Raw genomic sequence first — 57,671 nt, 5'->3', positions numbered from 1 at the left:
GCAGGTCCTGGAGGAGCGTGCCGAGCAGCTGGCGGTCTCCATGAGGTACAAGAGCGAGTTCCTCGCCAACATGTCGCACGAGCTGCGCACCCCGCTCAACTCGCTGCTGATCCTGGCGAAGCTGCTGGCGGACAACGCCGAGGGCAATCTGTCGCCGAAGCAGGTGGAGTTCGCCGAGACCATCCACGGCGCCGGCTCCGACCTGCTCCAGCTGATCAACGACATCCTGGACCTGTCGAAGGTCGAGGCGGGCAAGATGGACGTCTCCCCGACCCGTATCGCGCTCGTCCAGCTCGTGGACTACGTGGAGGCCACCTTCCGGCCGCTGACCGCGGAGAAGGGCCTGGACCTGTCCGTACGGGTCTCGCCGGAGCTGCCGGCCACCCTGCACACCGACGAGCAGCGGCTGCTCCAGGTGCTGCGCAACCTACTGTCCAACGCGGTGAAGTTCACCGACTCCGGTTCGGTGGAGCTGGTGATCCGGCCGGCCGGCACGGGCGTGCCGCACTCCATCCGGGAGCAGCTGCTGGAGGCGGGGTCGCTGACCGACCCGGACGGCGAGCTGATCGCGTTCTCGGTGACCGACACCGGCATCGGGATCGCGGCCAGCAAGATGCGGGTGATCTTCGAGGCGTTCAAGCAGGCGGACGGCACCACCAGCCGCAAGTACGGCGGCACCGGCCTCGGCCTGTCGATCTCGCGGGAGATCGCTCAGCTGCTGGGCGGTGAGATCCACGCGCAGAGCGAGCCCGGCCGCGGCTCGACGTTCACGCTGTACCTGCCGGTGCACCCGAGCGAACTGCCGCCGCAGGGCTACCAGCAGTCCGTGCCCGCCCTGGAGGCCGGCGCCCTGGTCGCCTCCCGGGCGCACCTGTCCTCGGAGCTGTCCGCGGCGGAGATCGAGACGCCGGCCGAGGTGAAGTCGTACCAGGAGACGCAGAACGGCGCCGCCGCGCTCTTCCGGCGCCGTCGGCGGAGCCTGCCGGAGGAAGCGTCGCGGCCCGAGCAGTGGCCGGCCGCCGCCGAGCGGGAGCGTGCTCCGCAGCCCGGCCGCGCGGTGCGGTTCGGCGGTGAGAAGGTGCTGATCGTCGACGACGACATCCGCAACGTGTTCGCGCTCACCAGCGTGCTGGAGCAGCACGGGCTGTCGGTGCTGTACGCGGAGAACGGCCGCGAGGGCATCGAGGTGCTGGAGCAGCACGACGACGTGGCGGTCGTGCTGATGGACATCATGATGCCCGAGATGGACGGGTACGCGACGACCACGGCGATCCGGCGGATGCCCCAGTTCGCGGGGCTGCCGATCATCGCGCTCACCGCGAAGGCGATGAAGGGCGACCGGGAGAAGGCGATCGACTCGGGCGCCTCCGATTACGTCACCAAGCCGGTCGATCCCGACCACCTGCTGTCGGTGATGCGGCAGTGGATGAGGCCGGAGTGAGCGCGGAGTGAGCGCGGCGGGCGGTGCGGCGGGGCGCGCCGAGAACGCCGGGGGAACCTCCGCGGCGCTCGGGGCGTTGCTGCATGATGAAGGCCGGGCACATGCGGGAACCCTGGATTCCGGGAACCATCCGGGGCCCTGCCGCGTTTCCGGTACGTGCGCCGTGACATCGCGGTGACAGGGTGTGGCGACAGGCGGGGTGCGGCTACGATGACCGGCACAAGGACGGGCGGCGATAGGGAGTCGTCCCCTGGGGCGGCGCCCGGTGTACCGCCGGGGCGAGGAGGGCGGGCCATGGTGCAGAAGGCCAAGATCCTCCTGGTCGATGACCGGCCGGAGAATCTGCTGGCGCTGGAGGCGATCCTCTCGGCGCTCGATCAGACGCTGGTGCGGGCATCGTCCGGGGAGGAAGCGCTCAAGGCACTGCTCACGGACGATTTCGCGGTCATTCTGCTGGATGTCCAGATGCCGGGCATGGACGGCTTCGAGACCGCGGCGCACATCAAGCGGCGCGAGCGGACCAGAGACATCCCGATCATCTTCCTGACGGCCATCAACCACGGCCCGCACCACACCTTCCGGGGCTACGCGGCGGGCGCGGTGGACTACATCTCCAAGCCGTTCGACCCGTGGGTGCTGCGCGCGAAGGTCTCGGTCTTCGTCGAGCTGTACATGAAGAACTGCCAGCTGCGCGAGCAGGCGGCGCTGCTGCGGCTCCAGTTGGAGGGCGGCGGCAGGAGCGGGGTCGCCGGCAAGGAGTCGGTCGGGCTGCTCGCCGAGCTGTCCGCGCGGCTCGCGGCCGTCGAGGAGCAGGCGGAGGCGCTGTCCAAGCAGCTGGACGACGACTCCGCGGACGCCGCGGCGGTGGCCACGGCGGCCCATCTGGAGCGCAAACTCACCGGATTGCGCCGTGCGCTCGACGCCCTGGAGCCGGGCGCGGGCGGCGGCGGTGCCCCGGTGCCCGCGCAGAACTGACCCGGGCGGGGGCCGTGGTTGCGCATGAATGTGCGTCAGTTCCGGTCCCCGGCAGGCGCGACACGAACGGGTGAAGCCGTAGGCACACGTGTCCGCCGTCGTCTCCCCCGGTAACCTCACACCCATGGCCTCACGTCCCTCCGCAGCCAAGAAGCAGCCCGCGAAGAAGGCGGTCGCTCCCGCGAAGGCTCCGGCGAGGAAGGCCGCCGCGAAGAAGGTCCCGGCCAAGAAGGCGCCCGCGCGGAGGGCCCCGGCGAGGAAGGCCGTGCCGGTCAAGCCGGCGCCCGCGCCCGCGGGGGGCCTGTTCCGGCTCCTGCGCGCCCTCTGGCTGGGCCTCGCGCACGCCGTCGGCGCCGTCTTCCGCGGTATCGGGCAGGGCGCGAAGAACCTCGACCCGGCCCACCGCAAGGACGGCATCGCGCTGCTGCTGCTCGGCATCGCGCTGATCGTCGCCGCGGGCACCTGGGCGGACCTGCGAGGACCCGTCGGGGACCTGGTGGAGATCCTGGTCACCGGCGCCTTCGGCCGGCTCGACCTGCTCGTGCCGATACTGCTCGGGGTGATCGCCGTACGGTTCATCCGGCACCCGGAGAAGCCGGAGGCCAACGGGCGGATCGTCATCGGGCTGTCCGCGCTCGTCATCGGCGTGCTCGGCCAGGTCCACATCGCCTGCGGTTCGCCCGCGCGCAGCGCCGGCATGTCGGGGATAAGGGACGCCGGCGGCCTCATCGGCTGGGCGGCGGCCACCCCGCTGACCTACACCGTGACCGAGATGCTCGCCGTCCCCCTGTTGCTGCTGCTGACCGTCTTCGGGCTGCTCGTGGTGACCGCCACCCCGGTCAACGCGATCCCGCAGCGGTTGCGGAAGCTCGGCGTCCACCTGGGCGTGCTGCACGACCCGGAGACGGACGGGTACGACGTCGAGGACCCGTACGACGAACCGTGGCGCGAGGCGCCGCCGGAGCGCCCGCGCCGGCGCGCGGGCGCCCCCCAGGCGTACGACCCGGACGGTGCCGAGCGGGAGGCCCTCTCGCAGCGTCGCGGGCGCCCCAGGCGCTCCGCGGTGCCCCAGCCGGATCCGGTGCGGCAGCTGGACGCCGTGGACGTCGCGACGGCGGCCGCCGCCGCGCTCGACGGCGCCGTGCAGCACGGCATGCCGCCGTCCCCGGTCGTCGCCGACCTCACCCAGGGGGTGGGCGCGGGCGAGCGCGAGGACACCACCCCGGTGCCCGCCCCCGCCCCCGCGCCGGTCCCCGCGGCCCGCCCCAAGCGGGAGACGCTCAAGGCGGAGCCCGTACCCGACCTGACCAAGGCCGTCCCCGACCTGACGAAGAAGGCCCCCGAGGCGCCGCGCGACCTGCCCGCGCGCGCGGAGCAGCTCCAGCTGTCCGGTGACGTCACCTACGCCCTGCCCGCCCTGGACCTGCTCCAGCGGGGCGGCCCCGGCAAGTCGCGCAGCGCCGCCAACGACGCGGTCGTCGCCGCGCTCACCCAGGTCTTCACCGAGTTCAAGGTCGACGCGCGCGTCACCGGCTTCACCCGCGGACCGACGGTCACCCGCTACGAGGTGGAGCTGGGCCCCGCCGTGAAGGTCGAGCGGATCACCGCGCTGACCAAGAACATCGCCTACGCGGTGGCCAGTCCGGACGTGCGGATCATCAGCCCCATCCCGGGCAAGTCGGCCGTCGGCATCGAGATCCCGAACACCGACCGGGAGATGGTCAACCTCGGCGACGTACTGCGCCTCGCGGAGTCCGCCGAGGACGACGACCCGATGCTGGTCGCCTTCGGCAAGGACGTCGAGGGCGGGTACGTCATGCACTCGCTGGCGAAGATGCCGCACATGCTGGTCGCCGGCGCCACCGGCTCCGGCAAGTCGTCCTGCATCAACTGTCTGATCACCTCGGTCATGATGCGGGCGACCCCGGAGGACGTCCGGATGATCCTGGTCGACCCCAAGCGCGTCGAGCTGACCGCCTACGAGGGCATCCCGCACCTGATCACGCCGATCATCACCAACCCCAAGCGGGCCGCCGAGGCGCTCCAGTGGGTGGTGCGCGAGATGGACCTCAGGTACGACGACCTGGCCGCCTACGGGTACCGGCACATCGACGACTTCAACCGCGCGGTGCGCGAGGGCCGGGCCAAGCCGCCGGAGGGCAGCGAGCGGGAACTCCAGCCGTACCCGTACCTGCTGGTGATCGTGGACGAGCTGGCCGACCTGATGATGGTCGCCCCGCGGGACGTCGAGGACGCCATCGTGCGCATCACGCAGCTCGCGCGCGCGGCCGGCATCCACCTGGTGCTCGCCACCCAGCGCCCGTCGGTCGACGTGGTGACCGGTCTGATCAAGGCCAACGTGCCCTCCCGGCTCGCCTTCGCCACGTCCTCGCTCGCCGACTCCCGGGTCATCCTCGACCAGCCGGGCGCCGAGAAGCTGATCGGCAAGGGCGACGGCCTCTTCCTGCCGATGGGTGCCAACAAGCCGACCCGTATGCAGGGCGCGTTCGTGACCGAGGAGGAGGTCGCGGCCGTCGTCCGGCACTGCAAGGACCAGATGGCGCCGGTGTTCAGGGACGACGTCACGGTGGGCAGCAAGCAGAAGAAGGAGATCGACGAGGACATCGGCGACGACCTCGACCTGCTGTGCCAGGCCGCCGAGCTGGTCGTCTCCACGCAGTTCGGGTCGACGTCCATGCTCCAGCGCAAGCTGCGCGTCGGATTCGCCAAGGCGGGACGGCTCATGGACCTGATGGAGTCCCGCAACATCGTGGGCCCGAGCGAGGGCTCCAAGGCGCGTGACGTCCTCGTGAAGCCCGACGACCTGGACGGGGTGCTCGCGCTGATCCGCGGGGAGTCAGGGGAGTGACGCGAACGGCCGTTCGGCGCAGTCCGTAGCGCCGGGCGGCCGCGGTGCCGTGACCCACCCGCCGGCGCCGTGACCCACCCGTTAGCGGCCGGTGGGCAACCTTGTCCCCGTGCCGTACGTCCAGTTGAGCGAAAGGACAGGTAAGGGCTTCACCCTGGGGTACCAGCTTGTCCGACGATCGGCATGTCGTGCCATTCCGATGGCGTACAAAGTCATACCGTCCGGTTGCCCCACCCTTTCGTCACCCCCCTAGACTGAGCTTCCAGCACAGGTGGCTACACGCTCGAAAGGCGCCCCCGTGTCCATCGGCAACTCCCCTGAAGACGAGCGTCCATTCCGAGACGAGTCCCAGGAAGCCCGACCCTCCGTGGGCCGTGCCCTCCAGCAGGCACGGATCGCGGCCGGGCTCACCGTGGACGATGTCAGCCGCGCCACTCGTGTCCGTATCGCCATCGTGCACGCCATCGAGGCCGACGACTTCGCCCCCTGCGGCGGCGACGTGTACGCCCGTGGACACATCCGCACGCTGGCCAGGGCCGTCCACCTCGACCCCGAGCCGCTGATCGCCCGGTACGACGGAGACCACGGCGGCCGTCCCGCGCCCACCCCCGCCGCCCCCCTGTTCGAGGCGGAGCGCATCCGGCCCGAGCGGCGTGGTCCGAACTGGACGGCGGCGATGGTCGCCGCGATCGTCGTCGTGATCGGCTTCGTCGGGTTCACCGCGGTCAAGGGCGGCGGCGACTCCGGTGACTCGAAGTCGCAGGTCGCCGAGGTCGCCGAGCCCGCCATCGGCAAGACGGCCTCGCCCACGCCGACGAAGCCCAAGCCGGCCGAGCCGACCGGCGAGCCCTCCGACAGCGCCATCGCCGCCGCGCCCCAGGACAAGGTGACCGTCCAGGTCAGCGCGCCCAACGGACGCAGCTGGATCTCGGCCAAGGACCACAACGGCCGGATGCTCTTCGACGGGCTGCTGAAGAAGGGCGAGTCCAAGACCTTCCAGGACAGCGCCAAGATCAACCTGATCCTCGGCGACGCGGGCGCGATCGAGCTGTACGTCAACGGCAAGAAGATCGAGGACACCTTCAAGCCCGGCGCGGTGGAGCGCCTCACGTACACCAAGGGCGACCCCGTGGCGGGCTGACGGGCAGGCGCCCGGCCGATGTGACGGAGTCGGCCACCGTCGGCCAACCCCCGTCGACGTGGGCCGTCAGTGAGACAAAGTAGTCTTGAGCCCATGCCTGAACGCCGTACCGTCGCACTGGTCACTCTCGGCTGCGCCCGTAACGAGGTGGATTCCGAGGAGCTCGCAGGCCGTTTGGAGGCGGACGGCTGGCAGCTCGTCGAGGACGCCGCGGACGCCGACGTCGCCGTGGTCAACACCTGTGGCTTCGTGGAGGCCGCCAAGAAGGACTCCGTCGACGCCCTGCTGGAGGCCAACGACCTCAAGGGCCACGGGAGAACCCAGGCCGTCGTGGCGGTGGGCTGCATGGCCGAGCGGTACGGCAAGGAACTGGCCGAGGCGCTGCCCGAGGCCGACGGCGTGCTCGGCTTCGACGACTACACGGACATCTCCGACCGTCTCCAGACCATCCTGTCCGGTGGCATCCACGCCTCCCACACCCCGCGCGACCGGCGCAAGCTGCTGCCGATCAGCCCGGCCGAGCGCCAGGAGTCGGCCGCGTCGGTGGCCCTGCCCGGACACGCCCCGGCCGACCTCCCGGAGGGCATCGCGCCCGCCTCCGGCCCCCGCGCGCCGCTGCGCCGCCGGCTGGGCGGCTCCCCGGTCGCCTCGGTCAAGGTCGCCTCCGGCTGCGACCGGCGCTGCTCCTTCTGCGCCATCCCCTCCTTCCGCGGCTCCTTCATCTCCCGCCGCCCCAGCGACGTCCTCAACGAGACCCGCTGGCTCGCCGAGCAGGGCGTGAAGGAGATCATGCTGGTCTCCGAGAACAACACCTCCTACGGCAAGGACCTCGGCGACATCCGCCTGCTGGAGTCCCTGCTGCCGGAGCTGGCCGCGGTCGACGGCATCGAGCGGGTGCGGGTGAGCTACCTCCAGCCGGCCGAGATGCGTCCGGGCCTCATCGACGTACTGACCTCGACCCCCAAGGTCGCCCCGTACTTCGACCTGTCCTTCCAGCACTCCGCGCCCGACGTGCTGCGCGCCATGCGCCGCTTCGGCGACACCGACCGGTTCCTGGAGCTGCTCGACACCATCCGGAGCAAGGCGCCCCAGGCCGGGGTGCGCTCCAACTTCATCGTCGGCTTCCCCGGCGAGAGCGAGTCCGACCTGGCCGAGCTGGAGCGCTTCCTGAACGGCGCCCGGCTGGACGCCATCGGAGTCTTCGGCTACTCCGACGAGGAGGGCACGGAAGCGGCGGGTTACGAGAAGAAGCTGGACGAGGACGTCGTCGCCGAGCGTCTCGCGCACATCTCCCGGCTCGCCGAGGTGCTCGTCTCGCAGCGCGCCGAGGAGCGCCTGGGCGAGACCGTGCGGGTCCTGGTGGAGTCGGTGGACGAGGAGGAGGGCGTCCACGGCCGTGCCGCGCACCAGGCGCCGGAGACCGACGGCCAGGTGCTGCTCACGAGCGGCGCGGGCCTGAGTGTCGGACGTATGGTCGAGGCGAAGGTGGTCGGCACGGAAGGTGTCGACCTGGTCGCCGAGCCGCTGACCGGCTCGCTCGCGTGTAGTGAGGAGGCGGGCAGATGACCGGAGTCCCGGCATCCGCCGCGGGCGGCTCCTCCGGCGCGCCGGGCCCCCGGGGGTCCGCCGCCGCGGCCGACGGCGTGGCGTCCGAGGTCTCCGGTTCCGCCGCCGACGCAGCGGGCGAGGGCGTGAAGCCGGCCCGCGGCGGGAAGATCGCTGCGGCGGCCGTCAACCAGGCGAGCGTCTGGAACGTCGCCAATCTGCTGACCATGCTCCGGCTGCTCCTGGTGCCCGGCTTCGTGGCGCTGATGCTGGCGGACGGCGGCTACGACCCGGCCTGGCGCTCGCTGGCCTGGGCGTCCTTCGCCGTCGCCATGATCACCGACCTGTTCGACGGGCATCTGGCGCGCACCTACAACCTGGTCACGGACTTCGGGAAGATCGCCGACCCCATCGCCGACAAGGCGATCATGGGGGCGGCGCTCATCTGTCTGTCGGGCCTCGGCGATCTGCCGTGGTGGGTCACGGCCGTGATCCTCGGCCGGGAACTCGGCATCACCCTGCTGCGTTTCCTCGTCATCCGCTACGGCGTGATCCCCGCCAGCCGCGGCGGCAAGCTGAAGACGCTCACCCAGGGCGTGGCCGTCGGGATGTACGTCCTGGCACTGACGGGATGGCTGGCCACCCTGAGGTTCTGGGTGATGGCCGTGGCGGTCGTCCTCACGGTCGCGACGGGTCTCGACTACATCAGACAAGCCATTGTGCTGCGTCGGCAGGGAATGGCCGAGCGTGCGGCGGCGTTGGAGGGGAAGGAAGCGTGAGCTCCCGGGCCACCGAACTGGTGCGACTACTGACCGTGAGGGGCGAGACCCTCGCCGTCGCGGAGTCGTTGACCGGTGGCCTGGTAGCGGCGGAGATCACCGGGGTACCCGGGGCGTCCCGGGTGTTCCGGGGCTCGGTCACCGCCTACGCCACCGAGTTGAAACACGAGCTGCTGGGTGTCGACGCCACCCTGCTGGCCCAGCGCGGAGCAGTGGATCCGCAGGTCGCGGCCCAGATGGCGGCCGGAGTCCGGAAGGCTCTGGGAGCCGACTGGGGCATCGCGACCACCGGGGTCGCCGGCCCCGATCCGCAGGACGGCAAGCCCGTCGGGACGGTCTTCGTCGCCGTCGACGGGTCTTCCACCGCCCGGTCCGGTTCTGCCGGTGGCGGAAAAGTCGAGGCTCTGCGGTTGAACGGCAGCCGTGCGGAAATTCGTATGGAGAGTGTACGGAGCGTGCTCACAGTGCTTCTGGAGCGGCTCGCGGGCGAACAGACCGGGAATGAGCGGGCACAGGATACGGAACGGAACGGGGGGTTTTGATGTTTGCAGCCCTGAGTGAACACGACATCGCTCCCCGCACGGCCGCGGCGCAAGGCGGTACGGTGGGGCGAGAAGGATGCGGCTACGCGGTCCGAGGAGGGAGCCACCGATGATTCTGCTCCGTCGCCTGCTGGGTGACGTGCTGCGTCGGCAGCGCCAACGCCAGGGCCGTACTCTGCGCGAAGTCTCCTCGTCCGCCCGAGTCTCACTCGGCTATCTCTCCGAGGTGGAGCGGGGGCAGAAGGAGGCTTCCTCCGAGCTGCTCTCCGCCATCTGCGACGCGCTGGACGTACGGATGTCGGAACTCATGCGAGAGGTGAGCGACGAACTCGCGCTCGCCGAACTGGCCCAGTCCGCCACGGCCACCGGGCCCGTGCCCGCGTCGGTCCGGCCGATGCTGGGTTCCGTGTCGGTGACCGGCGTGCCACCGGAACGGGTGACCATCAAGGCGCCCGCGGAAGCGGTGGACGTGGTCGCCGCCTGAGGTTCGCGCGCGCGGTCTGACAACCCGAGACGATGGAAGCCCCGGACGGCTTCCCAGGGACACCTGGGCGGGCCCGGCCGGGGCTTCTTCTGTGCCGGCGTCGGTGCGTGTCCGGGTAACTCCCGTTTGCCGCATTCGGGTGGTGCGGTCATCGTGAGAGTGACATGACGGCGCCGAACACCGGAGGAAGCGGATGTACGTCGTGAAGAGCCCGTTGGCCGACGCGGACCTGAAGACCGTGTCCGAGGCGCTCCAGGGGGCGCTCGTCGACCTGGTCGACCTCTCCCTGGCCGCCAAGCAGATCCACTGGAACATCGTCGGCCCCCGCTTCCGCTCCCTCCACCTCCAACTGGACGAGGTCGTCGCCTCCGCCCGCACCCACTCGGACACGGTGGCCGAACGGGCGTCGGCGCTGGGCGTGCCGCCCGACGGCCGCGCCGCCACGGTGGCCTCGGGCAGCGGCCTCAAGACCACTCCGGCGGGGTGGATCAAGGACACGGACGCGGTCTCGGCGATGGTGGACGCGCTGGGCGCGGCCATCGGCCGGATGCGGGAGCGGGTGGACGCGACCGGAGGACCGGACCCCGTCTCCCAGGACATCTTCATCGGGATCACCGCCGATCTGGAGAAGCACCACTGGATGTTCCAGGCGGAGAACGCGTGACGGAGGTGGCCGGCGGCCGGAGGGACCCGGCGTTCCGTGCGCCGCGTGGTCCGGCGTTGCACCGGTGAGCCCGTGATGCGCCTCCCGCGCGGGACGTCTGACGGTCTAGCGTCCGGCTGGAGGTGATGGCGGGCATGGTGGGGCGGATAGTGCGCCGGGGGACGGCGCTGGGGCTGGGGGTGGTGTGGTGGTGGGCCGTGCTGCGGCTCGCCACCGGCACGGGCTCGGCCGCGGTGGAAGGTGCCGTCGCGCTCGGCGGCTGGGGGCTGAGCGTGCTGCCCGTGCACTGTGCGCCCGAGACGCGTGCGGCCGGGGCCGTGCGGACGGGGCGCTGGGGGGCTGCCTGGCGGGCCGGGAGCCTCACCAGGGCATCGCCACGCCCCCGTTCGGGCGGAGTATCTGGCCCGTCGTGAATCCCGAGGCATCCGACGCCAGGTACGGCACCGCGTGCGCGACGTCGTCCGGTTCACCGGCCCGGCCCAGCGGCGTCATCCGGGTCATCACGGCCTCGGTGTGCGCCTGTGCCGCGCGGTCGTGGCGGTCGGTCATGGGCGTGCGGATCCAGCCCGGCGCGATCGCGTTGACCCTGATACCGCGCGGTCCCACCTCGGTGGCCGGCGTCCTGGTCAGTTGCACCACGGCTGCCTTCGCCGCGCCGTAGCAGAGCAGTCCCGCTCCACCGGTGTCGACCGCGCCGGAGGCCATGGTGACGATACTGCCGCGGGTCCCGTGGGCCAGCATCAGCCGGGCCGCCTCCTGGCAGGCGTACAGCGCCGCCTTGAAGTTGACGTTCAGCACCCGGTCCAGATCCTCGTCCCGGGTCTCCAGCACCGGGCTGCTGTGCATGATCCCGGCGATCGCGGCCGGCACGTCCAGACGCCCGCAGGAGCGGACCGCCCGGGCGAGCCGGGGGCGGTCGGTGACGTCCAGGACGTGCGGACGGGCCGTGCCGCCGCGCTCCTTGATCAGTGCGGCCGTACCGTCCAGGCCGTCCGCGTCCAGGTCGGCGCAGTGCACCGTCGCGCCCGCCTCGGCGAGCAGTACGGCGGAGGCCCGTCCGATGCCGCCGGCGGCTCCGGTGACGAAGGCGGTACGCCCGCCGAGGTCGTACGCGGTGGGGGGCATGGGGGGACCGTACGAGCGTTTCTGACGGTCCGTCAATTGACGGGGCGGGGTTCAGGTCGGCGGCCGGACCGTGCCCGGGCCGCCGCGGACCGGGTGGGGTGCGGGCCGGCGGGTGCTCAGTCGGTGCGGCGGGGGTAGCGGTCGCGCCAGCGCTGGGGGGAGTCGGGCGCGGGCGCGGGACCCGTCTGGCAGGTGGGGCACCAGTAGGTGGGGCGCTCCTGGGAGCCGTCGCTCTGGTCGGCCACCCGGACCGGGGTGCGGCAGCGCAGGCATGGCCGGGGCGCGCGGCCGTAGACGAACAGGTCGTACCGGGGCAGGCCGGTGGTCTGCCGGACCGGGCGGTCGCGGTTCGCCTCCAGGAGCCGCTTGGCCAGGCCGGGCAGCTTCTCGGCGCGGTCCCCGGGGAGCGCGCCGACCGGCAGCCAGGGGGTCACACCGAGCAGGAAGCACAACTCGCTCTTGTAGACGTTGCCGATGCCGGCCAGATTGCGCTGGTCCAGCAGGGCCTCGCCGAGCTGGCGGGCGGGATCGGCGAGGACGTTGGCCAGGGCGCGCTCGGGATTCCAGTCCGGGCCGAGCAGGTCGGGGCCGAGGTGGCCGACGACCCGTTCCTCCTCGGCCGTGCGCAGCAGCTCCAGGACCTGGAGGCGGTAGCCGACGGCGGTACGGTCGGCGGCACCGAGGATCAACCGGATCTGGTGGGCCGGTCCTCCCCGCCAGCGCTCGCCCGGGCCGTACACCTTCCACGCGCCCTCCATGCGCAGGTGGGTGTGCAGGCTCAGGCCGCCCTCGAACCGGGTCAGCAGGTGTTTGCCGCGCGGGATCGTGTCGAGCACCCTGCGGCCGGTCAGGTCCACCGTCGCGTACTGGGGCACGCGGAAGTCGCTGCGGGTCAGCGCCTTGCCCGCGAGGGCCTCGTGCAACCGCCGCGCGGCCTGCCAGACCGTGTCACCTTCGGGCATGCGTCAAGCCTGCCACGGTGACGGGTGACGAGGGGAAGCCGGCGCCCCGGGCCGCGAGTGCGGGGTGCGGGGCCGGTGGCTGTGCCCGTGAGGTGTCCGGCAGCGCGGGTTGTGGCCCGGTGCCGGTCACGCTCTCAGGCGCAGACCGCGCGGAGTCGCCACGAAGCCCGCCGCCTCCAGCAGGGCACCGGCCGGGGAGGTCAGCGCCTGGGCGCCGTTGATCCGCTCGACCGTGACCGTGCCCAGCGAACCCGCGCGGGCCGCCGCGGCCAGCGCCTCGGCGGCCGTCCGCAGCCGGGGGTCGTCCGCCGCGGCGGTGTCCGGTGTGGTGGGCCAGGCCAACAGCGTCTTGCCGCCGCGCTCCATGTAGAGCGTCAGCTCGCCCTCCACTAGGACCACCAGTGAACCCGCCTTGCGGCCCGGCTTGTGCCCGGCACCGGTCGGCGGCTCGGGCCAGGGCAGCGCGGAACCGTAGGCGTTGGCGGGGTCGGCCGCGGCGAGGACCACGGCGCGGGGATCGGGCGCGGCGGAGCCCGCGCGGCCGTAGCCCTGTCCGGGGCTACGGCCGGCCGGACCGTACGAGGCGGACGAACCGTAGGAGGTGCCGCCGCCGCGGGGGCCGCCGTAGCCGGGGGAGGCGAACGGGTCGGCGAGGTCGCGCGGGGAGGTACCCGCGCCGGCGGCGGAGTGGTCGTCCGGCGGCCAGGTGAAGTCGCCGTCCGGGCCGGGGTGGGGAAGACCGGGGTCCGCCCCGTCGAAGGGGCCGGGGGGAGCATGGCCGTGCGCGGTGCCGGCGGTGACCGTCGTGTCGAACGGGTCCGGGAACCCCTGGCCGGCGAAGCCGTTCGCGGTCCCCGGGACACCGAAGCCGTTCGGACGGACCGGTCCGGGCAGGCCCTCGGCCCGCTCACGGGCGTTCGCCACCGCGCGGAGCCGGTCCACCGCGCCGTCCATCGCGAACTGCGCCGCGCCCAGTCCCTCGACCACGTACCCCCGCCGGGCCTGACCGCTCTCCTCGAACACGGACAGCACCCGGTACACCGCCGAGAAACCGCCTTCGACGCCCTCCGCGGCGACCGCGCCCCGGGTGACCACGCCGTGCCGGTCCAGCAGCGTCCGGGCCAGCGCGTGCGCCCGCACGGTGACGTCCGGCTCGGCCGCGGGCAGCAGCGACCAGCGGCCGGCGACGGTCGGCGGACCCGTGCGGGAGGCGGTGCGCGCGGCGGCCGTCAGGGAGCCGTAGCGCCCGCGCGGTACGGCGCGCTTGGCGCGGTGCGCGGTCGAGCCCGCCGTACGACCGGAGCCCAGCAGGGCCCGCATCGGCGCGAGCGTGTCGTTGGTGAGCCGGCCCGACCAGGCGAGGTCCCAGAGCGCGTCGGCCAGCTGGGGGTCGGTGGCCTCGGGGTGCGTGGTGGCGCGGACCTGGTCGGCGATCTGCCGGAAGAACAGGCCGTAGCCGCCGGAGAGGGCGTCCAGGACCGACTGGTGGAGCGCGGTCAGCTCCAGCGGGTGCGGTGCCGGGAGCAGCAGCGGGGCCGCGTCCGCCAGGAGGAGCGAGACCCAGCCGTCCTTGCCGGGCAGGGAGCCAGCCCCGGCCCACACCACCTCGCCCGCGGCGGTCAGCTCGTCCAGCATCGAGGGCGTGTAGTTCGCCACGCGGGAGGGCAGCACCAGCTTCTCCAGCGCGGAGGCCGGTACCGAGGCGCCCTGCAACTGCTCGACGGCGCGCACCAGGCCGTCGATGCCGCGCAGCCCATGGCCCTTGCCGATGTGCTGCCACTGCGGCAGGAACTGCGCGAGCGCGGCGGGCGGCACGGGCTCCAACTCGTGTCGCAGCGCTGCCAGGGAGCGGCGGCGCAGTCGGCGCAGCACGGCGGCGTCGCACCACTCCTGGCCGATCCCGGCCGGGTGGAACTCGCCCTGTACGATCCGGCCGGCCGCGGCCAGCCGCTGGAGCGCACCCTCGGTGACCGCCACGCCCAGCCCGAACCGGGCCGCCGCCGTCGCCGAGGTGAACGGGCCGTGCGTACGGGCATAGCGCGCGAGGAGGTCGCCCAGCGGATCCTTGACCGGCTCGGTGAACGCCTCCGGGACACCGACCGGCAGCGCCGTGCCGAGCGCGTCGCGCAGCCGGCCGGCGTCCTCCACGGCCGCCCAGTGGTCCACGCCCGCGATCCGGACCTTGATGGCCCGGCGCGCCCCGGCCAGTTCCCGCGCCCACTGCGCGTCCGCGCCCCGCGCGACCAGTTCGGCGTCGGTCAGCGGGCCGAGCAGGCGGAGCACGTCGGCGACGCCCTCGACGTCCTTGACCCGGCGGTCCTCGGTGAGCCACTGGAGTTCCCGCTCCAGCTCGGTCAGCACCTCCGCGTCGAGCAGTTCGCGCAGCTCCGCCTGGCCCAGCAGCTCGGCCAGCAGGCGCGAGTCCAGGGACAGCGCGGCCGCGCGGCGCTCGGCCAGCGGGGAGTCGCCCTCGTACAGGAACTGCGCGACGTAGCCGAAGAGCAGGGAGCGGGCGAACGGGGACGGCTCCGGGGTGGTGACCTCCACCAGCCGCACCCTGCGGGACTCGATGTCGCCCATCAGCTCGGTCAGCCCGGGAACGTCGAAGACGTCCTGGAGGCATTCGCGGACCGCCTCCAGCACGATCGGGAACGAGCCGAACTCGCTGGCCACCTGGAGCAGCTGGGCCGCCCGCTGGCGCTGCTGCCACAGCGGGGTGCGCTTGCCGGGGCTGCGGCGCGGCAGCAGCAGCGCGCGTGCGGCGCACTCGCGGAACCGGGAAGCGAACAGCGCCGAACCACCGACCTGGTCGGTGACGATCTGGTCGACCTCGCCCTTGTCGAACGCGACGTCCGCCGCGCCGACCGGCGCCCGCTCCCCGTCGTACTCGGTGCCCACCTTCGCGGGCTCCCGGTCGAGCAGGTCCAGACCCATCAGATCGGCGTCGGGCAGTCGCAGCACGATGCCGTCGTCGGCGTGCATGACCTGTGCGTCCATGCCGTACCGCTCCGACAGCCGGGCGCCCAGGGCGAGCGCCCAGGGTGCGTGCACCTGGGCGCCGAAGGGGGAGTGGACGACCACCCGCCAGTCGCCCAGCTCGTCCCGGAACCGCTCCACGACGATCGTGCGGTCGTCCGGGACATGGCCGCACGCCTCGCGCTGCTCGTCCAGGTACGACAGCACGTTGTCCGCCGCCCACGCGTCCAGCCCGGCCGTCAGCAGCCGCAGCCGCGCGTCGTCCTTGGGCAGCGAGCCGACCTCGCGCAGGAACGCGCCCACCGCGCGGCCCAGCTCCAGCGGACGGCCCAGCTGGTCGCCCTTCCAGAAGGGCAGCCGGCCCGGCACGCCCGGCGCGGGCGAGACCAGGACGCGGTCGCGGGTGATGTCCTCGATCCGCCAGGAACTCGTGCCCAGCGTGAAGACGTCGCCCACCCGGGACTCGTAGACCATCTCCTCGTCCAGCTCACCGACCCGGCCGCCGCCCTTCTTGGGGTCGGAGCCGGCGAGGAAGACCCCGAACAGTCCGCGGTCCGGGATCGTGCCGCCGGAGGTGACGGCGAGGCGCTGGGCGCCCGGGCGGCCGGTGATGTCGCCGGTCACGCGGTCCCACACCACACGCGGGCGCAGCTCCGCGAACGCGTCCGACGGATAGCGGCCCGCGAGCATGTCCAGCACCGCCGTGAACGCCGAGTCGGGCAGCGAGGCGAACGGGGCCGCGCGGCGGACCACGGCCAGCAGGTCGTCGAACTGCCAGGTGTCCAGCGCCGTCATGGCGACCAGCTGCTGCGCGAGCACGTCCAGCGGGTTCGCCGGCACCTTCAGCGACTCGATGGCGCCCGAGCGCATCCGCTCGGTCACCACGGCCGCCTGGACGAGGTCACCCCGGTACTTCGGGAAGACGACACCCGTGGAGACGGCGCCGACCTGGTGCCCCGCGCGGCCCACGCGCTGGAGTCCGGAGGCGACCGAGGGCGGGGACTCCACCTGCACGACGAGATCGACGGCACCCATGTCGATGCCCAGCTCGAGGCTGGAGGTGGCCACCACCGCGGGCAGCCGGCCGGCCTTCAGGTCCTCCTCCACCAGGGCGCGCTGCTCCTTGGAGACCGAGCCGTGGTGCGCCCGGGCGATCACCGCGGGCGCGCCCTGCGCCGCGCCCGAACCGCCCATCAGCTGCGCCGGGGAATGGTGCTCCTCCAGGGTCTCGTCGGTGGCGCGCTCGTACGCGATCTCGTTGAGCCGGTTGCACAGCCGCTCGGCCAGCCGGCGGGAGTTGGCGAAGACGATCGTCGACCGGTGGGACTGGACCAGGTCGGCGATCCGCTCCTCCACCTGCGGCCAGATCGACGGCCGCTCCGCTCCCTCGGCGGCGTCGGCCGCCGGGGAGCCGCCCAGCTCGCCCATGTCCTCGACCGGGACGACCACGGAGAGGTCGAACTCCTTGCCGGACTCCGGCTGGACGATCTCCACCTTGCGGCGCGGGGACAGATAGCGGGCCACCTCGTCCACCGGGCGCACGGTCGCCGACAGCCCGATCCGGCGGGCCGGCTTCGGCAGCAGCTCGTCCAGCCGCTCCAGGGAGAGCGCGAGGTGGGCGCCGCGCTTGGTGCCCGCCACCGCGTGCACCTCGTCCAGGATCACCGTCTCCACGCCCGTGAGCGCGTCGCGCATGGCCGACGTCAGCATCAGGAACAGCGACTCGGGGGTGGTGATCAGGATGTCCGGCGGGCGCGTGGACAGGGCGCGGCGCTCGGCGGCCGGGGTGTCGCCGGAGCGGATGCCGACCCGGACCTCCGGCTCGGGCAGCCCCAGGCGCACGGACTCCTGGCGGATGCCGGTCAGCGGGCTGCGCAGATTGCGCTCGACGTCGACCGCCAGCGCCTTCAGCGGGGACACGTACAGCACCCGGCAGCGCTTCCTCGGGTCGGCCGGGGGCGGGGCGGAGGCCAGCTGGTCCAGCGCGGCGAGGAACGCGGCCAGCGTCTTGCCGGAGCCGGTCGGGGCGACCACCAGCACGTCCGAGCCCTCGCCGATGGCCTGCCACGCGCCCGCCTGGGCGGCGGTGGGCGCGGAGAAGGCCCCCGTGAACCAGCCGCGGGTCGCGGGGGAGAAGCCGTCCAGGGCTCGGTGTGCGGAACTGACCATGCGTCCATCCTGCACCCGCCCACTGACAATTGCCCTGACCTGGGCAAACAGGACGGACACCGGCCTCCCGACCGGACCGGCTGGTGGAGTGGCGGGGGAGGCGGGCCGACGGAGCGGGGTTGATCGCGGGGGCCGGGCCGGGCTGGTGGCGGGCTGGTGGCGGGCGAGGCGGGCGAGGCGGGCCGGCGGAGCAAGGGGCCGGTGGCAGGGGAGCGGGGCCGGTGGCGGGCGGTGACCGTGGGCGTAAGGGCCATCGGCGGGTGAGGCGGACGGAGCCCGCCGGCCGTCCCTGACGGGGCGGCCCGGGGCGCGGCGCGGCGGCGGCTCAGCCCACGAAGCGGCCGTGGGCCCGCAGGGTGCGCAGCGCCTCGATCGTCACCAGGGAGCGCGCCTCCAGCGCGGGCGCCGGTGCCCACCGGCGCCAGGTGACCGGCCAGCCGCCGTCCTCCCGCTGCTCGGCCGCCAGGTGGTCCAGCGAGCGCGTCATCTCCTCGTCGGTGAACCACGCGCGCGCGAGGGAGTCCGGGCTCCGGGCGAAGTCGTGCGGGAAGTGGTGCTCGCCGGGGGCGTAGCCGGGCGCGACCGGGAACGCGCCGAGCCGGTCCGGGTCCAGTGCCGCGAGCCGCTGCTCCCGCACCAGGCGGCCCAGCCGGTCGGCGGCGGCCTCCGCGCGCGGGCGGTCGGGAGCGGAGTCCAGGAACGCCACGGCGGCCGCCACCTCGTAGGGGTGGGACTTCTCCAGCGATTCCACCGCCTGCCAGCAGTAGTCGGTGGCCCGGAACAGCCAGGCGTGCCACACCTCGTTGCGGTGCAGCAGTCCGACCACCGGGCCGGTGGACAGCAGCTCGCTGGGCGGATCGTCGACGACCGGGACGAACGGCGCCGTCGGGTAACCGCGCTGGCCGGGGTGGACCACCGGAAGGGCGCCGTCCGGGGTGGAGACGGAGGTCAGATAGCGGCACACGCGCTCCACCCGCTGCCCGCCGCAGCGCCCGACGGCGTCCAGCACCCGCAGCGCGTGCGCGGTGTGCAGGGGCTGGCTGACCGGTCCGCGCAGGTCGGGCTCCAGCGCGTGTCCGTATCCGCCGTCCTCGTTGCGGTAGGCGTCCAGTGCCGTTTCCACCGCCTCCGGGCCGCCGTGCAGGAAGTGGTAAGCGAACAGGCGCTGCTCCAGCACGCGCGCGGTGAGCCACACGAACTGTTCGGCGCGGAAGAGCGGAGAGCGCGCCGGGGGCGTGGAGGGGAGCGGGGATACTCCTGAAACTGCCATGGGTCAGACCGTAGGGCGCGAAGCGGTCCCGGCAGGCACTCCCGGGCGGGCCCACCCCCCGTGGGCGGGATACTGTGGGCATGCGGTTGACGGTCTTCTGGCAGCGGATGGCGGAACACTTCGGATCGGGGTACGCCGAAACCTTCGCGCGCGATCACGTGATGTCCGAGCTGGGCGGACGCACGGTGAACGAGGCGCTGGACGCGGGCTGGGACGCCAAGGAGGTGTGGCGCGTGGTCTGCGCCGTGATGGACGTCCCGGGCGAGCGGCACTGACGCGCCGCGCACCTGGTGTGCCGGACGAGCGGTCGCACGCCCTCCCGTTCCGGAAAGTCCTTTTTTGTCTTCCGGAAAAGGTGCCGGTACGGCACCGATCCGTCACGAAGGACGCGGGTGGGCACGGGTTGCCGGTGGCGTCGGCGAGACTGGGCGCGTGGCACCGACTGACGAGGACCCCATGGCACCCACCGCCGAGGACGGCGAGCCGTCCGCCCGGCAGGCGGCACCGGCCGCCGCGACCCGGCCCCGCCGGCCCCCGCTCTCCGACGCCGTCGCACCGGGCGGCAGGATGCCGCGCTGGCTGCCCCGGGCCATGGTGCTCGCGCTCGCGCTGATCGCCGCGTTCCAGTTCGGCAGCTGGGCCTTCCACCAGCTGACCGGACTCCTGATCAACATATTGATCGCGTTCTTCCTGGCCCTCGCGATCGAGCCGGCGGTGAGCCGGATGGCGGCCCGGGGCATGCGCAGGGGGCTCGCCACCTTCCTGGTCTTCCTCGGCCTGACGATCGTCACCGCCGGGTTCGTCACCCTGCTCGGGTCGATGCTGGCCGGTCAGATCATCAAGATGGTCGAGGGTTTCCCGGAATACCTCGACTCGTTGATCAACTGGATCAACCACACCTTCCGCACGGACCTCAAGCGGGTGGACATCCAGGAGGGCCTGCTCCACTCCAGCTGGTTGCGCAAGTACGTCCAGAACAGCGCGGCCGGTGTCCTCGACGTGTCCGCCCAGGTGCTCGGCGGCCTCTTCCGGCTGCTCACGGTCGCCCTGTTCTCGTTCTACTTCGCCGCGGACGGCCCCCGGCTGCGCCGCGCCCTGTGCTCCGTCCTGCCGCCCGCGCGCCAGGCCGAGGTGCTGCGCGCCTGGGAGATCGCCGTCGACAAGACGGGCGGCTACCTCTACTCGCGCGGCCTCATGGCACTCATCTCCGGGATCGCGCACTACGTCCTGCTCGAGGCCATGGGCGTACCGTATGCGCCCGTGCTCGGGGTCTGGGTGGGTCTGGTCTCGCAGTTCATCCCGACCATCGGCACCTACCTCGCGGGCGCGCTGCCGATGCTGATCGCGTTCACCGTCAATCCCTGGTACGCGGTCTGGGTGCTGGTCTTCGTCGTGATCTACCAGCAGTTCGAGAACTACATGCTCCAGCCCAAGCTGACCGCGAGGACCGTCGACATCCACCCGGCGGTCGCTTTCGGCTCGGTCATCGCGGGCACCGCCCTGCTGGGCGCGGTCGGCGCGCTGATCGCCATTCCGGCGGTGGCCACGCTCCAGGCGTTCCTGGGGGCGTACGTGAAGCGGTACGCCGTCACGGACGACCCGAGGGTGCAGGGACACCTGGGCAGGGCCCCGTCCGGTCCGGGGGTGCTCACGCGCGCGCGACGGCTGTGGGTCGGCCGCCGCGCCGGCGAGCAGGAGCAGTCGTAGACCGCCCCCGCGTGCCGGTCCCGCATCAGGCGGATCGCTCCCGCGGGCCGCTGCCACGTCAGGCAGACCGCTCCTGCGGGTCGCCGCCGGCTCAGTACGTCGGCACCGCCCACCCGGCGGCCACGACGACGGCCGCCGGGTAGCAGCCGGCCGCCGCGGCCACGGCCCGCCGCCGTGCCTGCTCGCTCCGGGGCGTACGGGACAGCGGCCAGGTCGGCAGGGGCAGGACAAGGACCGCGTGCGGGCTCACGCCGTGCGGCGGCTTCAGCGGGGCCGTCGAGTGGTAGGCGGCCTCCTGGTGGCCGGTCCGCGTCAGGACCACCGATCCGCATCAGGGCCTCCGGCGCGGTCGTCACCGCGCCGGAGGCCGGCGCCACCAGCAGGAGCGCGAAGCCAAACCGCACGGCGAGCGGCATCCCGGCGGGGCCCGCCGGCCGGTGCCGGAAGGACGTGACGGCGAAGGCGGCGAGCAGGACGCCCAGCACGCCGCCGTCCGCCGCGGGCGTCATGGACATCCCCGCGTCGAAGGGCGTCTTCATGTTTCAGGTGCGAGGGCACCCGGCGCCACGCCTGGGGGGTGTGCCGGCCACCTCCACCGCGCAGTCGGCGGCGAGCACGAACAGCAGGGCCGCGCGCCGTCGGCCGCCGGTCCGCAGGTACGACGTGACCCAGGTGACCGCGATCAGCGTCCCCCCGAAGGGGAGCCCGAACGTCACAGGCTTGTGCCACGAGACGGGGCCGTCCCCAGGGGCCGCTGTCGGCCGCGAACACCACCAAATGGACGAGGCCGGACCAGGCGACCGGTAAAGAGGGCGCACCGGGTGGCCGGCGCCGGCCTCGGCGACGAGCCGGGGCACGCCGTCGCCGGGTCCGCGTGGCCGCCGGGCCGGCGCGGTCCGCGCCCCTCTCCGCCCGCCCCGTGGAAGGGTCGCCGTGCCGCGTGGTGCGCTTGACACCAAAATCGAACATCCATTCTTATGGAGGCTCAGGCGAGGCTTTCGGCCGGGTACTTCGTCCCGGTTCGCCGGGATATGTCCCAGGGTTATCCACAGGCCGGGCCTGCGTCGGGGCGCATTGTCAGTGGCAGGCGTTAGCGTCTTTGACGTGAAGCGATCGACTCAAGCAAACCGGGTGGAACCCATGGCAGGAACCGACCGCGAGAAGGCGCTCGACGCCGCGCTCGCACAGATTGAACGGCAGTTCGGCAAGGGCGCTGTCATGCGCATGGGCGAGCGGTCGAAGGAGCCCATCGAGGTCATCTCGACCGGTTCGACCGCGCTCGACGTCGCCCTCGGCGTCGGCGGCCTGCCGCGCGGCCGTGTCGTGGAGATCTACGGACCGGAGTCCTCCGGTAAGACGACCCTGACCCTGCACGCCGTGGCGAACGCGCAGAAGGCCGGCGGCCAGGTCGCCTTCGTGGACGCCGAGCACGCCCTCGACCCCGAGTACGCGCGCAAGCTCGGCGTCGACATCGACAACCTGATCCTCTCCCAGCCCGACAACGGCGAGCAGGCCCTGGAGATCGTGGACATGCTGGTCCGCTCCGGCGCCCTCGACCTCATCGTCATCGACTCCGTCGCCGCGCTCGTCCCGCGCGCGGAGATCGAGGGCGAGATGGGCGACAGCCACGTGGGTCTCCAGGCCCGTCTGATGAGCCAGGCCCTGCGCAAGATCACCAGCGCGCTCAACCAGTCCAAGACCACCGCGATCTTCATCAACCAGCTCCGCGAGAAGATCGGCGTGATGTTCGGCTCCCCGGAGACGACGACCGGTGGCCGGGCCCTGAAGTTCTACGCCTCGGTGCGCATCGACATCCGCCGCATCGAGACCCTGAAGGACGGCACGGAGGCGGTCGGCAACCGCACCCGCTGCAAGGTCGTCAAGAACAAGGTCGCGCCGCCCTTCAAGCAGGCCGAGTTTGACATCCTCTACGGCCAGGGCATCAGCCGCGAGGGCGGTCTGATCGACATGGGCGTGGAGCACGGCTTCGTCCGCAAGGCCGGCGCCTGGTACACGTACGAGGGCGACCAGCTCGGCCAGGGCAAGGAGAACGCGCGCAACTTCCTCAAGGACAACCCCGACCTGGCCAACGAGATCGAGAAGAAGATCAAGGAGAAGCTGGGCGTGGGCGTCCGGCCGGAGGAGCCCGTCGGCGAGCCGGGCGCGGACGCGGCGGTCACCACCGCGGCGGCCGAGGACACCGCCAAGTCGGCCCCCGCCCCGGCAGCCGCCAAGGCCACCAAGCCCAAGGCCGCCGCGACCAAGAGCTGACCCGTGACACGACGAACCGACTGGGCCGAGTACGAGTACGCCACCCCCGGTGCCCCACGGGGGAGGGGCACCGGGGGCTACCCGGACTCCGCCCGGGACGGTGAGGACGGACACCGGGACGACGGGTTCGACAGGCACGACGTGCACGGCGGCACCGACGGATACGGCCCGTACGGCGGACCCGGCCGGGACCGCGGACAGTGGGCGCACGACGGCTCCGGCGCCCATCGCGGCGCCGGCGGATACGGGGAGGACGACGGCGCGGACACGGCCGGCGCGCACGGCGCGGACGGTGAACCGTACGGGGGCGGTTCGCCCGGCGGCCGGGGCTCACGGGGACCCGGCGGCCCCCGGGACGCGGGACGCGGCCGGCGGCGGCGCGGATTCGGGGACGCGCCCGGCGTGGACGGAGACCCCCCTCCCTCGGCGAGGGACGAGCGGGGGGAGTCTTCGGGGGACCCGGCTGAGCGGGCCCGGGCGATCTGCCTGCGCCTGCTCACCGGGACCCCGCGCACCCGCAAGCAGCTCGCGGACGCGCTGCGCAAGCGGGAGATCCCCGAGGACGTGGCCGAGGAGGTGCTGTCACGGTTCGAGGAGGTCGGGCTCATCGACGACGGCGCCTTCGCCGACGCCTGGGTGGAGTCCCGGCACCATGGGCGGGGCCTCGCCCGCCGCGCCCTCGCCCGCGAACTGCGGACCAAGGGCGTCGACTCGGCGCTGATCGAGGACGCCGTGGCCCAGCTGGACTCCGAGCAGGAGGAGACGACCGCCCGCGAACTCGTCGACCGCAAGCTGCGTGCCACCCGTGGCCTCGACCGCGACAAGCGGCTCCGGCGGCTCGCGGGCATGCTCGCCCGCAAGGGCTACCCCGAGGGCATGGCCCTCCGGGTCGTCCGCCGGGCCCTGGAGGAAGAGGGCGAGGACACGGAGTACCTCGGGGACGGCGACTTCTGACGGCTGCCGGGGACGGGCGCCGGGACGGGAGCCTCCTCGCCCCCGCGGGGACGGCGGCCCGTGACGGGCACCCCGGGGTGGGGTTAACCCCCGCCGCGGACGGGTGGGATGACCCCCGTGGCAAGACGCCTGGTCACCGCAGTGTCTCCGCTGCCCGCACGGGCGAATCTGTATCCGCGCCCCAGGCGTCCGGTGACCGCTCCAGCCGGAGGCGGAGCGCGCGCGACACCACCCGTGCCACACAACAGAAGAGAGCCCGTCCCCATGATGCTCCGTTACGCCCTGCGGACCGTCCGCGCCCGGAAAACGGGGTTCCTCGGTGCCTTCCTCGCCCTGATGTGCGCGGCGGCGCTGATCACCGCTTGCGGCACCCTCCTCGGCACCGGCCTGCGCGGCACCATCCGCACCGAGCGCTACGCCGCCACCCCCGTCCTGGTCTCCGCCGACCAGTACGTGCGCCGGACCACCGTCAAGCACAAGAAGGGCAAGACCAAGGTCAAGCACAAGGCGAAGCCCATCGCCGAGCGTGCCTGGCTCCCCGAGCACCTGCGCGACGGACTCGCCCGCACCCCCGGTGTCGCCCGGGTCGTCCCCGAGCTGACCTTCCTCGCCCAGCCGTCGACCCCGGCCGGCACCGGCGGCCGTACTGCCTACGGCCACGCCTGGGACTCCGCCGTCCTGACCCCGTACCGGCTGGCGGCGGGCCGCGCCCCGCGGGCCGCGGACGACCTCGTCATCGACGGCGGCCTCGCCGCGCGGGCCCGGCTGCGGACCGGAGACCGGCTCACCGTGCAGTCCACCCGGGCCCCGCGCACCTACCGCATCAGCGGTATCGCCACCCCGGCCACCCCCGTACGCCACCAGACGTCCCTGTTCTTCTCCGCCGCCGAGGCCCGCCGGCTGGCCGCGCACCCAGGGCAGGTCACCGCGTTCGGCGTGCTGCCGGCCAAGGGGGCGGACCCCGAGCGGGTGCGCCAGGCGGTGGCACGGGCGCTGCGCGGCACCACGGCCCAGGTCACGACCGGCGACGCCCGCGGGCCCGTCGAGTTCCTGGACGCGGCTGCCGCCCGCACCCGGCTGGTCAGCATGGGCGGCGCCATGGGCGGCACCTCGCTGCTGGTGGCGGTGCTCGTGGTCGTCGGCACCTTCGCGCTCACCGTGCAGCAGCGCCACCGCGAACTCGCCCTGCTGCGGGCCGTCGCCGCCACCCCCGGGCAGATCCGACGGCTGCTCGGCCGGGAGGCGCTGATCGTCGGCGCGGTGGCGGGCACGGCCGGCGCCCTGCTCGGGCTGCCGCTGGGCGGCTGGCTGCACTCCCGGTTCGTCGCCCTGGGCGCCGTACCCGACACGCTCGAACACACCGCCGGCGTCTTCCCGCCGCTCGCCGCTCTCGCCGCCACCCTGCTCGGCGCCTGGGCGGCGGCCCGGATCGCCTCCCGCAGGATCTCCCGGATCCGCCCCGCCGAGGCCCTGGCCGAGGCCAGGACCGAACGCACCCGACCCGCCCGGGGCAGGATCGCCGCCGGGCTGCTGCTCCTGGCCGGCGGAGTCGTCCTCGTCGTCCTCCTCACCTCCCTGCGCACCGAACCCGCCTCGACTCCCGTGACCTTCCTCGCCGTCGTCGTCCTCTCCACGTCCGTCGCCCTGCTCGGTCCGCTGCTGGTCAAGGCCGCCGCGCTGCTGCTCGCCGGCCCGCTCCGGCTCACCGGGCACGGCGGCCGGCTCGCCACCGCCAACCTGCGCGGCAACGCCGCCCGCATGGCCTCCGTCGTCACCCCGCTCACCCTGCTCATCGGCATGACCTGCACCGTCCTTTTCGTCCAGAGCACCCTCGACGACGCCGCCCGCGTCCAGGCCCGCGACGGCGTCCGCGCCGACTGGGTCGTCACCGCGCGGGGACCGGGCGTACCGGGTGCGGCCGCCGAGCGGCTGCGCGCCGGGCACGACACCGTCACCGAGGTGGTCCGCACCACCGTCCGCGTCGGCCTCGACAAGTACCCCGCGCAGGGCGTCACCCCGGCGGGACTGACCCGCACCTGGGACCCCGAGGTCACCGCCGGCTCCCTCCGCCGGCTCGGCCCCGGCACCGTCGCGGTCAGCGAACTGGCCGCGGAACAGCGGCACCTGAGGCCGGGAAGCACCCTGAGACTCACGCTCGGCGACGGCACGCCCGCCACGCTCACCGTCGCCGCCGTCTACGCCCGCGGTCTCGGCTTCGGCGACCTCACCCTCGCCCACGACCTCGTGGCTCGGCACGTCGACAATCCGCTCGCCTCCTCCGTCCTCGTCGGCACGACCCGTACACAGACAGAACTCGCGACTACGCTCCGTGAGTTCCCGGCGCTGCGGATTCTTTCGCCGGCCGCCGCCGACGCCCTCCGGGCCGACCGGCAGCGGACGAACGCCGAGGTCGGCTACCTCGCCATGGGACTGGTCCTGGCGTTCACTGCCATCGCCGTCGTCAACACGCTCGCCATGTCGGTCGCCGAGCGGGTCCGGGAGTTCGCACTGCTCCGGCTCGCCGGCGCGACCCGCCGCCAGGTGCTGCGGATGCTGCGCACCGAGGCGCTGTCCGTGCTGTTCCTCGCCACCGCGCTCGGCAGCGGTATCGCCCTCGCCGTGCTCACCGCGTTCAGCGTCGGCATGACGGGCCGGGCCGCCCCGACGGTCACCCCGTTGCTGTACGTCGCCGTCGTCGGGGTCGCCGGTCTGCTGGCGCTCCTGGCCAGCGCCCTGCCGGGGCGGGCCGCCCTCCGGGTGCGGGCGGTGACGGTCGCCACGGCGAAGGAGTAGTGCCGGGTGGCAGGACCGCCCGCGGTCCGGCCACCCGGGCCGCTGCCGTGAACCCCCGAGTGCCCGGGGGTTCACGGCTCGCCGCGCCGACGGCCCGGGGCACGGCTGGTGCCGGACGTGGCCGGCTCGGGTGCCGGGCCGGTCAGCGCGTGGCCGGTGCCACCGGAAGCCCTGCCGCCCGCCATGCCTGGAAGCCGCCCACCAGGTCCGTCGCCCGGTGCAGGCCCAGTTGGTGGAGGGAGGCGGCGGCGAGGCTGGAGGCGTACCCCTCGTTGCAGACCACCACGGCGCGCAGGTCGTGTCCGGTGGCCTCGGGGAGGCGGTGGCTGCCCTGGGGATCGAGGCGCCACTCCAGCTCGTTGCGCTCGACCACGACGGCACCCGGGATGAGCCCGTCCCGCTCGCGCAGCGCCGCGTACCGGATGTCGACCAGCAGCGCGTCCCCGGCACGGGCGGCCTCGTACGCCTCCCGTGCCTCGACGCGCCGGTAGCCGGCCCGTACCCGGTCCAGCAACTCGTCGATGCCGACCGGCCGTCGGTCCGGCGCACCGCTCACCGGCGACTGCTCGCCCACGCCGCTCACTGCCAGTCCTCCGGGCGTTCGACCTGCTCCAGGCGGAGCACCGGGCCCGTGCGGCTGTAACGGCGGATGTGGGGCAGCGGCGGATAGTAGGCGTGCACGGAGACCGCGTGCCGCTCGAGGGACTCGTTGAGCACCTCGTGCACGTGGTGGCGGCCGAAGGCGCGTCCCTGGCCGGTGGTCAGCCGGCGTACGCGGTCCACTCCGTCGGTGAGTTCCAGGGTCTTCCAGCCGTCGGTGGGCAGCCGGGCGGCGAGGGAGTTCTCGGTGAGCTCGCCCGAGGCGGTGAGGAAGGCACCGACGGAGTCGGCGTGGTCGTGCCAGCCGGTGCCGGTGCCGGGCGGCCAGCCGATCAGCCATGCCTCGCTGCCGCCGGGCCCGTCCAGCCGCACCCAGGTGCGGCCCTCCGGGTCGAGCGGCAGGGAGGCGATCAGCTCGGCGTCGGCCGCGGCGTGCCGGACGAAGGCGAGGAGTTCCGCCTGGGTGGGTGCCGAGGTGGCGGGGGACACGGAGGAGGGCAGGTAAGGGGAGGGGACAGACACGGGCAACCGTCCTGGGAGCGTTCGCGGGAACGGGCGCGCGACGGCGCCCGGTGGGGGAGGGCGAAGTCAGCAGGACGGGCGACACACGCAGCCCGCGTAGCGGACGAGGTCCATATGGACCCTCCGCCACAGGCGCACACAGGTGTCGGTCACGATCCGGAGTACAGCATGCCGGCGCAACCCGGTCAACCGAGTGTCACCTCGTGGACGGGGGGCCGGGGAGCGCGATCGGCGCACGTCGGAGCCCGTCGGCGCCTGCCCTCTCGGACAAGGGCCCCGCACACGTCGGAGGACGCCGACGCCCGTGCCGTTCCCGCGCGCGGTGTCGGTGTCCGGGCACGCCGGAGCGAGCGACCCCGGGACAGGGCCGCGCACGCCGAAGCGAACGGGCGTCCCTGGGCTGAGGGTCGGGTGTGCCGGAGGGTGCCGCCGGCTCAGGGCGGCCGGGCACGCCGGAGGGCGTGCCCCCGGGCTCAGGGCCGAGTGCGCCGGAGGGAGTACCTCCGGGCTCAGGATCGCGCACGCCGAAGCGAAGGGGGTGTCCCCGGGCTGAGGGCCATGTGAGCCGGAGGGCGTGCCCCCGGCTCGGGGCCGGGCGCGCCAGAGCGGATGGGCTCAGGGCCGAGCACGCCGGAGGGTGCCGCCGGCTCAGGGCGGCCGGACGCGCCAGAGCGGATGCCCCAGGACACAGGGCCGCGGCCGCCGGAGCCCGCGCCCGGCCACAGGCTCAGCGCACGCCGGGCAGCGCACGCCGGGCAGCGCACGCCGGTCAGCGCACGCCCGAACGTGCCTCCGTCGGCGCCGTATCCTCCCCGCCCCGTCCCGCCCCGCTCCGCTCCTCCCTGCTCCGCTCGTCCTCCGGCCTCTCCTCCTCCCCGCTCTGCTCGCTCCGCTCCGCTTCCGGGCCGCCGCCCAGCGTGGCCTCCGCCGCCGCGTACAGGTCGGCCGGGCGGACCCCGTTCAGCGCGGTGACCAGGTGGCCGTCGGGGCGTACCAGCAGCACGCTGTGGGCCGGGGCGCCCGGATAGCCCTCGGCGACCAGCAGCTCGGCCGGGTGCGGCAGCGCGCTCACCGCCGCCGCGAGCCGGGGCATCACACCGGCGGACATCCAGTGCTTGCGATCCCACACCCCCGTACCGGGCGCGACCAGGACGACCAGCAGCGCGCCGCGGTCGAGCCGGTCGCGCAGCCGGACGAAGGACCCGTCCTCCGCCGTGACCCGCACGTCGGCCACCGGAGCGCCGGGCGGCGTGTCGACGGCGATCTCCGCCGCCAGACGCCCGGGCGCGAGCGGTGAGCCGGCGTACGTCCCCGGCGCACCCAGCGCACCGCGCCCCAGGTGGCCGTCGGTGAACAGCGCGCCGTGGCCCCGGGCCGCGCCCGGGACGATGTGGCGCAGCCCGCCCCCGCCGCGGAGCACCGGCAACGCCTGGTCGGCGGCGCGCAGCCGGGCGGCGATCACCGCGCGCCGCTCGGTCTGGTAGCTGTCCAGCAGCGCCTCGTGCGGACCGTGGTGCCAGACCGCGGCCAGCTTCCACGCGAGGTTGTCGGCGTCCCGGAGACCTTCGTCGAGCCCCTGGGTGCCGAACGCGCCGAGCAGGTGGGCCGCGTCCCCGGCGAGGAAGACCCGGCCGGCCCGCCACCGGCGGGCCAGCCGGTGGTGCACCGTGTGGACGCCGGTGTCGAGCAGGTCGTACACCGGTGCGGCCTCGCCCGTCCAGCCGGTCAGGGTCTCCCGGACGCGGGTCAGCAACATCTCGGGTGTGACCAGGTCCTTGCCCGGGGGCAGCAGCCAGTCCAGCCGCCAGGCGCCGTCCGGGAGGGGGCGGGCGGTCACCTCCCCGGCCGAGGGCTCGGACGACCGCCACGGCGGTGTCCGATGGAGCAACGCCTGGCCCTCCCACGGAAGTTCCGTGCGCAGCGCGGCGACCGCGTACCGCTCCACCGCCGTACGGCCGGGGAAGCGGATGTCCTGGAGCTTGCGCACGGTGGAGCGGGCTCCGTCGCAGCCGACCAGGTGACTGCCCCGCCACCAGGCGGCCTTCGGACCGCGGGTGTGCGCGGCGACGCCGGAACGGTCCTGCTCGAGCGCGTCCAGCCGACTGTCGGCCACCACCTCGGCCAGCGGTTCGCCGGCGAGGGCCGCGCGCAGGGCGTTCGTCAGGACGTGCTGGGCGATGTGCAGCGGGGCGGCGGGGTCGTCCTCGGCGAAGACGATCTCGGTCATCACCTGCTTGCGCCTGAGGGACCGCCATCCGGCCCAGCGCACGCCGTGCTCGTCGAGGGGGACTCCGGTCAGCCGCTCCAGCAGGGCCGCCGTGTCCTCGCGCAGCACGACGGTACGGGCCGGGCGGGGTTCGTCCTTGCCGGGACCCTCGTCCAGGACGACGCTGGGCACGTCCTGACGGGCCAGCAGCAGGGCGAGCGTCAGCCCGACGGGCCCCGCTCCGACGATGATCACCGGGTCCATGAAGCGGCACCCCCTGCCCGTGACGATGCCCTGACGGTGACAAGTGAACAGGAAGGTGGAGCGGGGTGCACGATCACAGAACGTATGCAACCCATTGGCAGAGTTTGCGTCAAGTGACCGGGGGCAGTGGCGATCAAGCCACTGCCCCCGGTGACGCGTTCGGCTCTGACCTGGTGTCAGGCCGCGATTCCGGTTCCGGCGGGATCCGGGGTGTCCGCGGTCTCCTGCGCGCTCAGCACCGCGCCCGTCGACTTCTTCCGCCGCCGCAGCCGGCCCTCCAGCCAGCTCGCGAACGAGGTCAGCGAGAAGTTGATGGCGACGTAGATCACAGCCACCACCGTGAAGGAGGCGATGGTGTTGGCGCCGTAGTAGCCGCTCATGGTGTTCGCCGAGGCGAGCAGTTCGGGGAAGGTGAGGACGGCGCCGCCCAGCGCGGTGTCCTTCACGATGACCACGAGCTGGCTGACGATCGCCGGGAGCATGGTGGTGACGGCCTGCGGCAGCAGGATGATCCGCATCACCTGCCCCTTGCGCAGCCCGATCGCCATGGCCGCCTCGGACTGGCCCTTCGGCAGGGCGAGGATGCCCGCGCGGACGATCTCGGCGAGGACCGACGCGTTGTACAGCACCAGGCCGGTGACGACCGCGTAGAGCGGACGGTCGTCCGAGTTGACCTCGGTGTACTGGGCGTAGAGCGCCAGCCCGAAGATCATCAGCACCAGCACCGGGATGGCGCGGAAGAACTCCACGACGACCGACGCCGGCACCCGCACCCACACATGGTCCGAGAGCCGGGCGAGACCGAGCACGGCACCCAGCGGCAGCGCGATGACCATCGACAGGGCCGCCGCCTTGAGGGTGTTCTCCAGACCCGGCCATATGTACGTCGAGTACGCCTCGGTACCGCCGCCGAGGTAGGGCTTCCACAGCGCCCAGTCCAGCTGGTGCTTGTCGTCGAGGGACGCGTACACCCACCAGGCGACAGCCGCGAGCGCGACGGTGAAGAGCACCGTGTAGAGGACGTTGCGCCGCTTGGCGCGCGGCCCCTGCGCGTCGTACAGGACCGAAGTCATCGCTTCACCGCCACCTTCTTGCCCACCCAGCCGAGGATCAGGCCGGTCGGCAGGGTCAGGCAGCAGAAGCCGAACGCGATGATCGCGGAGATCAGCAGCAGCTGCGCTTCCTTCTCGACCATGTCCTTCATCAACAGGGCCGCCTCGGCGACGCCGATCGCGGCCGCCACCGTCGTGTTCTTCGTCAACGCGATCAGGACGTTGGTGAGCGGGCCGACGGCCGCCCGGAAGGCCTGCGGCAGCACGACCAGGAACAGGACCTGGGTGAAGCTCAGCCCGATGGCCCGCGCGGCCTCCGCCTGGCCGACCGGCACCGTGTTGATGCCGGACCGGATCGCCTCGCACACGAAGGCCGACGTGTAGACGATCAGACCGAGCACCGCCAGCCGGAAGTTGGCCGTGTCGATGTCGCCGCCGGCACCGAGGCTGATGCTCAGCGTCGAGTACAGGCCGAGCGAGGCGAAGAGGATGATCACCGTGAGCGGGATGTTCCGCACGATGTTCACATAGGCGGTGCCGAAGCCGCGCATCAGCGGCACCGGGCCCACCCGCATGCCGGCCAGCAGGGTGCCCCAGATCAGGGAGCCCACGGCGGACAGCAGCGTCAGCTGCACCGTCGTCCAGAAGGCGCCCAGTACGTCGTAACCGTCAAGAAAGTCGAACACGATCTCCCGCGCTTCCGCGTGTAGGGATGCCCGGGTGCGCCGTCCTCGGCGGACGGCGCACCCACCGGGCGTTGCCTCAGCTCTTGATCTCGCCGATCTTCGGGGCGGGCTCGTTCTTGTAGCCGGCCGGGCCGAAGTTCTTGTCCACGGCCTTCTGCCAGGAGCCGTCGGAGACCATCGCCTCGAGCGCCTTGTTGATCTTGTCCTTGAGGTCGCTGCCCTTCTTGACGCCGATGCCGTAGTTCTCGTTGGTCATCTTCAGGCCGCCCAGCTTGAACTTGCCCTTGAACTGGGACTGGCTGGCGTAACCCGCGAGGATCGAGTCGTCCGTGGTGAGGGCGTCGATGTTCTTGTTCTGGAGACCGGTCAGGCAGGCGGAGTACGTCGGGTACTTCTGGAGCTGCGCCTTGGGGGCGAGCTTGTCCTTGACGTTCTGCGCCGAGGTCGAGCCGGTGACCGAACACAGCCGCGCCTTGTTCAGGTCGGCCGCCGACTTGATCGCGGTGTCGTCCGCGCGGACCAGCACGTCCTGGTGGGCCAGCAGGTAGGGGCCGGCGAAGTCGACGAGCTTCTGGCGCTCCGGGGTGATCGAGTAGGAGGCGGCGATGAAGTCGACGTCGCCGCGCTGGAGCATGGTCTCGCGGTCGGCGCTCTTCGACTCCTTCCACTCGATCTGGTCGGCCTTGTAGCCGAGCTTCCCGGCGACATAGGTGGCCACGTCGACGTCGAAGCCCGAGTAGCCCTGCGGGGTCTTCTGGCCGATGCCCGGCTGGTCGAACTTGATGCCGACGGCGATCTTCTTGCCGTCACCGGAACCCTTGTCGTCCTTGCCGCCGCCGCACGCGGTGGCGGTCACGGAGAGGGCGAGGAGGACGGCCGAGGCGGCGGTGACCTTGCGGAGCTTCATGGTGAACATCCTTCGAGTGGTGAGGGGCCCGGTCCCCAAAGGCGCGTGACGCGGGCGGGCTGAGCGGGCGGGGCCGTGCGGTCAGTGGTGCAGGATCTTGGACAGGAAGTCCTTCGCCCGGTCGCTGCGCGGGTTGCTGAAGAACTGGTCGGGCGTGGCCTGTTCGACGATCCGGCCGTCCGCCATGAAGACGACCCGGTTGGCGGCCGAGCGGGCGAAGCCCATCTCGTGCGTGACGACGATCATCGTCATGCCCTCGCGCGCGAGCTGCTGCATGACCTCCAGGACCTCGTTGATCATCTCGGGGTCCAGGGCGGAGGTCGGCTCGTCGAACAGCATGACCTTCGGGTCCATCGCCAGCGCCCGCGCGATCGCCACCCGCTGCTGCTGGCCGCCGGACAGCTGGGCGGGGTACTTGTCGGCCTGGGTGCCCACGCCGACCCGGTCCAGCAGCGCCCGGGCCTTCTCCTCGGCCTGCTTCTTGTCCGCCTTGCGGACCTTGACCTGGCCCAGCATCACGTTCTCGAGCACGGTCTTGTGCGCGAAGAGGTTGAACGACTGGAACACCATGCCGACGTCCGCCCGCAGCCGGGCCAGCTCCCGGCCCTCGTGCGGCAGCGGCTTGCCGTCGATCGTGATCGTGCCCGAGTCGACCGTCTCCAGGCGGTTGACGGTGCGGCACAGGGTCGACTTGCCGGACCCGGAGGGCCCGATGACCACGACGACCTCGCCGCGGGCGATCGTCAGGTCGATGTCCTGGAGCACGTGCAACGCGCCGAAGTGCTTGTTGACGCTCCTCAGGACGACCAGTTCGTCGGAGGTGACCACGTCTTCCTTGGTCACCGGTACTTTGGTCATCGCTCTCAGGCTCCGTCCTCCTCGGGTATCCGAGGACAGTAGTGATGGGCTGTGACCTGCGTCATCACATCTGAGGGGAATCTGAGCATCACAATCCGATAGCAATCGGACACGTGTCGTAGTACTTGTCGTCCGGGCACGTATCGGCCGGGTAACGGAAGCGGCGGGCAACCGGAAGGCTCTTGACGCCGTCCCGGTCCATCGGCGTCACTGCCATGGTGCACGCGCGCGTGCCCGTGATCTACGCGACCGACGCGAACCAGGACCGTACGACCGCTGAACCGGAGGGGGCCGGGATGAGACTGCTGCTCGTCGAGGACGACAACCACGTCGCCGCGGCCCTCTCGGCCGTCCTCGCACGGCACGGCTTCCAGGTCACCCACGCGCGCAGCGGCGAGGAAGCCCTCCAGGCGCTCGTCCCCGAGGGCGCCGGGTTCGGCGTCGTCCTGCTCGACCTCGGCCTGCCCGACCAGGACGGCTACGAGGTCTGCGGCAAGATCCGCAAGCGCACCGCCATCCCGGTCATCATGGTCACCGCCCGCTCCGACGTCCGCTCCCGCATCCACGGGCTCAACCTCGGCGCCGACGACTACGTCGTGAAGCCCTACGACACCGGGGAACTGCTCGCCCGGATCCACGCCGTCAGCCGGCGCACCGTCCACGAGGACCCCGTGACCGGCGGCGACAGCGCCCTGCTCCTCGGTCCCGTCCGCATCGAACTGCCCACCCGGCAGGTCAGCGTGGAGGGCGCGGTGGTCCAGCTGACCCGCAAGGAGTTCGACCTGCTGGCCCTGCTCGCGCAGCGGCCCGGCGTGGTGTTCCGGCGGGAGCAGATCATCAGCGAGGTCTGGCGCACCAGCTGGGAGGGGACCGGCCGCACCCTGGAGGTGCACGTCGCCTCCCTGCGCGCCAAACTGCGCCAGCCCGCGCTGATCGAGACCGTGCGCGGCGTCGGCTACCGGCTCGTCGCCCCGGCCGCCTAGCGGGGACGGGTGCGCACACGCCTCCTGCCGCTGCTCACCGTCCTGCTGGCGGCCGTCCTGCTCGCGCTCGGCCTCCCGCTCGCCGGCAGCGTGGCCGCCGCCCAGCAGCAACGGGTCGTCGTCGACCGGATCGACGACACGGCACGGTTCGCGGCGCTCGCCCAGTTCGTGACCGACGGGCCCAGCGGGTCCCGCCGCACCACCACGGACGAGCGCTGGGAGACGCTGCGCAGCGAACTGGAGAGCTACCACGACGTCTACGGCATCCGCGCGGGGGTCTTCTACCGCAACGGTTCGGCGATGGCCAACGCGCCCGGCTCCTGGTTCGTACCGCGGACGGGCGAGGTCCGCAGGGCGTTCGCCGAGGCGCTGCTCAGCCGGCGCAGCCACGACCCGCCGCAGGCATGGCCCTGGCAGCGCGGCAGCCGACTGGTCGTCGCCTCGCCGGTGATCCGGGACGGGGACGTCGTCGCGGTCGTGGTCACCGACTCGCCCACCGGACAGATGCGGTCCCGCATCCTGCGCGGCTGGCTGCTCATCGGCGCCGGCGAGATCGCGGCCATGCTGCTCGCCGTCGGCGCGGCGCTGCGGCTGACCGGCTGGGTGCTCAGGCCGGTACGGGTCCTGGACGCCACCACCCACGACATCGCCACCGGACGGCTGAAGTCCCGGGTGGCGGCCGCCGGCGGACCGCCGGAACTGAGGCGGCTGGCCCGCTCGTTCAACGAGATGGCGGACAACGTGGAGGCGGTGCTGGAACAGCAGCGCGCCTTCGTCGCCGACGCCTCGCACCAACTGCGCAACCCGCTCGCGGCGCTGCTGCTGCGCATCGAACTGCTCGCCCTGGAACTCCCCGAGGACAACGCCGAGATCGCCTCGGTCCGGACCGAGGGCAAGCGCCTCGCACAGGTCCTGGACGACCTGCTCGGCCTGGCGCTGGCCGAGCACGCCGAGGCGGACCTGGCGCTGACCGACATCGGCGCGCTGGCCGGGGAACGGGTGGCCGCCTGGGCACCGGCCGCCCGGGCCAAGGACGTCCGGCTGACCGGGGACTGCCCGCCCACCACCGGCTGGGCCGATCCGATCGCCCTGTCCAGCGCCCTGGACGCGGTGATCGACAACGCGGTGAAGTTCACCCCCGGGGGCGGCACCGTCACGGTCGCCGTCGCCACCGACGGCGACACCACCAGGATCGTCGTCACGGACACCGGCCCCGGCCTCACCGACGAGGAACTCGCGCGCGTGGGCGACCGTTTCTGGCGCAGCGGCCGGCACCAGAACGTGCGGGGCTCCGGCCTGGGCCTGTCCATCACCCGCGCCCTGCTCACGGCGGGCGGCGGCGCCATCGACTACGCCCACCACGAGCCGCGGGGGCTGCGGGTGACCGTCAGGGTGCCCCGGCACCCTTAAGACCGCCGGGGAGGCGACGGCCCTCGCCTGACGTGTCCGCCGGGCCCGCCCCGGGACCCCCGCTTGGGGGGACGGCTCAGGGCTTCACCGACCGGTAGTGACGGCTCAGGGCTTCACCGACCGGTAGTGACGGCTCAGGGCTTCACCGACCGGTAGTGACGGCTCAGGGCTTCACCGACCGGTAGTAGCGCCGGGCGCCCTCCTGGAGCGGCAGGGGATCGGTGTAGATCGCGGTGCGCAGGTCGACCAGCTGGGCCGAGTGGACGTGCCTGCCGATGCCGTCCCGGCTGTCGAGCACGGTACGGGTCACCCACTCGGTCAGCCGCGGATCCACGTCCGTACGGGTGATCAGCACGTTGGACACGGCGATCGTCGGCACCTGGGCGCCCCGCTGGACGTCCGGGTAGGCCGACTCGGGAATCTTGGTGGCCCGGTAGTAGCGCGCCCCCTCGCCCTGGCCGTGCAGCCGGGTGACGAGGTCGTCGCCGATCGGCACGAACCGGAAGGCGCCCTGCCGCGCCAGCGCGACCAGCCCCTTCGTCGGCAGCCCGCCGGACCAGAAGAAGGCGTCGATCTTCCCCTCCCGCAGCCGCGCCGGCCCGATGTCGATCCCGTCCCCCTCCGGGGTGATGTCCTCGCGCGGATCGATACCGGCGGCCCGCAGCACCCGGTCGGCGATCAGCCGTACCCCGGAATCGGGCAGCCCGGTCGCCACCCGCTTGTGCCGCAGGTCCGCGACGCTCCTGATGTCCGAGTCGCTGGGCACGATGAGGTGCACGTAGTCGTCGTAGAGCCGGGCCACCCCGCGCAGCCGCCCGGCGCCCGCGCCGTGCCGCAGCTCGTAGGTCGCCACCGCGTCGGCCGCCGCGATGGTGAAGTCGGCCTGTCCGGTCGCCACCCGCTCGACGTTCTCCTGGGACCCGGCGCTGTGGAGCAGCTTCACCGTCAGGCCCGGCATGTCCTTGCCCATCTCGGTGCGCAGCCGCTCGCCGTACTCCTGGTAGACCCCGCGGGACGTGCCGGTGCTGAACACGATCGTCCCGCTCGGCGGCTTCTCGCCCAGGGGCAGCAGCCACCACAGCAGCAACCCGAGAGCCACGACGGCCACGGCCGCGCCCTGGAGCGCCCTGCGCCCGCCGACGCGGGAGAACAGCTTGGACATGCGGCGATCCTGCCAGTCCACGGGTGGTGCGGGCCAGGGCCGGGGTCACAGCGGTCACGGGCGGCGGGCGTTGTCGGTGGCGGCCGTTACAGTCGCCGTATGAGCACTTCGCCCGCCCGCCTGGTCCGCGAGTTCCACCACGCCTTCGGCCTCGACGCCCGCAGTACGCCGACCGAGGTGGACCCCGGACTGGCCGCCCACCGCGGCGAACTGCTCGCGGAGGAGGCCGCCGAGGTCGCCGAGGTTTCGGTGGAGGGCCCGCTGGACCGGCTCGCGCACGAGCTGGCCGACGTGGTGTACGTGGCGTACGGCACGGCGCTGGTGCACGGCGTCGACCTGGACGAGGTGATCGCCGAGGTCCACCGCGCCAACATGAGCAAGATCGGTCCGGACGGACAGGTCGCCCGCCGGGCCGACGGCAAGGTGCTGAAGGGGGAGCACTACCGGGCGCCGGACGTGTCCGCCGTACTGCGCCGCCAGGGCTGGATACCGGGCGGCACGGCCTGACGGTCCGCGCCGGGGACCTCCCGGGCCTCGGTACGGCCTGACGGACCGCGCGTGGGGGCCGGGAGGGCCGGGCCGGTAGGGAAGCCGGCTGGCGGGTGCCGGGAGGTCCGGTAGGTGGTGAGCCGTTCGCCGGATTCCGGGCACCGGAGGAGGAACCGGGGGTCGAGCGCGGGCCCCGGGCGCGCGGAGCGCAGAGTAAGGAGCGGGGCCCGGAACGGGATGCGGCGCCCGGCGGGACGCGACGCAGGACCGGCCGGTGTGCCGGAGCCGGCGGGCCGGGGTTCAGCGGGCGGTCAGGCCGGTGCCGCCCAGGCGGGTCAGTAGTTCCGCGAGACCCGCGACGTCCGCCGCGGGCCACGCCGTGCCGGTGAAGACCTCGGCGGCGGTCTCCTCCGCCGTGGCCAGCATCTCCGTCAGCCGTCGCCGGCCCGTCCCGGTCAGCGCCGCGTACGCCACGCGTGCGTCCCGGGCGTCCGGCTCCCGGGTCACCAGCCCGATCCGCTCCAGCGGGGCCAGCCCGCGCGTGACCCCCGAGGCGGTCAGCCCCAGCGCCTCGGCCAGGTCCACCCGGCGCATCCGGCCGCCGGGTGCCTGCCCCAGCCGGAGCAGCAGGGTGAAATCGGCGAGGCTGACGCCGTGGAGTCCGCCGAGCCGCGCGTCGAAGCGCCGTACGAGCGCCGCCTGGGCCCGTACCAGCCGCAGTGCCGCGTCCAGGGCCTCGCTCATCGTGCCCGCCTCCCGATTCCCTTGCCATCTCCTTGACTACTCAAGTTTAGGGGCGACGTTCAGGAACCGGCCGTGCGGGCGGCGCGGCGCTGTCGCTTGCCCAGAGGCGCCATGGAGAGGTCCTCCGCGGCGCTCCGCAGGTGTTTGAAGCCGTAGCCGTGTTCGGTCAGCCAGGACGTGGCGGTCTGTTCGGCCCGTTCCGTCGCCTCCAGGACGTCCTCCTCCTTCTCTCCGGTGGCGGAGAAGCGGAAGACGAAGGCGGGGCGGGCGGCGATGTCGTAGGTGAGGGTCCCCTCGGGAGTGAAGGCGGCGCGCAGGACGTCGTGTTCGGCGGCGTCGGCGAGCAGGGCGGTGCGCTGGGCGTCGGTGAGGCCGTCGAAGACACCGCGCACAGTGATGCGGAAGGTCCGTGTACTCATTCCGCGACTCTAGGCACAGCGGGGGAGGAAGCTCCATCGGGTTTCCGGGCCCATTTCGGCGAGCGGGCCGTCGGTGGGGGCGGGGGACCGCCCGGCGTACTCGCGTCACGGGAGACGGCGGCGGGAGCGGGCGGAGCCGCCGGGTCCGGTCGGTGTCGGGGCGAACACCGGGCGAGGTCCGGGCCGGCCGTTCACCCGGCGCGGCGACGCTGCTTACCTGGACGGCAGCGGGACTACGGGGCGGGAGGCGGGGTGGACGTCGAGGCAACGGCCGCGCTCCTGGCCGCGGTCGTGGGAGTCGTCGGGACGCTGTTGTCCGCGCTGCTCACCCAGCGCGCGGCCGAGCGCAGCCGCCGGCGCGAGCGGGAGCGCGCGGAACAGCTGCGCGAGCGGCGGCGCACCGCCCAGGAGCTGCGCGCGTGCTCCGTCGCCCTGAACACCTCCGCCCGGCAGTATCTCGCCGCGCTCACCGACCAGTTGCACGCGCTCGGCCGGGACGAGGAGCTGCCGGCCGTACGGCGGCGGCTCACACAGGCGCGGGACCGGTACCGGGACGTGTACGCCGAGGCGCAGATGCGGATGCCGGAGCGGGTGCTCGAGGGCGTGGCCGGTCTCAGCCACGACCTCGGGGCGGTCTACGGCATGCTCCGGCGCCTGGACGACGGCGCCCCGCTCGCCGGGGACTCGCCGGCCGCGGTACGGGCGGACATCGACGAACTCTGGGGCCGGCTGCGGCGGACGCGGCGCGAGATCCGGACCGAACTGGGGCCGTTCCGGGCGGACCCCGGACGGTGAGGGCACCGGCGGCCGGGGGAGCCGCGAGGGTCAGTGCTGCGCGGCCGGCGGCTGGGCGTCCCGGGCCGGCGGGACGAGTTCCCGGTCGGCCGGGGGGTGTCGCTGGAGGACGGTGAGGAGCGGCCCGGCCATCGCCGTGGTCACGACCGCCATCACGACCATCAGCGAGTACAACCGCTCGTTGAGGACCCCGAGTTGGAGACCGGCGGTGAGGATGATCAGCTCGGTGAGGCCCCGGGTGTTCATCAGCGTGGCGAGCACCGCCGACTGGCGTGCCGTGACACCGTGCGCCCGGGCGCCCAGGAACGCGCCGAGGAACTTGCCGGTGACCGCCACGAGCATGATGAGCGCGAAGTCCAGCCAGCCGGCCCGTCCCAGGTCCGACAGGTCGACCTTCAGACCGACGATGATGAAGAAGACCGGCTGGAGCAGCCGGTTGCTCACATGGCCGATCCGGTCGGTGATGTCGGCGCGCAGCCGCTCGGTGGAGTCCTTCGGCATCACCACCCCGAAGAGGAACGCGCCGAAGATGAAGTGCAGCCCGATCCGCTCGGTGACCGCGCCCGACAGGAGGACCCCCGCGAGCACGGCCGTCAGCACCGCGGGGCTCAGCCGGGAGCCCTGGGCGGTGACCAGCCTGCGCAGCAGCGGGCGGACCACCCACACCATCACGCCGGCGTACGGCACGAGCAGCGGCAGGAGCCACTGGTCGGCACCGCCCCCTCCGGCCAGGCCGACCACGACGGCGAGCATGCACCAGGCGAGCACGTCACCGATCGCGGCGCAGGCCAGCGCCAGCCCGCCGACCGGTGTGTGCTGCATCTTCCGGTCCGTCAGGATGCGTGCCAGCACCGGGAAGGCGGTCACCGACATCGCGGTGCCCATGAAGAGCACGAAACCCAGCCGGTGGTCGGGGGCGTTGTCGTCGACCAGCATCAGGGCGAGCAGGGTGCCGAGTCCGAACGGCAGCAGGATGCAGGAGACCGAGATGGTGGCCGCCAGCCTTCCGGTGCCGCGCAGCAGCTTCCGGTCCAGTTCCAGGCCCACGATGAACATGAAGACGGCCATGCCGACATCGGCCAGAGCGGTGAGCATCGGCCGGACACCGGTGGGGAAGAGAAACTCCGACGCCGTACGGCCGAGGAGGGTGGGGCCGAGCAGGATGCCCGCGAGCACCTCACCGATGACCGCGGGCTGGGAGAGACGCTGTGCGACGGCGCCCAGCAGGTGGGCGAGAACGAGGATGAGGGCGAGGTCGGAAAAGAGCGCGAACAACTGGTTCGTGGTCACCGGTACCTGCCTTGGTGGGCGGCGTGCGCTGCCCTGACGTGGATGAGGTTCCGCCGACGTGCCCGCCCATGCTTCGTCCGGCGCACCACGGTTGTCAACGCCGCCCCGCGCCTTCGGCCACCGCGGCCGCCGCCCCGTACGGACGACCTCCGCGGACCGGAACGCGCCGTCTCCCCCGGGTGCGGGCCGGGGGAGACGGCGCGTGGCGCGGCACCCTCAGGAAGTGCCCTGGGCGGTGGCGCAGCCGATCGATCCGGCGGGGACGTCGTTGCCGGTGGAGGTGGCGGTGAAGCCGAAGGACGTGCTGCCGTCGGCGGGCACCACCCGGTTGTGGTCCGCGTTGCGGACCGTGACCGTGCCGTCGGCGCCGGTGGACTGCGTCCCGTTCCAGACGCTGCTGATCTTCGTTCCGGTGCCGGGCTTCCAGGACACGGCCCAGCCGTCGAGCGGGGCGGTGCCGTGGTTCATCACCTCGACGGACGCCTGGAAGCCGCCGCTCCAGCTGTTCACCACGGAGTACGTGGCCATGCAGGAGCCGGTCTGCGGGTCCGTGGGCGTCGGGGTGGGCGTGGGTGTCGGGGTGGTGCCGGAGCCGCCGATGCCGGTGACCTCGCCGTGACCGCCGTCGAAGACGATGTCGGAGCAGGAGAAGAAGTTCTCCTGGCTGTCCGAGCGGACCCACTGGATGAAGAGCAGGGCGTCACCGGAGCGCCCGGAGGGCAGCTTCAGGTCCCAGTAGTAGTGCCCGCCGTCGGTGCCCGGCGAGCCCTGCTGAGGCGGGTTGGTGACCGTCTGGATCAGATCGAGGTCGGCCCAGCGCAGGGACGTGCTCGGCGACCAGCCGGACTTGGTGAGGTAGACCCGGAAGTCACCCGGGTGCGCGGCCCAGTTGCTGTACTGCGCCTGGATGGTCGCTCCGCTGGTCAGATGGGTCCGCGGCCAGTCCGAGCGGGCCGCGTTGTAGGCGGAGAAGTCGTACGGCGACCGGTCGCCGGCGCTGCACAGGGTGCCGTCCGGGACGTAGCCGGCACCGCGTCCGCCGGCCTTGGAGTCGAGCACGGCGAACCAGTTGTACAGCGCGTTCGGCCCGCTCTTGGCCAGCGCGTCCTTGCACGCCGGGTTGGTCGGGTTCAGTCCGCCGGTCGTCGTGTGGCCGTCCAGGTAGCACAGGTAGGTACGGGAGCCGGGAGCCATCGCCACCCCGTGCGCGTGGGCGTTGCCCTGCCCCAGGAGGGCCAGGCCGAGCGCCGTCAGCAGGGTGGTCAAGGCCGCTGCCACCGACAGGAGCCTGCCGTGTCGGGTCACGTCTCTCTCCTTCCGTTCGATCGGTCGGGCGGTACGCACCGGACCGGAGGGGTGGTCCGGTGCGGGTCCCCCGCGCTCTCCTCGTGCCGGAGGCGCGGGCAGGTCAGGTGGTGGTGCAGGAGGCCCCGTTGAGGCTGAAGGCGGCGGGCGCCGCGAACGTGCCGCCGTACGTGCCCTGGAAGCCGAAGGTCACCTGGCCGCCGGGCGGGAGCTGCGCGTTGTGGTCGAGGCCGGTGGCCGTGACCGCGCCGGAGGACGGGGCGACCCCGGCGTTCCAGGCACCGGTGACGCGCTGGCCGGCGGGCAGCGTGAAGGCGAGCCGCCAGCCGTCGACCGGGGTGGCGGCGGTGTTGGCGACGGTGACGTCGGCGGTGAAGCCGCCCGGCCAGACGTTCGTCGCGTACGTCACCCGGCAGGCCGGGGTCCCGGGGCCGCCGGGGGTGCCGCCGCTCGTGTCGACCGTGGAGGAGAAGGCGGTCACGGCCAGGCCGGCGCCGTTCTGCCAGGGCTCGAAGCCCGCCTGGACGCTCGTCAGGTACCAGTCGTTCCGCGCCAGTCCCCGGGCGACGGCCTGCCGGACGAAGTCCATGACGTCGAAGCCCCAGCTGCCGATGGCCGACGGGGCGACGAAGGACAGCACGTCGTTGGAGCCGTTGCCGCCGGACCAGACCTGCCACTGGCGACCGGCCACGGTGGCGGTGCCGACCTGCGAACCCACGGGCTGGACCGGGCCCACCTTGTTGAACCAGATCATGATCTCGGTCCGGTTGACGCCGTCGGTGCGGGGCGTGGGGTCGAGCCAGATGTCGTACGCCGCGTCGTACACCGCGTTGCTCACATAGGTGTACGAGACGCTGGTGGGCGCGGTGGAGATGGTGCTCAGCCGGGCCGGTAGGCCGGTTCCCGGCGAGCAGTTGGTGTAGTGGCAGCCGTTGTAGACGGACGGGTAGGACTTCGGGGCGCCGTTCGTGGCGGCCGAGCCGTCGGCCTGGGTGATCCGGAACCCGGTGTCCGTGGCGGTGATGCACTGGGCCTCGCTGGTGCCCCAGCGGTTGTTCTGGACGACGTAGCGGCCCTGGATCGTGGTCGAACCGTACTGTTCGCAGATCGCGGTGTCGGCCTGTGCCGCCGGGCCGGCGGTGAGCAGGGCCGTCAGCGCGAGGAGTGCGGTGAGCAGCGCGCCCAACAGGCCACGCGCCGCACGGGCAGGGTGCTGTGACGGTCGCATGCGGGTCCTCTCGGGGAGGGGCGGGTGACGGGGGCGCTCCCGCGCGCCGTGGACTGGGAGCGCTCCCACACCTCCGTTGGGCAGGGACTGTAGGGAGAGTTCATGTCCCTGACAAGACGGTGCGCGGTGACTGTGCCGAAGGGGTTGCGAAGGCCCAGGCCGGGAAGGGCGGGGGCGGGCGTCTGCCGGCCTTGGGGCGGAGCGGTGAAAGCGGCTCCCGGTCGGCACCGGACGGGGATGCGCCTCGGGACGCGGCCGGGGGCGCGGCTCGGGGCACGGCTCGTGGTGTGGCCGGGGGCGCGGCTCGGGGCACGGTTCGGGAGAGCGGCTCGCGGGAGCGCGGCTCGGGGTGACAGCGGCAGGACGCCCGCCGGGACCCGTCCACTGTCGGGCGGGTCCCGGCGGGCGTCCGTGTGCGGGGAGGCCGGGGAGGAGGGGCGGTCTTACCGCAGGTGCGGAACCGGATCAGCCGGTGTAGGCGGAGAAGACGCGCGTGTAGTCCCAGGCGGACTGGCCGACGCCGGAGCAGCTGTCGGCCGGTCCGCCGGTGCAGGGGCGGTCCCGGTTGGCGGACCAGAAGGTCAGCCGGGCCAGGTGGTGCTGCTGGGCGTAGGCGAGGATGGTGCGGAAGTCGGCCACGGTGACGGTCTCGTTGTCGTCGGTGACGCCGTTCATGGACGAGATGCCCATGTCCCGGTAGGCCTGGTCGTCGCCGTAGCCGTAGGCGCTCTTCAGGGCGTTCTTCAGCCCCTCGGCCGCCTGCACCGTCAGGTTGCCCATGTTCTGCCCGGCGCCGCCGAAGTCGAACGGCATGATGGCCCAGGCGTCGGCGGTCAGTCCGGAGGCCGCGGCCCGCTTGATGAGACTGGTGTCGGGGCCGCTCTGTCCGGTGCCGATGGTGATGTACACCTTCAGGCCGGGGTTGTTGGCCTTCACGGTCTTCAGGGCGTCGACCGTGCGCTGCTGGACGGTTCCACTGGCGTAGGCGTCGGCCTCCAGGTCGATGTCGATCGCCTTCAGGCCGTAGGCGCTCACGACCTTCTGGTAGGCGGCGGCGAGTTCCCCGGCGCTGGAGCAGGAACTCTCCAGCTTGTTGCCGCTGTAGCCGCCGAAGGACGGGATGACGTCCCCGCCGTTCGCCCGCACGGTGTTGACCGTCTGCTGGTCCACCCCGCCGGTCAGCGGGCGGCCGCCGTCCCACTGCGGGTTGCAGTAGCCGTTGCTCAGTACGAAGGCGAGGGTGAACCACTTCACGCCGGTGGCCTGGGTGATGGTGGTCGGGTTCGGCGGGCTGCCCCATCCGTTGTAGAGGTAGGGCGCCACGGCCATCGGCGCGGACGGGGTGGTGCCGCCGTCGGCCGCGGGCGCGTTCCACTTCTGGTTGGCGCCGCCACCGCAGCTCCAGATCTGGATCCGGCTGCCGTTGGCGGAGTTGTTGTCGGTGACGTCCAGGCACTTGTTGGCCTGCGGGTTGACGATGTCGTGGGCGGCGGTGACCGTCCACTTCTGGTTGGCGCCGCCGGTGCAGGTCCACAGCTGCGTCTTGGTGCCGTCGGCGGTGGAGCCGCCGGTGACGTCGAGGCACTTGCCGAGGGCGCGGATGGTGCCGTCGCCGCCGACCGTCCACTGCTGGGCGCCGGTGCCGTTGCAGTCGTAGAGCTGGACGGGCGTGCCGTCGGCGGAGGCGGCCCCGGCGACGTCGAGACACTTGCCGGCGAGACCGGTGATGGTGCCGGTCGCGGCCTGGGCGGGGGGTGCCGTCAGCAGGCCGGCGGAGAGGGTGAGGACGGTGACCGCCAGCGCGGCGGGCGCGGACAGGTACCTGGCTCTGAGCACGGTGGGACGCCCTTTCGTCGTGGGGAGGGGCGCGGTCGTCCGGTGAAGCTAGAGGTCCAGACCACTTACGTCAAGGTGTGAAGTAAGAAGTGAGGTAAGGGAGTTGGCGGTCGCGCCGGTCCGGTCCGGATCCGGCGGGCGCTGGCCGGAAGTCGCCACCGCGCGGCCGGCGGGTCATAGGCTCGTCCCCGCTCGGCGATCCCGTCGACTGGTCGATCTCGGTGAAGGGACCTGAACAGCAGTGGAGGACAAGCGGGTTGTCGTCGTCACCGGCGGAGGCTCGGGCATCGGGCAGGCCACGGCCCGGATGCTGGCCGAGGCGGGCCACCACGTGGTCGTCTCCGGCCGGCGGGCCGAGCCCCTGGAGCGCCTGGCGCGGGAGACGGGGGCACTGGCGCACCCGTCCGACGTGGGGGACCCCGACGCGGCGGAGGGGCTGGTCCGGGCGGCGCTGGACGCGTACGGACGCCTCGACGGTGTCGTGCTGAACGCCGGCATCGGGCGCGGCGGAGCCGTGGGCGACATGTCGCTGCGGGACTGGGACGAGGTGATGCGCACCAACGTCACCGGTCCGCTGCTCCTGCTGCGCGCCGCGATCCCGCACCTGCTGGAGGCCAGGGGTGCGGTGGTCGCCGTCGCCTCGGTGTCCGCGCTGCGCAACGGCACGAGCAACGCCCCGTACGCCACCTCCAAGGCGGCCCTGCTCCAGCTGTGCCGCTCGGTCGCCGTCGACTACGGGCGCCAGGGGGTACGGGCCAACATCGTGTGTCCCGGGTGGGTGCGGACCGAGATGGCCGACCGGCGCATGGCGCGCTTCGCCGAGGAGGAGGACCTGCCGGGCGGCGCGGAGGCCGCCTACGCGGAGGCGACCAGGCTGCTGCCGCAGGGGCGCCCCGGCGAGCCCCGCGAGGTCGCGGAGGCCATCGGCTGGCTGCTGTCCCCCGCCGCCTCCTACGTCAACGGGGCGGTGCTCACGGTCGACGGCGGGACCACGGCCCTCGACCCCGGCACCCTCGCCTTCGACTACCGCATCGCGGCCCGCGGCGACGCGGGCGCCGACGCGGCGGGCTGAGGACGCGTCGGCCTGTTGGCGTGCGGGGCGGGGGCGGGGCGTGTGGCGTGGGGGCGGTATGGGCACGGGCGCGCGTCCGTTCCGGCACACGGGCACACGGCACGCGGCTGCGCATGCGGCTCGCGGGCCGGCCGGCCGTGGGTGCGCCTCGCCGTGGGGAGCGCGGGCGCGGGCGTTCGTGTGGTGCGGTCAGGCGGTTCGGCGGCAGCAGGGGAGCGCGTTCGTCATGGCGGGCCACATGCGGGCGATTCCGAGGAGCGTCTGCGGGCTGCCGTGGGTGACGCCGGGCAGCGGGCGCGGGACGGACGGCGGTACGCCCACGAGCACGGCCCGGCGGGCCTGCCCCACGGCGCCGGCCAGCGCGGCGCAGGCGAGCCGGTCGTCGCGCACCCCGGCCCGCCGGGCGTGTCGCTGCGCCTTCTCGTAGGCGTCCGGCTGGACGTACTGCTGGAGCGTCAGCAGCGCGTCGTACGTCTCGATGGTCTGCCGGTGCGCCTGGAGCGCCAGCGGATAGCGTGGCCACAGCACCTCGTGGAGCCGGGTCCGCCGGGGGCTGGCGAGGGCCACGTGCGGCACCGCCGTCACCAGGTCCCGCCACAGCGGCCACAGCCGCCAGGTGGTCCGCAGAGCGGCGGCCGACCGGGCCAGCGCGGTCGCGGTGGGCACCAGCAGGGACGCGGCCCGCAGGAAGCCGTGCGCGGCCATGACCAGGGACAGCCAGGGGAGCAGGCCCGGCGCCAGGCCGTACAGGTGGCAGAGGTAGCCGGACCAGAAGACGAGCGCGAGGACGCTGCCCACCGCGAACAGCCGCAGCGACCACACGAGGTCGCGCTCCGTCGTGCGCAGGCTGTACCGCCAGCAGACCACGAGGGCGACGGCGTCACCGAGCAGATGGGCGGTGATCAGGATCAGCCAGTAGGCGGCCTCGGCGGAGGCGGGCCGCTGCACGGCGGCCGGCCCCGCGGACGACTGGTCGACCGGCAGCAGATCCAGCACGAGCAGCGACACCAGGGACACCGTCAGCCCCACCGCCACCCAGCGGCGCAGCCGCGGGGAGCGGCCGGCGTCGATGACGAAGAGCAGGACGAGTCCCGCGCTGAGCACGCCGACCAGATTGCGGACCAGGGACACCGTGTGCACATCGACGCCGGCGGACGTGAGCGCGGTGACGATCCCCGGCTGGAAGAGCGTGATGGCGGTCGTCGCGGCCAGCACGGTGACCCACAGGCCCCGCAGGTGCGGCTGGCGCAGCGCGGGCCGTGCCCGCCAGAGAAGGGCGCACCACAGCGTGACGACGCCGACGAGTCCGGCCCGGGCGGCCAGCTCACTCACCGGCGTCCCCCGTCACACCGAGGAACGCGCCGAGACGCCCCAGGGGGCCGGCCACCCGGCCGGTCTCCCCGGCGCTCTGGATCAGGCTGGCGATCATCTCGGCTTCTTGTTCCTCGGTGGTCGTGTAACTGGTCCTGGCCATCAGCCGCTTGACGACGTGCGGGTGCGGAGCGCCGGTGTGCAGGAGCAGACCGGTCGGCCGGTCATCGTCGTCCGTGACGCTCCGGTGGTGATCGCACAGCACATGGCCGATCTCGTGCAGGATGATGTGCTCCCGGTGCAGCGGCGCGGTCCGGGCCTCGTAGAAGACGTAGTCGGCGTTGTCGGTGCCCAGCCACAGCCCGCAGGCTCCGGTGGCCGCCGCCTCCTCGGGCAGCTCCCTGATCACGAGCGGGCGGCCTCTGAGTTCCTCCACCCGCTCGCGCACCGCCTCCAGGGAGAGCGACCGCTCCACCCCGAGGTCACGCAGAATCGCGGCACACCGGCGTCGCAGCGCGGCGTGCTCGCTCGTTCTCCTCACCTGTCGTCACCCCCGTTCGCTGTTCTCACCGGTCGCAACGGCTGGGGCGTCTCCCCGTCCCGGATGCGTCGGGGGCGACGGCGAACTCCCTGTGGCGTCTCACTCGCTCGCAGACCTCCCGTCGGTGAAGTGGTCCGGTCTCACCCCGGAAACCTGCTGCCAGTATCCGGGAACGGCCGTCTCCGGCGGACAAGGTGCCGACCCACCTAAGCAGGTCGCCCGCCCTTTTGAACACGCCTGTCCGAACTTTCGGTCGCCGTTTGGCGAAAAACATCTGCTGCCCCGCACAGGCGGTGCCAGGGACGTGTACCCGGACCCGTGGGCGCACCCCACCAGGACAAACGACGGTGACCGCCGTCACCGGAACAGGGGAGTGCTCCCCGTCGTCCCCGCCCCGCACGGCGGGCGGCCGTACGGGTGGCCGTACGGGCGGGGAAGGCCGGGGCACCCGCCTCCGCGGACCGCCTACCCTTGAACGCATGACCAGCAGCAGCGACCGGAGCCCGGCAGTGGACGTTCCCGCCCCCAAGAGTTACGAGATCCGCACCTACGGGTGTCAGATGAACGTCCACGACTCCGAGCGATTGGCCGGACTGCTCGAAGAGGCCGGATACGTGCGGGCCCCCGAGGGAGCGGACGGGGACGCGGACGTCGTCGTCTTCAACACCTGCGCGGTCCGGGAGAACGCCGACAACCGGTTGTACGGCAACCTCGGCCGGCTCGCGCCGAGGAAGGCCTCGCGCCCCGGCATGCAGATCGCGGTCGGCGGCTGCCTGGCGCAGAAGGACCGCGACACCATCGTCAAGAAGGCGCCCTGGGTGGACGTCGTCTTCGGCACGCACAACATCGGCAAGCTGCCCGTCCTGCTGGAGCGCGCCCGCGTCCAGGAGGAGGCGCAGGTCGAGATCGCCGAGTCCCTGGAGGCGTTCCCCTCCACACTGCCGACCCGTCGCGAGAGCGCGTACGCGGCCTGGGTGTCGATCTCCGTCGGCTGCAACAACACCTGCACCTTCTGCATCGTCCCGGCGCTGCGCGGCAAGGAGAAGGACCGCCGGCCCGGCGACATCCTCGCCGAGATCGAGACCCTGGTCGGCGAGGGCGTCTCGGAGATCACGCTGCTCGGCCAGAACGTCAACGCCTACGGCTCCGACATCGGCGACCGCGAGGCCTTCAGCAAGCTGCTGCGCGCCTGCGGGAACATCGAGGGCCTGGAGCGCGTCCGCTTCACCTCCCCGCACCCGCGCGACTTCACCGACGACGTGATCGCCGCGATGGCGGAGACGCCGAACGCCATGCCCCAGCTGCACATGCCGCTCCAGTCCGGCTCGGACACGGTCCTGAAGGCGATGCGCCGCTCCTACCGCCAGGAGCGGTACCTGGGGATCATCGAGAAGGTGCGGGCCGCCATCCCGCACGCGGCGATCACCACGGACATCATCGTGGGCTTCCCCGGCGAGACCGAGGAGGACTTCGAGCAGACGCTGCACGTCGTCCGTGAGGCCCGGTTCGCGCAGGCCTTCACCTTCCAGTACTCCAAGCGCCCCGGCACCCCCGCCGCGACCATGGAGAACCAGATCCCCAAGGAGGTCGTCCAGGCGCGCTACGAGCGGCTCGTCGCCCTCCAGGAGGAGATCTCCTGGGAGGAGAACAAGAAGCAGGTCGGCCGCACGCTGGAGCTGATGGTCGCCGAGGGCGAGGGCCGCAAGGACGGCGCCACCCACCGCCTCTCCGGCCGCGCCCCCGACAACCGGCTGGTCCACTTCACCAAGCCCGACCAGGAGGTCCGTCCCGGCGACGTCGTCACCGTCGAGGTCACGTACGCCGCCCCGCACCACCTGCTCGCCGAGGGCCCCGTCCTCGCCGTGCGCCGCACGCGCGCGGGGGACGCCTGGGAGAAGCGCAACGCCGCTCAGGCCGCGAAGCCGGCGGGCGTGATGCTCGGCCTGCCGAAGATCGGAGTGCCCGAGCCGCTGCCGGTGGCGGCGGGAAGCGGCTGCGGCTGCGACTGAGGTCCGCGCGCCGGGGGGTGACCCGTCGAGCGGGCCGCGTCCGTCGGTGACGGCGACCCGGCCGAGCTCGCCCGGACGGTGTTCATCCGGGTCCGTTGCGCTCGCCCGCAAGGTGTTCACCCGGCCGGTGTTCACCCGACCGGTGCGCCGGTGGCGGACCGGCACCCGGCCGGTTCGCCGGTGGGGTTACGCTGCCGATCATGCTTGTCGCCGCCGCCGTCTGCCCCTGCCCGCCGCTGCTCGTGCCCGAGGTCGCCGCGGGCGCCGCGCCAGAGCTGGACGTCGCGCGCGCCGCCTGCTCGGACGCGCTCGGTGTGCTCGCCGCCGCCCGCCCCGACCTGCTGGTGGTCGTCGGCACCGCCGACCGGGCCGGGCTCGGCGCGTTCCCACAGGGCGCCCCCGGCACCTTCCGCGGGTTCGGGGTGAGTTTGGACGTACACCTGGGCACCGCCGCCGGGCCCGCACCGGAGCGGGAGCTGCCGACCTCGCTGGCCGTAGGCGCCTGGCTGCTGGAGCGGACCGGCTGGGCCGACGCCCCGATCGAGGGCCTCGGCGTCGCGGAGACGCTGGAGCCCGAGCGGTGCGCCGAGGCCGGCCGGGAACTGGCCGGCCGGGCCGACCGGGTGGCGCTGCTGGTGATGGGAGACGCCAGCGCCTGCCGCACGGTCAAGGCGCCGGGATACCTGGACGAACGGGCGGCGCCCTTCGACGCGGCGGTCGCGCGGGCGCTGGGGGCGGCGGACGTGACGGCGCTGGAGGCGCTGGACCCCGGGCTCGCCCGCGAACTCAAGGCCGCCGGCCGCGCGCCCTGGCAGATCCTGGCCGGCGCGGCCGGGGGCACCGACCTCACCGGCGCCCTGCTGTACGAGGACGCACCGTACGGCGTGGGCTACGTGGTGGCGACCTGGTCCTGACCTCGCTCGTGCGCCCCGGGCGCGGACGTGGGCGCCCCGCGCACGCCGGGGCGCCCACGTGTCGGTGTTCACGAAGTCGGCGGCGGTCCCTCCGGGTGGGTCGGGGTCATCGGGTCGGGGGGCGTCGCGTCCGGGCCGCTCTTGTGCGCGAGGCGGTCCATGGCCTCCTTGGCCTTCCCGGTGCCCGCGTGGATCTTGTCGCTGTACTTGCCCTTGGTCCGCTCGTCGACGGCCTTCGCGGCCTTGTCGATCCCGTGCTGGACCTTGTCCCCATGCTGCCGCGCGAGGTCCGACACCTTGTCCCTGGCCGGGCCCAGCTTGGCCTTCATGTTGTCCATCAGACCCATGGTCCACCTTCCCTCGCGGGCCAATTACCTGCGGGCGTCCTCGCCGGCCGCGCTGTCGGCGACCTCCCCGGCGGACTGCTGCCGGGGAATCCCGGCACCCTCGGACCCGGTGTCCGTACCGCCGTCCCCGCCGGCGGCCGACCGCACGACCTCGACCGCGCGCCCGTTCCCGGCCGCATCCGTCGTAGCCGTCGTCTCCGCCGCCTGCACCGCCCCGGCTTCCCTCGCCTCCGCCGACTCCGTCCGGTACGTCCGCTCCGCCCCGGCCCCGGCCGGCTCCGTGCCGGCGGGCGCCGACGCGTCCGACGCCTCCGGAGTCGCCTTCGACCTGCCGAGAAGCCGTGCAAACACGCCCATATCCACTCCATACGGTACTCGCGCGGGCGAATTCCCGCGTCGCCCGGTGCGTACGGTTGCGCCGCCCGGGTCACCGCCTCCGGCTGCCCGCAGACGGCATCACGCCACGGGCAACGAACCCGGACCCGTGCCGTCACGTAGCTCGTTCGAGAGCCCGCCGGGAGGTTTGCGAGACTGGTGCGGTGAGCAGTGCACCCCCCGCCCCCCGCGTCATCGCCGTCGTCGGACCCACCGCGGCCGGAAAGTCCGATCTGGGCGTCTTCCTGGCCCAGCAGCTCGGCGGGGAGGTCGTCAACGCCGACTCCATGCAGCTGTACCGAGGGATGGACATCGGTACCGCCAAACTGACGCCCGAGGAGCGCGGCGGCATCCCGCACCACCTGCTGGACATCTGGGACGTGACGGTCACCGCCTCGGTCGCCGAGTACCAGAGACTGGCCCGCGCGCGGATCGACGCGCTGCTCGCCGAGGGCCGCTGGCCGGTCCTGGTCGGCGGTTCCGGCCTGTACGTCCGCGGAGCCGTCGACAACCTGGAGTTCCCGGGCACCGACCCCGAGGTCCGGGCCCGCCTGGAGGAGGAGCTGACGCTGCGCGGCCCGGGCGCGCTGCATGCCCGGCTGGCCGCCGCCGACCCCGAGGCGGCCCGCGCGATCCTGCCGGGCAACGGCCGCCGCATCGTCCGCGCGCTGGAGGTGATCGAGATCACCGGCCAGCCCTTCACGGCCAATCTGCCCGGCCATGACTCCTTCTACGACACCGTCCAGATCGGCGTCGACGTGGCCCGTCCGGAACTGGACGACCGCATCGCGCGGCGCGTCGACCGGATGTGGGAGGCGGGTCTCGTGGACGAGGTGCGCGCCCTGGAGGCGCAGGGCCTGCGCGCGGGGCGCACGGCGTCGCGCGCGCTCGGCTACCAGCAGGTACTCGCCGCGCTGGCCGGTGAATGCACCGAAGCGGAAGCACGGGCGGAGACCGTACGTGCCACCAAGCGCTTCGCGCGCCGCCAGGATTCATGGTTCAGGCGGGATCCCCGGGTGCACTGGTTGAGTGGGGCCGTGGCGGACCGCGGGGAACTTCCGCAGCAGGCCCTGGCGTTGGTCGAACGACCGGTTACAGCCTGATCACGTCATGGCATCGGGATGCGCCGCCGGTCTTCGCGGCCATCGGCGCCGTGCCATCATCGAGCTTCGATCGACCAAGTGGAGCCTAGTTGGGAGGGCGCGTGGCGATGGAGGCCGGCCCTCGCGACACCGCACAGGGCGCCGAGCACGTCACCAGCGGGAGTGACGACCCCGGCGGGAGCGGAGACCGCCCGGGCGACGACCGACCCCGGGTCCCCGGGCCGCACGCCGACGGGCCGCACGCCGACGCCGCGCACGACACCACGGTGCACGACAACGCGATGCGCGACAAAGCGGTGCGTACCAGCAGCCTGCTCCCGGACGGCCTGCTCACGGACGGCCTGCTCCTGGAGGCCGCGGACACGGACGCGCCGGGCGCGGCGGACGGGCCGCGCGAGACCGGCCCGCCGCACGGTCGGCCGGCCGGCGTCCCGCTGGCCGACGACCGGCTGCCCGGGGACCGCCTCGCCGACGACGGGCCCGACGACACCACGGGCGGGGTCACCGCCGACGGACCCGCGCCCGAGGAGATGTATCCGAGCGGGCCGGAGGTCGAGGTCGAGCTGCGCCCGCAGCGCCGGCTGCGGATCTGGCAGCTCGCGCCCATCGTGGCCCTCGCCGCCGTCGGCTCCCTGATGTTCGCCTTCCCGCTCGCCTTCGACTTCGGCGACAGCGGCGCGGTCATCGCCATGCTCGGTCTGCTGATCTGCTCCTGCGCGGCGGGCTGGGGCATGATGGCCGCCCGCCGGGTCGGCTACACCTGGCCGGGCCTGCCGTCGCGGGGATCGGGCCGCCGCCCGGACTGGCGGGTCGTACTCGGTTACGTCCTGCTGGTGATCGTGGTCGTGGTGCTCGCCGTATGGCGGGTGGCCCGGCTCCGCTGACCCGCCCGGACCCGCCCGGACCCGCCCGGACCTGTCGGGCCCGGACCCGCTCGCACCCCCACCGCCCCGCCGTCCCGTATGGCCCCGCTTCCCGCGGCCCGTCGGCGGGGCGCTCCCGTACGATCGAGGGATGAGCACACGGATCGCCTTCCTCAAGGGACACGGCACCGAGAACGACTTCGTGATCGTGCCGGATCCCGAGAACGCCCTCGACCTGTCCCCGGCCGCCGTAGCCGCCCTGTGCGACCGCCGGGCGGGCATCGGCGGTGACGGGGTGCTGCACGTGGTGCGGTCCGCGGCGCACCCGGAGGCGCGGGCGATGGCCGACGAGGCCGAGTGGTTCATGGACTACCGCAACGGCGACGGTTCGGTCGCCGAGATGTGCGGCAACGGCGTGCGTGTGTTCGCCCGCTACCTCCAGCACGCCGGACATGTGGCCGAAGGTGACCACACGATCGCCACGCGCGCGGGAGTGAAGACCGTCCACATCGCCAAGGACGGCGACGTCACCGTCGGCATGGGCCGCGCCCGCCTGCCCGAGGGGGACGTCACGGTGAGCGTCGGCGAGCACAGCTGGCCCGCGCGGAACGTCAACATGGGCAACCCGCACGCGGTGGCCTTCGTGGCCGACCTGGCGCACGCCGGCGACCTGTTCACCGCGCCCCCGGTCAGCCCGGTGGCCAGCTACCCGGACGGCGTGAACGTCGAGTTCGTCGTCGACCGCGGTCCCCGGCACGTCGCCATGCGCGTGCACGAGCGCGGCTCCGGCGAGACCCGCTCGTGCGGCACGGGCGCCTGCGCCGTCGCCGTGGCGACCGCCCGCCGTGACGGCACCGACCCCGCCGTCACCGGCACCCCGGCGACGTACACCGTCGACGTGCCCGGCGGGCGCCTGGTCATCACCGAGCGGACCGACGGCGAGATCGAGATGACCGGACCCGCGGTGATCGTCGCCGAGGGCGAGATCGATGCGGACCAACTGGCCCACACGTTCGGCTGACCGAAAATCTAAACCTCGTTCCCGTCGCTCGAACGAGTGATCCGTTTCACGCTCGGCGGGAGGCGGTCGGTCGCACGTGATGGGCTCGGTAGCATCAAGCACCGGCACGGACGGGGGAGCGCAGCCATCCCCGAGCCGCGCGTGCCCTGGGTTCCGTCCGCCGGTCCACGAGCCGGAGGTGCCCATGAGTGCGGAGGCCACGAACCCTGCGACCGCTGGTCCGGTAGCGCCCACGGTGTCGCAGGCGCTCACAGCGTCCGCGGCGCCCGCGGCGTCGCGCAGGAAGTCCCGGCCGCGGATCGATCTGCGCCGGCTGGGCCGGGCCGCCCTGCTCGGCCCCGCCGCCCGCGACAAGCTGCCGGACGCGATCAGCCACGTGGTGGAGGCCCACCGCGCCCACCATCCCGACGCCGACCTCGAACCGTTGCGCCGGGCCTATGTGCTGGCGGAGTCCTCGCACCGCGGCCAGATGCGCAAGAGCGGCGAGCCGTACATCACGCACCCGCTCGCCGTGACCCTGATCCTCGCCGAACTCGGCGCCGAGACCACGACCCTGACGGCCTCCCTGCTGCACGACACGGTCGAGGACACCGAGGTGACGCTGGACCAGGTGCGGGAGCAGTTCGGCGAGGAGGTGCGTTACCTGGTCGACGGGGTCACGAAGCTGGAGAAGGTCGACTACGGAGCCGCCGCCGAGCCGGAGACCTTCCGCAAGATGCTCGTCGCCACCGGCAACGACGTGCGCGTGATGTCGATCAAACTCGCCGACCGCCTGCACAACATGCGCACCCTCGGCGTGATGCGCCCCGAGAAACAGGCGCGGATCGCCAAGGTCACCCGGGACGTCCTCATCCCGCTCGCCGAGCGCCTCGGCGTGCAGGCCCTGAAGACGGAACTGGAGGACCTGGTCTTCGCCATCCTCTGCCCGGAGGAGTGCGCGCGCACCCGCGAGCTGATCGCGGAGAACGCCGCCCGCTCCGGCGACCCGCTCGCCGAGGTGGCCGAGGAGGTGCGGGGCGTGCTCCGCGAGGCCGACATCCCGGCCGAAGTCCTCATCCGGCCCCGGCACTTCGTCTCCGTCCACCGAGTGTCCCGCAAGCGCGGCCGCCTGCGCGGCGCCGACTTCGGCCGCCTGCTGGTGCTGGTGAACGAGGACGCGGACTGTTACGCCGTCCTCGGTGAACTGCACACCTGTATGACGCCGGTGGTCTCGGAGTTCAAGGACTTCATCGCCGTACCGAAGTTCAACCTCTACCAGTCCCTGCACACCGCCGTCGCCCGGCCGGACGGCCAGGTCGTCGAAGTCCTCATCCGCACCCACCAGATGCACAAGGTCGCCGAGGCCGGCGTCGTCGCCCTCGGCAACCCGTACGCGCCCGCGGCCGACGCCCCCGCGGCCGACGCCCCCGCGGCCGACGCCCCCGCGGCCGACGCCTCCGCTTCCGGCACCTCCGCGTCCGACCCGGCCGCCGCCGGTTCCCCCGCCGCCGGTTCCTCCGCCGACGGCGAGCGCGTCGACCCCACCCGCCCCGGCTGGCTCTCCCGCCTCCTCGACTGGCAGCAGGCCGCCCCCGACCCCGACACCTTCTGGTCCACCCTGCGCGAGGACCTCGCCCAGGACCGGGAGATCACCGTCTTCCGCCCCGACGGTGGCGCACTCGGCCTGCCCGAGGGCGCCACCTGCGTGGACGCCGCCTACGCCCAGTACGGCGAGGACGCGCACGCCTGCATCGGCGCCCGTGTCAACGGCCGCCTCGCCACCCTCAGCACGGTCCTGCGCGACGGCGACACCGTCCAGCTCCTGATGGGCCAGGACCCGGCCTCCGAGCCCTCCCGCGAATGGCTGGAGCACGCCCACACACCGGCCGCCCGCATCGCCATCCAGCGCTGGCTCGCGACGCACCCCGGCGGAGGCACCGGCACGGCCGATGCGGACGGCACCGGCACGGCCGAACCGGGCGGCACCCGCGCCCCGCTCACCGCCGCGCCCGGTACGGCCCCGGCACGGGACGGGGAGAGCGCCGCCGCCCACCCCGCGGCCCGTCCGGGCGCCGCCGCCGGCGCTCCCCCCGAGCGCCCCGCGGACGCCGGACCCGCCCCGCGACCCCCGCGCGCCGACGTCCTCGTGGACCGGCCCGGCGCCGCCGTACGGCTGGCCGGGTGCTGTACGCCCGTGCCGCCGGACGAGATCACCGGGTTCGCGGTGCGCGGGGGAGTGGTGACCGTGCACCGCGTGGAGTGCGCCGTGGTGGCCAACATGAAGAACCTGGGGCGCGCGGAGATCGGCGTGCGCTGGGGGGACACCGCCGGATGCCGGGTCACCCTGGTCGCTGAATCGTTCGGCCGCCCCCATCTGCTCGCCGACCTCACCGAGGCCATCGCCCTGGAGGGCGCCGAGATCGTCTCCGCCACCGTCGAACCGCCCAGCCAGCAGCGGGTGCGCCACACGTACACCCTCCAGCTCCCCGACGCGGCCCGCCTGCCGGCCCTGATGCGCGCCATGCGGGACGTGCCGGGGGTGTACGACGTGGGCCGGGCACAGCACCAGACCCCGGCCCCCTGACCACGGCGGCCGGCGTACCCGTTCGGGTGGGCCGGGCGCGCGCCGCCGCGGTGGGGCGGGCACGCACTGGTAGCGGTGGTCCATGCCGCTCAACCCCCGCCCCCGGACCCAGCCCGCCCCCTCCCACAG

Annotated in this window: 48 protein-coding genes and 1 pseudogene (1 of these 49 running past the window's edge); 25 read left to right on the top strand and 24 right to left on the bottom strand. The window is 73.2% G+C overall.

Annotation, left to right across the window (positions count from 1 at the left end):
- From IF37_RS0116020 to IF37_RS0115980, 9 genes are all read left to right on the top strand, one after another.
- On the top strand, nt 1-1,441 hold the 3' portion of the coding sequence (locus IF37_RS0116020; RefSeq protein WP_106981791.1) for a HAMP domain-containing protein. It extends 4,019 nt beyond the left edge of the window; the window shows 1,441 of its 5,460 coding nt (coding positions 4,020-5,460); its start codon lies beyond the left edge, outside the window; it ends in the stop codon at nt 1,439-1,441.
- Between the two features lie 294 nt (nt 1,442-1,735).
- Entirely contained in the window at nt 1,736-2,416 is a 681-nt protein-coding gene (locus tag IF37_RS0116015; RefSeq protein ID WP_030742455.1) for a two-component system response regulator, read from the top strand.
- Nucleotides 2,417-2,540: 124 nt separating this feature from the next.
- Nucleotides 2,541-5,285, top strand: a complete 2,745-nt coding sequence (locus IF37_RS0116010) for a DNA translocase FtsK (protein ID WP_173456839.1) — start codon at nt 2,541-2,543, stop codon at nt 5,283-5,285.
- Nucleotides 5,286-5,583: 298 nt separating this feature from the next.
- Nucleotides 5,584-6,426 (top strand): helix-turn-helix domain-containing protein, encoded by an 843-nt coding sequence (locus tag IF37_RS0116005; protein ID WP_030742452.1) that lies wholly within the window; start codon nt 5,584-5,586, stop codon nt 6,424-6,426.
- Between the two features lie 93 nt (nt 6,427-6,519).
- The gene (rimO, locus tag IF37_RS0116000; RefSeq protein WP_079165765.1) at nt 6,520-7,992 is read left to right on the top strand and encodes a 30S ribosomal protein S12 methylthiotransferase RimO; all 1,473 of its coding nucleotides are present in this window, start codon (nt 6,520-6,522) and stop codon (nt 7,990-7,992) included.
- Nucleotides 7,989-8,750 carry a CDP-diacylglycerol--glycerol-3-phosphate 3-phosphatidyltransferase gene (gene pgsA, locus IF37_RS0115995; RefSeq protein ID WP_030742449.1) on the top strand — a complete coding sequence of 254 codons (762 nt, stop codon included), beginning with the start codon at nt 7,989-7,991 and terminating at the stop codon, nt 8,748-8,750. Before rimO ends, pgsA begins: the two co-directional genes overlap by 4 nt.
- The gene (locus IF37_RS0115990) at nt 8,747-9,292 is read left to right on the top strand and encodes a CinA family protein (RefSeq protein WP_030742448.1); all 546 of its coding nucleotides are present in this window, start codon (nt 8,747-8,749) and stop codon (nt 9,290-9,292) included. Before pgsA ends, IF37_RS0115990 begins: the two co-directional genes overlap by 4 nt.
- Nucleotides 9,293-9,401: 109 nt before the next feature.
- Nucleotides 9,402-9,776, top strand: coding sequence for a helix-turn-helix domain-containing protein (locus IF37_RS0115985; RefSeq protein ID WP_030742446.1), 375 nt, complete (start codon nt 9,402-9,404; stop codon nt 9,774-9,776).
- 193 nt (nt 9,777-9,969) lie between these two features.
- Nucleotides 9,970-10,440: a Dps family protein gene (locus IF37_RS0115980; RefSeq protein WP_030742444.1), complete on the top strand. Its 471-nt coding sequence runs from the start codon at nt 9,970-9,972 to the stop codon at nt 10,438-10,440.
- Nucleotides 10,441-10,800: 360 nt separating this feature from the next.
- Here IF37_RS0115980 and IF37_RS0115975 read toward each other — a convergent pair whose 3' ends face one another.
- From IF37_RS0115975 to IF37_RS0115960, 4 genes are all read right to left on the bottom strand, one after another.
- The gene (locus IF37_RS0115975; protein ID WP_030742443.1) at nt 10,801-11,565 is read right to left on the bottom strand and encodes an SDR family NAD(P)-dependent oxidoreductase; all 765 of its coding nucleotides are present in this window, start codon (nt 11,563-11,565) and stop codon (nt 10,801-10,803) included.
- Nucleotides 11,566-11,681: 116 nt separating this feature from the next.
- Nucleotides 11,682-12,527, bottom strand: a complete 846-nt coding sequence (locus IF37_RS0115970) for an Fpg/Nei family DNA glycosylase (RefSeq protein ID WP_030742442.1) — start codon at nt 12,525-12,527, stop codon at nt 11,682-11,684.
- Between the two features lie 126 nt (nt 12,528-12,653).
- Nucleotides 12,654-17,672, bottom strand: coding sequence for an ATP-dependent helicase (locus IF37_RS0115965; RefSeq protein WP_030742440.1), 5,019 nt, complete (start codon nt 17,670-17,672; stop codon nt 12,654-12,656).
- Nucleotides 17,673-17,997: 325 nt separating this feature from the next.
- Complete coding sequence (locus IF37_RS0115960) at nt 17,998-18,942, bottom strand: hypothetical protein (RefSeq protein WP_030742436.1); 945 nt, start codon at nt 18,940-18,942, stop codon at nt 17,998-18,000.
- An 80-nt stretch (nt 18,943-19,022) separates the two neighbouring features.
- On the opposite strand from IF37_RS0115960, the gene IF37_RS0115955 reads away from it, so the two are divergent.
- Nucleotides 19,023-19,217 (top strand): DUF3046 domain-containing protein, encoded by a 195-nt coding sequence (locus IF37_RS0115955; protein WP_030742434.1) that lies wholly within the window; start codon nt 19,023-19,025, stop codon nt 19,215-19,217.
- A 181-nt stretch (nt 19,218-19,398) separates the two neighbouring features.
- A complete protein-coding gene (locus IF37_RS0115950; RefSeq protein WP_173456842.1) occupies nt 19,399-20,649 on the top strand; it encodes an AI-2E family transporter in 1,251 nt (416 codons plus the stop codon).
- A 91-nt stretch (nt 20,650-20,740) separates the two neighbouring features.
- Here IF37_RS0115950 and IF37_RS39460 read toward each other — a convergent pair.
- Nucleotides 20,741-21,426, bottom strand: a pseudogene (locus IF37_RS39460) (hypothetical protein).
- 363 nt (nt 21,427-21,789) lie between these two features.
- Between IF37_RS39460 and recA the strand changes: the two are divergent.
- From recA to IF37_RS0115930, 3 genes are all read left to right on the top strand, one after another.
- Nucleotides 21,790-22,920, top strand: a complete 1,131-nt coding sequence (recA, locus tag IF37_RS0115940; protein ID WP_030742428.1) for a recombinase RecA — start codon at nt 21,790-21,792, stop codon at nt 22,918-22,920.
- Between the two features lie 3 nt (nt 22,921-22,923).
- A complete protein-coding gene (gene recX, locus IF37_RS0115935; RefSeq protein ID WP_030742427.1) occupies nt 22,924-23,874 on the top strand; it encodes a recombination regulator RecX in 951 nt (316 codons plus the stop codon).
- A 264-nt stretch (nt 23,875-24,138) separates the two neighbouring features.
- Nucleotides 24,139-26,667, top strand: a complete 2,529-nt coding sequence (locus IF37_RS0115930) for an ABC transporter permease (protein WP_030742424.1) — start codon at nt 24,139-24,141, stop codon at nt 26,665-26,667.
- A 142-nt stretch (nt 26,668-26,809) separates the two neighbouring features.
- Here IF37_RS0115930 and IF37_RS0115925 read toward each other — a convergent pair whose 3' ends face one another.
- The 8 genes from IF37_RS0115925 to IF37_RS0115895 all read right to left on the bottom strand — a co-directional run bounded on the left by IF37_RS0115925 (nt 26,810) and on the right by IF37_RS0115895 (nt 33,762).
- The gene (locus tag IF37_RS0115925; protein ID WP_030742422.1) at nt 26,810-27,250 is read right to left on the bottom strand and encodes a rhodanese-like domain-containing protein; all 441 of its coding nucleotides are present in this window, start codon (nt 27,248-27,250) and stop codon (nt 26,810-26,812) included.
- Nucleotides 27,247-27,795 (bottom strand): cysteine dioxygenase, encoded by a 549-nt coding sequence (locus IF37_RS0115920; RefSeq protein ID WP_030742420.1) that lies wholly within the window; start codon nt 27,793-27,795, stop codon nt 27,247-27,249. The genes IF37_RS0115925 and IF37_RS0115920 overlap by 4 nt, the downstream gene beginning before the upstream one ends.
- Nucleotides 27,796-27,855: 60 nt before the next feature.
- A complete protein-coding gene (locus IF37_RS46625; protein ID WP_309544753.1) occupies nt 27,856-27,927 on the bottom strand; it encodes a putative leader peptide in 72 nt (23 codons plus the stop codon).
- Between the two features lie 631 nt (nt 27,928-28,558).
- Entirely contained in the window at nt 28,559-30,259 is a 1,701-nt protein-coding gene (locus IF37_RS0115915; protein ID WP_079165764.1) for an FAD-dependent monooxygenase, read from the bottom strand.
- Nucleotides 30,260-30,435: 176 nt separating this feature from the next.
- Complete coding sequence (locus IF37_RS0115910) at nt 30,436-31,332, bottom strand: amino acid ABC transporter permease (protein ID WP_030742418.1); 897 nt, start codon at nt 31,330-31,332, stop codon at nt 30,436-30,438.
- Complete coding sequence (locus IF37_RS0115905; RefSeq protein ID WP_030742415.1) at nt 31,329-31,997, bottom strand: amino acid ABC transporter permease; 669 nt, start codon at nt 31,995-31,997, stop codon at nt 31,329-31,331. The genes IF37_RS0115910 and IF37_RS0115905 overlap by 4 nt, the downstream gene beginning before the upstream one ends.
- Nucleotides 31,998-32,073: 76 nt before the next feature.
- Nucleotides 32,074-32,904 carry a glutamate ABC transporter substrate-binding protein gene (locus tag IF37_RS0115900; protein ID WP_030742412.1) on the bottom strand — a complete coding sequence of 277 codons (831 nt, stop codon included), beginning with the start codon at nt 32,902-32,904 and terminating at the stop codon, nt 32,074-32,076.
- Between the two features lie 81 nt (nt 32,905-32,985).
- Nucleotides 32,986-33,762, bottom strand: coding sequence for an amino acid ABC transporter ATP-binding protein (locus IF37_RS0115895; protein WP_030742409.1), 777 nt, complete (start codon nt 33,760-33,762; stop codon nt 32,986-32,988).
- Between the two features lie 296 nt (nt 33,763-34,058).
- Here IF37_RS0115895 and IF37_RS0115890 point away from each other — a divergent pair, with 296 nt between their 5' ends.
- Nucleotides 34,059-34,745 carry a response regulator transcription factor gene (locus IF37_RS0115890; protein WP_030742407.1) on the top strand — a complete coding sequence of 229 codons (687 nt, stop codon included), beginning with the start codon at nt 34,059-34,061 and terminating at the stop codon, nt 34,743-34,745.
- A 9-nt stretch (nt 34,746-34,754) separates the two neighbouring features.
- Nucleotides 34,755-36,155: a HAMP domain-containing sensor histidine kinase gene (locus tag IF37_RS0115885; protein WP_030742405.1), complete on the top strand. Its 1,401-nt coding sequence runs from the start codon at nt 34,755-34,757 to the stop codon at nt 36,153-36,155.
- Nucleotides 36,156-36,318: 163 nt separating this feature from the next.
- Here IF37_RS0115885 and IF37_RS0115880 read toward each other — a convergent pair whose 3' ends face one another.
- The gene (locus IF37_RS0115880; RefSeq protein WP_030742402.1) at nt 36,319-37,317 is read right to left on the bottom strand and encodes a TAXI family TRAP transporter solute-binding subunit; all 999 of its coding nucleotides are present in this window, start codon (nt 37,315-37,317) and stop codon (nt 36,319-36,321) included.
- A 99-nt stretch (nt 37,318-37,416) separates the two neighbouring features.
- Here IF37_RS0115880 and IF37_RS0115875 point away from each other — a divergent pair, with 99 nt between their 5' ends.
- Nucleotides 37,417-37,824: a MazG nucleotide pyrophosphohydrolase domain-containing protein gene (locus tag IF37_RS0115875; RefSeq protein WP_030742400.1), complete on the top strand. Its 408-nt coding sequence runs from the start codon at nt 37,417-37,419 to the stop codon at nt 37,822-37,824.
- A 282-nt stretch (nt 37,825-38,106) separates the two neighbouring features.
- Here IF37_RS0115875 and IF37_RS0115870 read toward each other — a convergent pair whose 3' ends face one another.
- Together IF37_RS0115870 and IF37_RS0115865 are read right to left on the bottom strand one after the other, a co-directional pair.
- Nucleotides 38,107-38,550, bottom strand: coding sequence for a MarR family winged helix-turn-helix transcriptional regulator (locus tag IF37_RS0115870; RefSeq protein WP_030742397.1), 444 nt, complete (start codon nt 38,548-38,550; stop codon nt 38,107-38,109).
- 59 nt (nt 38,551-38,609) lie between these two features.
- On the bottom strand, nt 38,610-38,969 hold the full coding sequence (locus tag IF37_RS0115865; RefSeq protein ID WP_030742395.1) for a DUF6204 family protein: 360 nt from the start codon (nt 38,967-38,969) through the stop codon (nt 38,610-38,612).
- Nucleotides 38,970-39,221: 252 nt separating this feature from the next.
- On the opposite strand from IF37_RS0115865, the gene IF37_RS0115860 reads away from it, so the two are divergent.
- Nucleotides 39,222-39,764, top strand: coding sequence for a hypothetical protein (locus IF37_RS0115860; RefSeq protein ID WP_030742393.1), 543 nt, complete (start codon nt 39,222-39,224; stop codon nt 39,762-39,764).
- Between the two features lie 30 nt (nt 39,765-39,794).
- Here IF37_RS0115860 and IF37_RS0115855 read toward each other — a convergent pair whose 3' ends face one another.
- The 4 genes from IF37_RS0115855 to IF37_RS0115840 form a co-directional block, all read right to left on the bottom strand.
- Nucleotides 39,795-41,054, bottom strand: coding sequence for a cation:proton antiporter (locus IF37_RS0115855; RefSeq protein WP_030742390.1), 1,260 nt, complete (start codon nt 41,052-41,054; stop codon nt 39,795-39,797).
- Between the two features lie 216 nt (nt 41,055-41,270).
- Nucleotides 41,271-42,359, bottom strand: coding sequence for a lytic polysaccharide monooxygenase (locus IF37_RS0115850; protein WP_030742387.1), 1,089 nt, complete (start codon nt 42,357-42,359; stop codon nt 41,271-41,273).
- A 103-nt stretch (nt 42,360-42,462) separates the two neighbouring features.
- Nucleotides 42,463-43,587 carry a cellulose binding domain-containing protein gene (locus IF37_RS0115845; RefSeq protein ID WP_030742383.1) on the bottom strand — a complete coding sequence of 375 codons (1,125 nt, stop codon included), beginning with the start codon at nt 43,585-43,587 and terminating at the stop codon, nt 42,463-42,465.
- A 465-nt stretch (nt 43,588-44,052) separates the two neighbouring features.
- Entirely contained in the window at nt 44,053-45,423 is a 1,371-nt protein-coding gene (locus IF37_RS0115840; protein ID WP_030742381.1) for a chitinase, read from the bottom strand.
- Between the two features lie 241 nt (nt 45,424-45,664).
- Between IF37_RS0115840 and IF37_RS0115835 the strand changes: the two genes are divergently transcribed.
- Nucleotides 45,665-46,495 carry an SDR family NAD(P)-dependent oxidoreductase gene (locus IF37_RS0115835; protein ID WP_030742379.1) on the top strand — a complete coding sequence of 277 codons (831 nt, stop codon included), beginning with the start codon at nt 45,665-45,667 and terminating at the stop codon, nt 46,493-46,495.
- A gap of 189 nt (nt 46,496-46,684) precedes the next feature.
- Here the strand turns inward: IF37_RS0115835 and IF37_RS0115830 are convergent, their stop codons facing one another.
- Both IF37_RS0115830 and IF37_RS0115825 read right to left on the bottom strand, forming a co-directional pair.
- A complete protein-coding gene (locus tag IF37_RS0115830) occupies nt 46,685-47,827 on the bottom strand; it encodes an MAB_1171c family putative transporter (RefSeq protein ID WP_030742376.1) in 1,143 nt (380 codons plus the stop codon).
- Nucleotides 47,820-48,347 carry a regulator component gene (locus tag IF37_RS0115825; RefSeq protein ID WP_030742375.1) on the bottom strand — a complete coding sequence of 176 codons (528 nt, stop codon included), beginning with the start codon at nt 48,345-48,347 and terminating at the stop codon, nt 47,820-47,822. The genes IF37_RS0115830 and IF37_RS0115825 overlap by 8 nt, the downstream gene beginning before the upstream one ends.
- A gap of 479 nt (nt 48,348-48,826) precedes the next feature.
- On the opposite strand from IF37_RS0115825, the gene miaB reads away from it, so the two are divergent.
- Together miaB and IF37_RS0115815 are read left to right on the top strand one after the other, a co-directional pair.
- On the top strand, nt 48,827-50,356 hold the full coding sequence (gene miaB / locus IF37_RS0115820; protein WP_030742373.1) for a tRNA (N6-isopentenyl adenosine(37)-C2)-methylthiotransferase MiaB: 1,530 nt from the start codon (nt 48,827-48,829) through the stop codon (nt 50,354-50,356).
- A 200-nt stretch (nt 50,357-50,556) separates the two neighbouring features.
- Nucleotides 50,557-51,270 (top strand): class III extradiol dioxygenase subunit B-like domain-containing protein, encoded by a 714-nt coding sequence (locus IF37_RS0115815; RefSeq protein WP_030742370.1) that lies wholly within the window; start codon nt 50,557-50,559, stop codon nt 51,268-51,270.
- A 68-nt stretch (nt 51,271-51,338) separates the two neighbouring features.
- On the opposite strand, the gene IF37_RS0115810 is transcribed toward IF37_RS0115815, so the two are convergent.
- Complete coding sequence (locus IF37_RS0115810) at nt 51,339-51,617, bottom strand: antitoxin (RefSeq protein WP_030742368.1); 279 nt, start codon at nt 51,615-51,617, stop codon at nt 51,339-51,341.
- Nucleotides 51,618-51,641: 24 nt separating this feature from the next.
- Complete coding sequence (locus IF37_RS0115805; protein ID WP_030742366.1) at nt 51,642-51,974, bottom strand: hypothetical protein; 333 nt, start codon at nt 51,972-51,974, stop codon at nt 51,642-51,644.
- 182 nt (nt 51,975-52,156) lie between these two features.
- Here IF37_RS0115805 and miaA point away from each other — a divergent pair, with 182 nt between their 5' ends.
- The 4 genes from miaA to IF37_RS0115785 all read left to right on the top strand — a co-directional run bounded on the left by miaA (nt 52,157) and on the right by IF37_RS0115785 (nt 57,542).
- Nucleotides 52,157-53,095: a tRNA (adenosine(37)-N6)-dimethylallyltransferase MiaA gene (gene miaA / locus IF37_RS0115800; protein WP_030742363.1), complete on the top strand. Its 939-nt coding sequence runs from the start codon at nt 52,157-52,159 to the stop codon at nt 53,093-53,095.
- A gap of 434 nt (nt 53,096-53,529) precedes the next feature.
- Nucleotides 53,530-53,979: a hypothetical protein gene (locus IF37_RS40870; RefSeq protein WP_052845214.1), complete on the top strand. Its 450-nt coding sequence runs from the start codon at nt 53,530-53,532 to the stop codon at nt 53,977-53,979.
- 130 nt (nt 53,980-54,109) lie between these two features.
- Nucleotides 54,110-54,979 (top strand): diaminopimelate epimerase, encoded by an 870-nt coding sequence (gene dapF, locus IF37_RS0115790; protein WP_030742358.1) that lies wholly within the window; start codon nt 54,110-54,112, stop codon nt 54,977-54,979.
- 184 nt (nt 54,980-55,163) lie between these two features.
- On the top strand, nt 55,164-57,542 hold the full coding sequence (locus IF37_RS0115785; protein WP_030742355.1) for a bifunctional (p)ppGpp synthetase/guanosine-3',5'-bis(diphosphate) 3'-pyrophosphohydrolase: 2,379 nt from the start codon (nt 55,164-55,166) through the stop codon (nt 57,540-57,542).
- Nucleotides 57,543-57,671: the final 129 nt, after the last annotated feature.

This window comes from Streptomyces sp. NRRL S-31 (genome assembly GCF_000718775.1).
Classification (GTDB): Bacteria; Actinomycetota; Actinomycetes; order Streptomycetales; family Streptomycetaceae; genus Streptomyces.
This window is presented reverse-complemented; position numbering and strand designations above follow the sequence as displayed.

Coding starts and splice junctions, on each gene's coding strand:
- IF37_RS0116015 (WP_030742455.1), top strand. CDS start 1,736: ATGGTGCAGAAGGCCAAGATCCTCCTGGTCGATGACCGGCCGGAGAAT.
- IF37_RS0116010 (WP_173456839.1), top strand. CDS start 2,541: ATGGCCTCACGTCCCTCCGCAGCCAAGAAGCAGCCCGCGAAGAAGGCG.
- rimO (WP_079165765.1), top strand. CDS start 6,520: ATGCCTGAACGCCGTACCGTCGCACTGGTCACTCTCGGCTGCGCCCGT.
- pgsA (WP_030742449.1), top strand. CDS start 7,989: ATGACCGGAGTCCCGGCATCCGCCGCGGGCGGCTCCTCCGGCGCGCCG.
- IF37_RS0115985 (WP_030742446.1), top strand. CDS start 9,402: ATGATTCTGCTCCGTCGCCTGCTGGGTGACGTGCTGCGTCGGCAGCGC.
- IF37_RS0115980 (WP_030742444.1), top strand. CDS start 9,970: ATGTACGTCGTGAAGAGCCCGTTGGCCGACGCGGACCTGAAGACCGTG.
- IF37_RS0115975 (WP_030742443.1), bottom strand. CDS start 11,565: ATGCCCCCCACCGCGTACGACCTCGGCGGGCGTACCGCCTTCGTCACC.
- IF37_RS0115970 (WP_030742442.1), bottom strand. CDS start 12,527: ATGCCCGAAGGTGACACGGTCTGGCAGGCCGCGCGGCGGTTGCACGAG.
- IF37_RS0115965 (WP_030742440.1), bottom strand. CDS start 17,672: ATGGTCAGTTCCGCACACCGAGCCCTGGACGGCTTCTCCCCCGCGACC.
- IF37_RS0115960 (WP_030742436.1), bottom strand. CDS start 18,942: ATGGCAGTTTCAGGAGTATCCCCGCTCCCCTCCACGCCCCCGGCGCGC.
- IF37_RS0115955 (WP_030742434.1), top strand. CDS start 19,023: ATGCGGTTGACGGTCTTCTGGCAGCGGATGGCGGAACACTTCGGATCG.
- IF37_RS0115950 (WP_173456842.1), top strand. CDS start 19,399: ATGGCACCCACCGCCGAGGACGGCGAGCCGTCCGCCCGGCAGGCGGCA.
- recA (WP_030742428.1), top strand. CDS start 21,790: ATGGCAGGAACCGACCGCGAGAAGGCGCTCGACGCCGCGCTCGCACAG.
- IF37_RS0115930 (WP_030742424.1), top strand. CDS start 24,139: ATGATGCTCCGTTACGCCCTGCGGACCGTCCGCGCCCGGAAAACGGGG.
- IF37_RS0115915 (WP_079165764.1), bottom strand. CDS start 30,259: ATGGACCCGGTGATCATCGTCGGAGCGGGGCCCGTCGGGCTGACGCTC.
- IF37_RS0115910 (WP_030742418.1), bottom strand. CDS start 31,332: ATGACTTCGGTCCTGTACGACGCGCAGGGGCCGCGCGCCAAGCGGCGC.
- IF37_RS0115900 (WP_030742412.1), bottom strand. CDS start 32,904: ATGAAGCTCCGCAAGGTCACCGCCGCCTCGGCCGTCCTCCTCGCCCTC.
- IF37_RS0115895 (WP_030742409.1), bottom strand. CDS start 33,762: ATGACCAAAGTACCGGTGACCAAGGAAGACGTGGTCACCTCCGACGAA.
- IF37_RS0115890 (WP_030742407.1), top strand. CDS start 34,059: ATGAGACTGCTGCTCGTCGAGGACGACAACCACGTCGCCGCGGCCCTC.
- IF37_RS0115880 (WP_030742402.1), bottom strand. CDS start 37,317: ATGTCCAAGCTGTTCTCCCGCGTCGGCGGGCGCAGGGCGCTCCAGGGC.
- IF37_RS0115875 (WP_030742400.1), top strand. CDS start 37,417: ATGAGCACTTCGCCCGCCCGCCTGGTCCGCGAGTTCCACCACGCCTTC.
- IF37_RS0115870 (WP_030742397.1), bottom strand. CDS start 38,550: ATGAGCGAGGCCCTGGACGCGGCACTGCGGCTGGTACGGGCCCAGGCG.
- IF37_RS0115865 (WP_030742395.1), bottom strand. CDS start 38,969: ATGAGTACACGGACCTTCCGCATCACTGTGCGCGGTGTCTTCGACGGC.
- IF37_RS0115845 (WP_030742383.1), bottom strand. CDS start 43,587: ATGCGACCGTCACAGCACCCTGCCCGTGCGGCGCGTGGCCTGTTGGGC.
- miaB (WP_030742373.1), top strand. CDS start 48,827: ATGACCAGCAGCAGCGACCGGAGCCCGGCAGTGGACGTTCCCGCCCCC.
- IF37_RS0115815 (WP_030742370.1), top strand. CDS start 50,557: ATGCTTGTCGCCGCCGCCGTCTGCCCCTGCCCGCCGCTGCTCGTGCCC.
- IF37_RS0115810 (WP_030742368.1), bottom strand. CDS start 51,617: ATGGGTCTGATGGACAACATGAAGGCCAAGCTGGGCCCGGCCAGGGAC.
- IF37_RS0115805 (WP_030742366.1), bottom strand. CDS start 51,974: ATGGGCGTGTTTGCACGGCTTCTCGGCAGGTCGAAGGCGACTCCGGAG.
- dapF (WP_030742358.1), top strand. CDS start 54,110: ATGAGCACACGGATCGCCTTCCTCAAGGGACACGGCACCGAGAACGAC.
- IF37_RS0115785 (WP_030742355.1), top strand. CDS start 55,164: ATGAGTGCGGAGGCCACGAACCCTGCGACCGCTGGTCCGGTAGCGCCC.